The following is a 57554-nucleotide window of genomic DNA, read 5'->3' on the forward strand; positions in this document are numbered from 1 at the left end:
GTCAATTAGTGAATTCAAGGTATCAAAATATGATACTAAATTGGGAGGAGAAAGATGGTGGCTGGCCTCAAGGGGATTTTGCCTGTTCTGCCCACGCCGTTTCTGGCTGATGGCGGCATTGACGAAGCGGGTATGAAGCGGCTGGTGGTCTTTGCGCTCGACAAGGGCGTGGATGGTGTCGTGTTTCCCGGTTTCGCCAGCGAGGTGGAGGCTTTGAATGCCGCCGAGCGTGCAGCGCTGCTGAAGATCGTCGTGGACGCGGTGGCCGGTCGGGTGCCTGTTGTGGCCGGCGCCAGTGCGGCCGACTGGCGTGAGGTGGTCGAGCACGGGCGGGCGGCGTCGGCGCTCGGCATTCGCCACCTGATGGTGCAGCCGCCCAAATCGGTCGGCACGGATGCGCCGGCGCTGATCGAATTCCTCGGCCGGATCGTCGAGGCGCTGCCCGAGGTTGAAATCATCCTGCAGAACGCGCCTGCGCCGCGCGGCTCCGACCTTTCGCCGCAGGCAATCGTGGAGATCGTGCGCGCCTTGCCGCAGGTGACCTATGTCAAGGAAGAAACGCTTCCCGCCGGCCCGGCCATCAGCCACATCATCGCCCATGCGCCTTCGACACTGAAGGGCGTCATCGGTGGCGGCGGCGCGCGTTACATTCTCGACGAATATGCCCGGGGTGCTACGGCTGCCATGCCGGCGCTGGAGATCGCCGAGGAACATGTGGCCATCGACCGGGCGCTTGTTGCCGGGCGGCAGGAAGAGGCTCGCCGGATCTATGTCCGCACCCTGCCGCTTCTGGTGTTGCAGGCGGTCTATCGCATGCGGCTGACCAAATATGTGCTCGCCCGTCGCGGCGTGATCGAAGGTGTCGGCGTGCGTGCGCCGACACCCGAGCTTGATGCGGCGGCCATTGCCGATATTGACGCCAATCTGGTCGAACTCGGCCTTGTTGCTGCGGAGGCCGCATGAACAGCCCCATCGCAACCGTCGAAGTCTTCACGCTGACCCAGCCGCGCAAGGTGCCCTATCTTGGCGCGCTCAGGGAAGGTGAGGTGGTCAATCCCAACGGCTACATCGTGCGCAAGGGCAATCGCACGGTCTACCCCACCTTCGACCGCAGCGTGCTGGTGCGCATGACCACCGAAGCCGGCACTGTCGGCTGGGGCGAGACCTATGGCATCGTCGCCCCCGGCGCGGTCGCCGCCCTCATCAATGATCTTCTCGCCGGTTTCGTGATCGGCCGTGACGCGTCCGATCCTTCGGCTGTTTATGACGACCTCTACGACATGATGCGGGTGCGCGGTTATACCGGCGGCTTTTACGTCGATGCGCTCGCCGCACTCGATATCGCGCTCTGGGATATTGCCGGGCAGGAAGCCGGAAAATCGGTTCGCGACCTTCTGGGCGGCGGGGTAGATACGTTTCCGGCCTATGTTTCCGGTCTGCCTGAAAGGACGTTGAAGGCGCGCGGGGAACTGGCGAAATACTGGCAGGATCGCGGCTTCAACGCCTTCAAATTCGCAACGCCGGTGGCTGATGACGGCCCGGCGGCGGAAATTGCCAATCTCCGGCAGATGCTTGGGCCGCAGGCGAAGATCGCCGCCGACATGCACTGGAACCAGACGCCGGAACGGGCGCTGGAACTGATTGCCGAAATGCAGCCCTTCGACCCGTGGTTCGCCGAGGCGCCCGTCTGGACGGAGGACATTGCCGGTCTGGAGAAGGTTTCGAAGAATACCGACGTGCCGATTGCCGTCGGTGAGGAATGGCGCACCCATTGGGATATGCGTGCCCGCATCGAACGCTGCCGCATCGCGATCGTGCAGCCGGAAATGGGCCATAAGGGCATCACCAATTTCATCCGCATCGGCGCCCTTGCCGCCGAGCACGGCATTGACGTGATCCCGCACGCCACCGTTGGCGCCGGCATCTTCCTTGCCGCCAGCCTGCAGGCGTCGTCGACATTGTCGATGCTGAAGGGACACGAATTCCAGCACTCGATCTTCGAGCCGAACCGCCGCCTGCTGGAAGGCGACATGGATTGCCGCGAAGGCAGGTATCACCTGCCGTCGGGACCGGGACTTGGGGTACGACCGTCGGAGGCGGCGCTCGGTCTGATTGAACGTATCTGATTTGGTTTTTTGGAGGAGGAAACCATGACCAAAAGAATGAAAAAGCTGGCGCTCAGCACCGCGACCGCCGTTTTGATGACCATGGGCGTTGTTGCGCCCGCCATGGCCGATACCGTGCTGAAGTTCATTTCCTGGCAGACCGACGATGCCGGAACGGGCGAATGGTGGCATTCCGCCATCGCCGCCTTCGAGAAACAGCATCCGGGGGTGAAGATCGAATTCACCAAGGCGGAGCGCAGTTCCTACGCGGATACGATGACCACGCTTTTCGCCGCCAACCAGCCGCCGCAGATCGTGCATCTGGCGTCCTTCGAATTCCAGATGTTTGCCGATAGCGGCTGGCTGGAACCGCTCGACCCGTGGCTGAAGAAGGATGGCATCGACATGACCGGCTGGGCCGGCCAGCAGAAATGCGAATGGAACGGCGAAACCGTCTGCATCATGACCAACTATTTCGGTTTCGTCATGGCCTATAACAAGAAGCTGCTGGAAGAAGCCGGCGTCGCGGTTCCGAAGACCTATGACGAGTTTCTGGCTGCGGCAAAAGCCACGACCAAGGATCTGAACGGCGACGGCATCATCGACCAGTTCGGCACCGGCCACGAAACCAAGGGTGGTCCGGGGCAATATCTGACGGAAATGCTGAACTACATCATCGATGCCGGCGCCTACTGGACCGACAAGGATGGCAACATCACCATCGATACGCCCCAGATGGTCGAGGGCCTTTCACGCTGGAAAACCGTGATGAAGAGCGGCATCAGCCCGGTCGACATGAGCGCCAGCGACGTGCGCAAGCTGTTTGCCGATGGCAAGATGGCCATGCGGCTCGATGGACCGTGGCTTTATGGCACGACTGAAAAGGGTTCGGCCAAGAGCGACATCGTTTATGTCGCGCCGCCGCTTCATCCGCCACTTGGCGGCTCGTCCAACGTGCTGGCCATGCCGGCCGATATTCCTGACGACCAGAAGGCGTTGGTCTGGGATTTCATCAAGCTGACGATGACGCCGGAATTCCAGCGCAGTTACGCCACCCTTGGCGGCAACACCCCGCCAAGCCCGAAGGCGGATGTCTCGGGTGTTGAAAAGACCATCCCGCATTTTCCGGTGCTGATCGAAACAATGAAGGCCGCGTCTGAAGCCGGTATCGACCGCATTCCGACCGGGCTTGAGCTTTTCTACAACGAGTTCAGCAAGATGGTGATGGAAGAAAGCCAGCGGATGATCATTCAGGATCTCGACCCGGCGGAGGTGGCGAAAACCATGCAGGCAAAGGCCGAAGCCATCAAGGGTTGATCCCCCATTGTCCTGATCTTGTTGTCCTGCCATGGCCCCGTAAAGGGCCATGGCCATCATTCGCATCCGGCAGGAGGACCATCCATGACCGAACCCGTTCGGGCTGGGCGTCGCAAGTTTTTCGATCTTGCGCGTCCCAGCCGGCAACATCTCCTCGGCTATATTCTGATCGCGCCCGCGGTCCTGATGGTTGCCGCCATCATCGTCTGGCCGCTCGTACTGGCCATCGACCTGTCGTTCCAGCAGGTCAAGATACCAAGGCTTGGCGGCGCCAGCCGGCCGTTTTCGCTGAGCAATTACACCTGGCTGTTCTCGTCGCCGGAATTCTGGCTGGCCTGCTGGGTAACGCTGAAACTGGTCATCGTCGTTACTGCCGGCAGCGTCGCGGTTGGCCTCAGCACGGCGCTTCTCGCCAATAACCGTTTCAAGGGCCGCACCGTCGCGCGGCTGGGAATGGCGCTGCCATGGGCCGTGCCGGAAATCATCGCGGTCGTCATCTTTGCGTGGATGTTCGATACTTCCTTCGGCCTGTTCGGCTGGCTGGCGATCAAGCTCGGTTTCACCGATCAGATGATCCCATGGGTCAGCAGTTCCACGGCCGCATTCTGGGCCGTGGCGATCACCATGGTGTGGAAGGGTTTTCCTTTCGTCTCGATCATGTGTCTGGCCGGTCTGCAGTCCATCCCCGCCGATTATTATGCGGCGGCCAAGGTCGATGGCGCGAGTGTATGGCAGCGTTTCCGCTGGATCACCATGCCGCTTTTGATGCCGGTGCTGGGCGTGACGCTGGTGCTGACGCTGCTTTGGGTATTCCGCGACTTTTCCATCATCAAGGTTCTGACCGGCGGCGGGCCGCTGCGTTCAACCCAGACACTGTCGATCATGACCTATGACCAGGCCTTCCAGTATCACAATTTCGGTCGTGCCGCCGCCGTCGGCGTGCTGACGCTGGTGATCTGCATCGTCGCGAGCCTCCTGATGCTCGGCCGGCGTTCGAAATCGATCTATTGAGGAGGCTTTGATGAAACGGACATTTTTACAGAGCCTTGCCCTTTACGCGACTGTGATCTTCACGCTGGTGATGATCCTGTTTCCGGTCTACTGGCTGCTGGTCACGGCACTTTCCACCACCGATGAGCTTTACCGCCTGCCGCCGACCTTCTGGCCGGACGATCCGCAGTGGGACATCTTCGCCCGCGTCTGGGCGGCAAAACCGATCCTGCTGTGGCTTTGGAATTCGATGCTGGCGGCCATCGGCTCGGTGGCGCTGTCGATGCTGGTTTCGGTCAGCGCTGGTTATGCGCTGTCGCGTTATTCCATGCGGGGTGGCGCGACCATGGGCCTCTTCGTCCTGACGGCGAAGATGCTGCCCGCGACGCTGCTGGTCATTCCGCTGTTTTCGATCTTTTCCAGCTTCGGCCTGATCGGCAGCCTGTGGACGCTGGTTCTGGCGCATTCGACAATGATCATTCCTTTCGCCACATGGATGCTGAAAGGCTATTTCGACACCATCCCCAAGGAGTTGGAACAGGCTGCCATGGTCGACGGCTGCTCGCCGATCGGCGCGATGGTGCGTGTCGTGCTTCCCATCGCCACGCCGGGGCTTGCCGCCACCGCACTTTATGCCTTCGTGCTCAGCTGGGCAGACTATGCCTATGCGCGCACCTTCCTCGTCAACTCGCCGGACAACTGGACGGCCAATCTCGGCATCACCACGATGCAGGGCGAATATGTCACCTACTGGAACGACATTTCCGCCGCATCCGTGTTCATCGCGCTGCCGATCATCGCAATCTACCTGTTCCTGGAACGTTATTTGGTCGGCGGCCTCACCGCTGGCGCGGAGAAATAAGCATGGCCAATATTTCCATTCGCAACGTCAGCAAGTCCTATGGCGCGCTCAACGTGCTCAGGCCGTTTTCGCTTGAGATCGAGAACGGCGAGTTCGTGGTGCTGGTCGGGCCTTCCGGCTGCGGCAAGTCGACGATGCTGAAAATCCTCGCCGGCCTCGAACCGGCAAGCGAAGGCCAGATCTTCATCGGCGACAACGAAGTGACGGATCTGGCGCCGGGTGACCGCGACATCGCCATGGTGTTCCAGAACTATGCGCTTTATCCGCACCTCACCGTTCGCCAGAATATCGGCTTCGGTCTGAAGATGCGCGGCACGGACAAGGCCGAGATCGACCGTCGGGTTGATGATGCGGCGCGCATTCTGGAAGTGACCCCCTATCTCGATCGCAAGCCCAAGGATCTCTCGGGCGGCCAGCGCCAACGCGTGGCGCTTGGCCGTGCCATCGTGCGCCAGCCGCAGGCCTTCCTGATGGATGAGCCGCTGTCCAACCTCGATGCCAAGCTGCGCGTCCACATGCGTGCCGAAATCGGCGCATTGCACAAGCGCATCGGTGTCACCACCGTTTATGTGACGCATGATCAGGTCGAGGCGATGACGATGGCGGACCGCGTCGTCATCATGCAGGGCGGCATCATCCAGCAGATCGCCGCACCCGACGAGCTTTTCAACAATCCGGCCAATCTTTTCGTTGCCGGTTTCATCGGCTCGCCGGGCATGAATTTCCTCAATGCGGAACTGCGTGACGGCACTGTTACCCTGTTTGGGCAACAGGTCTCCCTGCCGGGTGCCCTCGGCCGCCAGGGCAGCGTGATCGTCGGCCTGCGGCCGGAACATCTCGTTCTGGGCGATGCGCCTGTTACCTTCGATGTCCGTCCGACGCTGGTGGAAAGTCTGGGATCGGAAAAATATGTCTATTTCGATGCGGAGGGCGCAAGGGTCGCGGATGGCGAGGAGGGCAAGTCCAAGGGGCTGATCGCCCGCGTCTCGCATACCGGCAGCCTTCCCGGCAATGAGGCGCTCCGGCTCGGTTTCGATCCGGCCCAGCTTTATCTCTTCGATGCAACGACGGGAGCACGGCTATGATCCTCGTCACCGGATCGGCAGGCCGTGTCGGCCGTGCCGTTGTCGCCGCCTTGCGCGCACAGGGCCGCGCCGTTCGCGGTTTTGATTTGAGGCCATCGGCAACCGGCGGCGAGGAGGTCGTCGGGTCGCTGGAGGATGCGCAGGCGCTGTCCGAAGCCATCAGGGGCGTGAGTGCCGTCCTGCATCTGGGCGCCTTCATGTCATGGGCTCCGGCGGATCGTGACCGCATGTTCGCCGTCAATGTCGAGGGAACGCGCCGGCTTCTGGACGCGGCGTCAGCAGCTGGCGTGCGGCGGTTCGTTTTCGCTTCGTCGGGTGAGGTCTATCCGGAAAACCGGCCGGAGTTCCTGCCGGTCACCGAGGACCATCCGCTTTGCCCCAATTCGCCCTATGGGCTGACCAAGCTTCTGGGTGAAGAGCTGGTGCGCTTCCACCAGCGAAGCGGCACCATGGAAACGGTGATCCTGCGGTTTTCGCACACGCAGGATGCGACGGAACTGCTGGATGAGGAGAGTTTCTTTTCCGGTCCCCGGTTTTTCCTGCGGCCGCGCATTCGCCAGCAGCAGAATTTCGGAAACACTGCCATTGCCGAATTGCTCCAGTCCCGCGATATCGGTGAGCCGTCGCACATTCTGGCGCGCAATGAAAACGGCCGGCCGTTCCGTATGCATATAACCGATACGCGTGACATGGTGGCGGGCATTCTGCTTGCTCTCGATCACCCCGGGGCGGCGGGCGGCACCTTCAATCTCGGTGCCGATGAACCGGCCGATTTCGCCGCGCTTCTGCCGAAAATTGCGGCGCTGACCGGCCTGCCCATCGTGACAGTCGATTTTCCCGGCGACGGCGTTTATTACCATACGTCCAACGAGCGGATCAGAAACACTTTGGGGTTTGAAGCGGAATGGACGATGGACCGGATGCTGGACGACGCGGCGGCCGCAAGGCGGCAGCGACTCGCGAAGGAGCAGAGGCAATGAAACCGGAGACGCCGGGCGGCACGGCGGCGCTGGCCAAGGGTCTGACCCTGCTCGACATGGTTGCCGATGCGCCGGAACCGCTACGTTTTGCCGAGCTGCTACGCGCCTCCGGTCTGCCGAAGCCGACATTCGCGCGCATCCTGCGCACCCTCATCGCTTATGGCCTCGTCCGTCAGGATGAGGCCCGTGGCACCTATGTGCTGGGCCAGCGCTTTCTGGAAATGTCCCATAAGGTCTGGGAGAGCTTCGATCTCGTCTCGGCGGCGACCCCGGAACTGGAGCGGCTGGCCGCCGAACTGGGTGAGACGGTTGCACTGTGCCGGCTTGACGGCACCATGACGCAATATCTCGCCGAACGCTCGCCGAACGGTCTTTCGGTGCGCGTCGAGGTGGGGCGCCGTGTTCCCCTGCATTGCACCGCACCGGGCAAGGCGCTGCTCGCCTTTCAGGATCCCGCCGTTGGCCGTACGCTGCTGGATCGCCTGACGCTCGATCTGCAGACACCTAAAACCATTACCAGCCTCGATGCGCTGCAGGCCGATCTGACGCTGACGCAGGCGCGGGGTTATTCGATTTCCTACGAGGAGCATCTGCCGGGCGTGAATTCGGTCGCCGCCCCTGTCATGGGCCGGGACAATACGCCGATGGGCGTGCTCGTTGCGCTCGGGCCGTCGTCGCGGCTGGATTCCTCCAATATCCATCCCGCCGGGCGTGAATTGATTGCCGCCGCCCGCCGCATTACCGGTGCAGCCGGGGCCGTGGCGATCAGCTCGCGGCCACGCCCGCGTTCGGCAACGGGCCGCCCCAGCGCCGAACTCAGCTGTATTTTGCCGTGGGGTGCGCAGCTGGGGGAAAGCCCGGTCTGGCACGAGGGGGAAAACGCGCTCTACTGGGTGGATATCCTGCATCCGGCGGTGTACCGCTTCGATCCTGCCACTGGCCGCAACGAAACCTGCGAGACAGGCAAGCTGGTCAGCGCCGTCATTCCGGTCACCGGCGGGCGGTTGCTGGTGGCGTCGCAGGATGGCGTCGAATGGCTGGATTTCGCCTCCGGCCGGCTGACCCCCTTCGTCAGCCCGGAGGCCGGCATTGCCGACAACCGCCTGAACGATGCCAAATGCGGGCCGGATGGCGCGATCTGGGTCGGCTCGATGCGCATCGATGCCTCCAAGCCCACGGGTGCGCTTTATCGCATCAATGCCAATGGCGCATCCGAGCGCAAGGAAGGCGGCATCATCGTCTCCAACGGTCTCGGCTGGAGCCCGGATGGCAAGACCTTCTATTTCGTCGATACCGTGCCCGGCCTCATCCATGCCTATGATTGTGATCCGGCGACGGGCGCGCTGTCGCAGCGCCGTGAGTTCGCCCGCATTCCGGTGGCCGATGGCCGGCCGGATGGTCTGGCCGTGGATGCCGAAGGCGGTGTCTGGTGCGCCATCTGGGATGGCTGGTGCGTGCGCCGTTATCTTCCGAACGGCAAGCTGGATCAGGTGATCGACATGCCGGTGCCACGCCCTTCCAGCATCGCCTTTGGCGGGCCGGACCTGTCGACGCTGTTCATCACCAGCGCCCGCACGCGCCTGCCTGCCTCTACACTCGCCGATGCGCCGCTCTCCGGCGGCCTGTTTTCCTGCCGCCCGGGAATTGCCGGCGCGCGCATTTCGCTGTTTGAAGGATAAAGGATGCGTCTCGAAAGCGTCTTTGGATTGAAGGGCCGCACGGCGCTCGTCACCGGTTCCAGCCGTGGCATAGGCGCCGCCATTGCCGAGGGGCTGGCGGGCGCGGGCGCCCATGTCATCCTGCATGGCGTAAAGCCGGGCGCTGCCGCGGCCGTGCAGCACCGGATCGTCGCAAGCGGCGGCACGGCGCAGGAACTGGCGGGCGATCTTTCCGAACCCGGTGCCGGTCGTGATCTCATCGAACGGGCCGAGGCGATTGCACCGGTCGATATTCTTGTCATCAATGCCAGCGCCCAGATCAACGCCGTGCTTGCGGAACTGACACCGGACGATCTGGCGTTTCAGCTGACGGTCAATCTGGGCTCGACGGTGGATATGCTGCAGGCGGCCCTGCCGCGCATGGCGGCCCGCAAATGGGGCAGGGTGGTTTCCATCGGCTCGGTCAATCAGCTGCGGCCGAAGGGCATCGTCACCGCCTATGCCGCCACCAAAGCTGCACAGCACAATCTGATCCAGAGTCAGGCGCGGGATTACGCGCGCGACAATGTATTGCTCAACACGCTCGCGCCCGGCCTCATCGACACCGACCGCAATGCCCACCGTCGCGATGAGGACCCCGAAGGCTGGGCGGAATACGTCCGGACGCTGAACTGGATGGGCCGTGCCGGGCAACCGGAAGAAATGGTGGGGGCCGCCATCTTCCTGTCGTCGCAGGCCTGCAGTTTCATGACCGGTGAAACCGTTCTGATGACGGGCGGTTACTGATCACGCCATCCTTCGCAGGACCCGCATATTGGCGGATACATGCCGGTGGATGTACTGACCACGCGCGCTGTGCCGCTCAGGGGTCCTTGGGCGGAACGCCGCGAAGCCGCTCGAGAAGATAGGCGTGGGTTGCGGCATTGGCGACGATCAGCGTACCGGTTCGCTCATAGATTTCAGGCCCGCGCCCCCACCAGTCCGTCACGATGCCGCCGGCTTCCTCAACGAGCAGGATACCGGCTGCGGTATCGACAAACCCCGTCTCCTCGTAATAACCGGTAAGCCGGCCACAGGCCACGTAAGCGCAGGAATTGGCGGCGCTGCCGACGACCCGCACCGCGCCGATTGGGGCCCGAATATCGTCCAGACGCTGATAGGCGCCGGGATAAAGCGAAAGGTTGGGTGTTGGCAGGCCGGTGCCGACGCACATGAGTGCGATATCGCTGCTGGCATTGACGCGCAGGCGTTCGCCGTTGAGATATGCGCCTTCGCCCTTGATCGTCGTGAACATCTCGTCGGCGACGGGATTATAGACAAGCCCGCAGATCGTCTCGTTGCCGCGGCGCAGCGCAATGGTGATGGTGTAGTGCTGGCCATAGATGAAATTTGTAGTGCCATCGATGGGATCGACCAGCCAGCGATGTTCGGCATCCGAACCGTCAACCGGAGCGAATTCCTCGCCGGTCAACCCCCAGGGATACCGGCCGAGCAGGCGTTCGCGGATCAGCGTTTCGGACTGCCGGTCCGCATCGGACACGAAGTCGCCCGGTCCCTTGACGCCGATCTCGATGTCGCGGAAGCGCCTGAAATGCTCGAGCGTCAATGCGCCGGCCTCGCGGGTGGTGGCGATCATGTCTTCCAGAATGGCGGTGTAATTGACGGTCATCGGCTGAATGCCTCGGTTAGCCCTTCCGGGTCATCGGTGGTGATCTGGTCGACCTTGAGCCGCAGCAGCCGCCCGACATCGGTGATCGATTGCGGCGTGATGCCGTTGATGGTCCATGCATCGACACGGCGGCCTGCGGCGTGGACTGGGGCGATGATATCGATGCCGGCATCCTCTGCAGCAAGGACGATCCGATAATCGAGATAGATCATTCCGGCAGCCGGTGCCGTAGCGAGCGCCTGTTCGATGAAGCCGGAAAAGTCTTCGCCCCTCTGCAGCCTGGTGAGTGTGTCTTCCTCACACGGGTCATATCCCGTCTTGAGGTCGGGGACCGATGCGGCAAGCGCGGCGATGGCGTCGAAATCCCCGCCGGACAGGATCATGGAGCCCGCCAATGGCGCGATGCTTGCGCTGAAACCGGCGATGACCTGCGGGGTGAGGGCGTGCCGGTCCTCCTTGAAATCGAGCTGCAGCAGGGCATCGGGATGGATGATCTCGCGGGCGAGCAGGGTGCAGAGGTCTTCGAGCAGCATCACCCTTGAGGATACGGGCTGACCCTGATTGTCGCGCAGATATAGCTGGCGCAGGCTGGCGGCGGAGGCGTCTCGCACCCTTCCGGCGCCGGTGGTTTCCCGCTCCAGCGTCAGATCATGCAGCACGGCGCAGCCGTGGTCGGCGTGAATGACGAGATCGACTTCGATGCTCGCGCCAAGGCACATGGCCTCGATGATGCGCTCGCCGGTGAAGGCGGGATCGGCGGCGCGGCGGCGGCCGCGATGCCATTTGAGCCAGGTGCGGTGGCCGTCACGTTCGAGGAGGATGGGCATGGTCATGGTCAGCTCCGGTAGATTTGCCGGTTGTCGCGAAAGGCCGTGACGGCGCGGGGCAGGATATCGACCGCCTGTCCGGCCCGGAAGAGATCGGGATGGGCGACCATCGATTTGATCCTGATACCATCGGGAAGATCGAGATCGACAAGGCCATGGGTGCCGTAATCGGTTACCCGGTGAACGCTTGCCTGCGGCGTCTCGGATGTTGCCAGATCAACGGCCTCGGGGCGGATGGCGAGAATGGCGGGACCGTCGGCGACGGGCAGCGGCACGGTCAGACCGGCATGGGTGAAGGTTCCGCCCGAAACCACGCCTTCGATCAGGTTCATGGTGCCGATGAAGCCGGCGACGAAGGGGGTCTGCGGTTCGCGATAGATGACGTTCGGTCGGTCGATCTGCTCGGTCTTGCCATTGGCCATCACGACGATGCGGTCGGCCATGGAAAGGGCCTCGTCCTGTCCATGCGTCACGAACAGCGTGGTGATGCCGAGACGCTGCTGGATATCGCGCACCTCTTCCCGCAGGCGCTCGCGCAGATGCTGGTCGAGGCTGGCGAAGGGTTCATCCAGAAGCAGGATTTTCGGCTCCAGGACCAGCGAGCGGGCGAGCGCCACGCGTTGCTGCTGGCCACCGGAGAGCTGGCTGGTGGCGCGTTCGCCATAACCGGAAAGCCCGACCAGTTCGAGTACGGCCTCGACCTTCTCCTTGATCTGGGAGGCCGGCATGCGCCGCAGCTTGAGGCCGAAGGCGAGGTTCTTGAAGACATTCATATGGGTCCAGAGCGCGTGGCTCTGGAACACCATGCCGGTGGGCCGGCGCTCGGGTGGCAGATGGGTGACGTCTTCGCCGTCGATGGTGATCCGTCCGCCGGTCGGCTGTTCGAAACCACCGACCATGCGCAGCAGCGTCGATTTGCCGGAACCGGAGGGGCCGAGAAGGCAGACGAGTTCACCATCGGCGACGTCGAGCGAGAAGTTGTCGACTGCCTTGGTGCCACCGGCGAAGGTTTTCGTAACCCCGCGGATATGAAGTACGGACATGAATATTCCTAACCGCCGAAGCCGCGGGCGAAGGCGCCGCCGCCAATGACGCGGCGGGCGAACATGAGGGCGATGAATGACGGCACCCAGAGCACGACGGACAGGACCGCGCCATACTGGATGACCATCTGGTTGTTGATGTAGCTGATCATCAGCACCGGCATGGTGCGGATGCCGGGCGCGCCGATGAGCCATGCCCCTTCGGTTTCATAGAAGGTGCCGACGAAGCTCAGGAGCACGGCGGCGGCAATGGTCGGCCCGGCCTGCGGCAGCGTGATCGACCAGAAGACCCGCAGGGGACTGGCCCCGACATCGCGGGCCGCCTCTTCCATGCGGCGGTCGACGGCCTGAAACGCGGCGACGGGTATCCAGATCATGAACATCAGCGTGCCGACGAGCTGGATCAGGACGACGCCCCAGAAGGTGCCGATGAGGTTGAGTTGCAGAAAGATCGCCGCAATTGCCACCAGCAGCCCGAATTTCGGGAAGGCGTGACCGGCAAGGAAGGAGAAGAACAAGAGGTTGCGGCCGGGAAAGCTCATGCGGGCAAAGGCATACGCGGCGGGAAGGCAGATCAGCGCCGAAAGCAGGGTCACCACCGTCGTCAGCCGAAAGCTCAGCATCAGGGCGTTCCACACATCGGGGCGTCCGAGTGTCTGGCCCCAGAAACGGAAGCCGAACTGTTGCGGCACGACGTTGGGGTAACGCCAGACTTCGGTGAAAGCCCAGGTGCCGACGACGATGAGCGGCCCGACGATCGCAACGGTCAGAAGGGCGGCGAAGAATATGCCGGGCCAGTCGAGGCGCCTGCGCGCCGGTGCAAAAGCGGCCATGTTACTTCCCCTGATTGCGTGCGACTGAGCGCACATAAAAGAGGCCGAAGGCAATGCAGAAGCCGAAGGCGATAACGGCCTGGGTCATGGCGCCGATGGGGTCCTGCATATCGCGAAGGGTGCGCTGCATGAAGGGACCAATCATTTCCGGCGATGCGGGGCCAAGCAGATAAGGAAGGGTGAAGGAGGAGAAAATGCCGAGCACCGAAAAGGAAAGCGCCACGAGAATGGAATTGGAAATGCGCGGCAGGATGATATGCCAGAAAACCTGTAGCGCGTTGGCGCCCACATCCCGCGCCGCTTCCACGGACTGGTTGGCGACGCTGCCGAGGCCCGCCAGCAAAATCAGCACCGTCAGCGGGATATTGTCCCAGACAAGGCCGATGACTGGTCCCCAGGGGGTCAGATAGGGCGTGCGGATTTTCGGCAGGTCGACCGCGTTGAGCAGAATATCCACCATGCCATTGGGCCCAAGCACGCGGATGAAGGCGAAGGCGAGGATGATGGAAGGCACGAACATCGGAAAGATCGCCAGCGCCTGCACATAGGCCGAAAGGCGGCCCTGGGAAAAGCGCAGATAAAGCGCAATCGGCAGGCAGATCACCAGAAGCAGCATGGCGCAGACCAGAGTGGTCCAGAGCGTGACGGCGAGATTGTCGAGGCTGTAGCGATCCGAAAAGAAGAAGACGTAGCTCGAAAGATCGAACGTCGTTTCTCCATTGGTCCCGGTACGCCAGACGGTGCGCCCTATGGCGTTGATGGCCGGCCAGATGACGAGCCAGATCATCAGGAAAACGGGAATGGCGACGAGCAGGAGGCCGATTGGCCTCCTGCCTGCCGAATTGTCGATGAGCGGGCAGACCGCTCCTTCTGCTGCCTCGGTCACGACTTGCGGTCGACGTTCGGAGCAACGTGACGGTACCAGCCGTCATTGATGGCGGTTTCCCATTTGCCGGCCGGGAAGGTCGGAATGGTCTGCGGAATGATGTCGGCGAAGCGCTTGCGCAGATCGGCTGGGACATAGTCCCAGGAGACGCCGGGGAAACCGCCGAGTTCGGTGAGGATGGCGCCCTGGATTTCTTCGGAGAGAACGAAATTCGCCAGCTTGAGGGCGGCATCGCGATTGGCACCGTTCTCCAGCACCACGGCACGCGAGAAATTGCCGCAAAGTGCGAGGTCCTGAAGCTGGACGAGGCCGGTTTCCTTGGGCAGAACGCCCTGATCGATGGCCTGAAGCACCTGATCGGACCAGACCGGGGTCATGGTCACCACGCCCTGCGACAGAAGCTGCAGCGACTGTGTGTTGCCGGAGGAATAGGCGCCTTTGTCATAAAGCGACGGGGCGATATCGGCCAGCAGTTCCCACGCCTTGCCCAGAGCCTTGTCGCCGAATTCCTGGGTGTAGTTGTCGACCGTGAAAGCCTTGGGATCGAGGCCATTGGCCTGATGGACGGCGCGGCGGACGAAATTGCCGCCGGAGCCGCCCTTGTCGGGACGGTTATAGACGAACTGGCCGGGATTGGCCTTGATCCAGGTGACCAACTGTTCCCAGGTCTTCGGTGCATCCGCGGGCTTCAGCTTGGCTGTGTCATAGGCGAGCAGAACCTGGCTGCCGCGATAGGGCAGGCTGTATTCGCCCTGGAAGGCGAGCGGGTTGACGCGCGAATAGTTGGAAAGACCGGCTTTCGCCATGTTCACATAGATGCCGGCCTCGATGGCACCGGCGGGCAGCAGCGGGTCGGCCGTTTCGAAATAATCGGCCTGCGGATCGGTGCCCGTCTGTTTTGCGGCAATGGCACGCTCGCCGATGGCGATGATGCCGGCGCCGTCGCCCGCATCCACCAGGTTGAGCTTGAGGCCGGGATTGGCGGCCTCGAAAGCCGGCTTGATCGTATTCGACCAGAAATCGAGGATGTTGGTATCCGAGCTGGTGTACCAGTCGATCGTGCCCGGGGCGGCGAAGCTCATGCGCGGCGCAAGGGCAAGGCCGGCGGCGGCGCCTGCTGCTGATATCATGAAGGTGCGGCGTTTCATCTCTGTCTCCAGTGCTCTCGGCGAGTGGAATTGTTGAGCGCTGACCCTTTTTTGGAAAGATCGGAACGGCGCTGGCCCGCTTTGCACAGCCGTGCATTTTTTAACGGGTCGGCGGCGTTTCTAATGTCTTTCCTTAACGCTTTCGTGACACCCGGCTGGCGTCGCCCGGCTGACGAAAATTAGCGTCTGAATAATTTAGCTACGCCGCAAATTGTCATCACTTGCATGGGCCGGGTAACACTTCATTCAGTGGTTCTGTGAAATCTAAAATACGCAGGTTCCAAGGTTTTGTCGGCGGAGCCGGTAGAACAATCGGACCCCGTCTCACCCTGCCTTCGGCGGCTTTGAGAGGATATCCGCTTGTCGCCCTATGAGGAGGGGCACAGCTACCCGCGATGTTTGTTTATATCTCTCCCCGGCCACCCCGTGCGGGCGGTTGGCGGAGCGCTTGCCCCGAGGCCTTTCATGTCTTTCCTGAAGAATGCCAAGATAAAAACGAAGGTCGTTTTTGTCATTTCGCTGATGAGTTTGATGTCGCTTTCCGGAATCAGCTACGTCAGCGTGCAATATAAGAATACCGACAATGTCTATAGCGATTTCATCGCCAACGAGGCCCTTGCGGCGGTGCTGAACGCCCGGACCAGCGGCAATCTCAATGCGCTCGGCATGCAGATGCTTCGCGCCAGCCTCAATGATCCCGCCGGCAGTGATTTCGAATCGGCGGTCAAGACCTTCAGGGCAGACCGCAAACAGCTTGAGGAGCGCCAGAACAAGATCATGGAACTGGTGCCGGCCCGCATCGAGGCTGCCCGCGATATCCTGAAGGGTGTCGTTGAAGTCGAGGAGATCGGCAATCAGGTCATCACGCTCATGCAGGCGGGAAAAACCGCCGAAGCGCAGCAGATGGCGCTGAACGTCCTTCGGAAAATCGGCGAAGTGTCGCCGAAGATCAGCGCCGGCAACGAGCAGCTCATCCAGGTCATGAATGACGGCAGGCAGCGCCTCACCGCCAGCACCGATACGACGATCTGGACGGGCCTGATCGGCATAGCGCTTGTTTCCCTGGCCCTGATCGCACTTGGCCTGTTTGTCTCGTCGCGTGGCATCACCACCCCGATTGCGCGGCTTCGTGAGCGCATGGGATCGCTTGCGGCCGGTGATACGGCAGGCGAAATCGACGGAATGGACCGCAAGGATGAAGTTGGCCAGATGGCCGCTGCGGTTCAGGCGTTCCGCGAGGGCGCAATCGAGCGTCTCCGGCTTGAAGATGAGACAGAAGCCAACCGGTCGATGTCGGAAAAGGACCGGATCGAACGCGAAAAGCAGAAGGCGAGGGAAGCTGCCGACGTTCAGTTTGCCGTCGACAATCTTGCCACAGCGCTTTCGAAGATCGCCCAAGGTGATGTTACCTACCGGATCGTTCAGCCGTTCGTCTCCAGCCTCGATGGTATTCGCGGTGATTTCAACCGGGCCGCTGAACAGCTGCAGTCGACCCTTACCCAGGTGGCGCAGAATGCCCGTGGCATCGATGCCGGCGCCAACGAAATCCGGTCTGCGGCAGATGATCTGGCGAGACGTACCGAACAGCAGGCGGCGGCGGTTGAAGAGACTGCGGCGGCGCTGGAAGAAATCACCATCACGGTGAAGGATTCCACCAAACGTGCACAGGAAGCCGGTCATCTCGTCGGCCGCGCAAAGGTCGGCGCGGAAAAGTCGGGCGAAGTTGTGCAGAAGGCCGTCGCGGCGATGGAACAGATCGCGACATCCGCCAATCAGATTTCCAACATCATCGGCGTGATCGACGAGATCGCCTTCCAGACCAACCTTCTGGCGCTGAATGCCGGTGTGGAAGCGGCACGTGCCGGTGATGCGGGCAAGGGCTTTGCCGTTGTCGCGCAGGAGGTTCGTGAACTGGCGCAGCGTTCCGCCGGTGCCGCCAAGGAAATCAAGAACCTGATCACGACATCGAACAGTCAGGTGGAGCAGGGCGTGCAGCTGGTTGGCGAAACCGGCAGGGCGCTGGAACTGATCGTCACCGAAGTGCAGGACATCAACCGGCACGTCGCGGCGATCGCGGAATCGGCACAGGAACAGTCCTCCGGCCTCCAGCAGATCAACACGGCTGTGAACCAGATGGATCAGGATACCCAGAAGAACGCCGCCATGGTGGAGGAAAGCACGGCTGCAAGCCACGGTCTTGCACGCGAAGCGTCTTCGCTCAACGGCCTTATTGCCCAGTTCAAGCTGTCCGAAGGCGGTTACAGTGAAGCTTCCGCTCCGGTCCGCACCGTCTCTTCGTCCGACAGGCCCGCGGCGTCTCCGGCGCGCGCGCTTGGCGGCAGGATCAGGGCTGCGTTTTCCGGCAATGCCGCACTGAACACCTCTGCGGACAGCTGGGAGGAGTTTTGATGATTGCCGCGTTTTTGACGGCGGATTCACGGTTCCTTTTGATCGCCGGCAAGACCATGGTCTGATATAGGAATGGGCGGTTCGCAGACGGGCCGCCCATTTTTGTCGCGACAGTCGGACAACGGAACGATTGAAACGATTATACTGAAATGCGACATCTTGTCAGCCGGCCCCGGTTGGCGTACTCGAAACCGGTAAAAGACCCAGACCTATTGACGTGACAGTTCGGTGGTGCTGGGTTTTGGCTCCATACATATCAGGACGTTGGGATAGCGATGAACCTTTACTTGGATTACCTGGCTGAGATCAAAAGCAGAGAACAACAAGGGCTCGCACCCAAGCCGATCGATGACGGCGCATTGACCGCCGAAATCATTGCGCTGATCAAGGATGCCGGTAGCGAATACCGGACGGACGCCCTCAAGTTCTTCATCTACAATACCCTGCCGGGCACCACGAGTGCTGCGGGCGTCAAGGCGGCTTTCCTCAAGCAGATCATTCTCGGCGAAGTCGTCGTGCCAGAGATCACGCCTGCCTTCGCACTGGAACTGCTGTCGCACATGAAGGGTGGTCCTTCTGTCGAAGTGCTGCTTGACATCACGCTCGGTGATGACGCGGCACTTGCCGAGCAGGCGGGTGAGGTTCTGAAGACCCAGGTCTTCCTTTATGACGCCGACATGTTCCGGCTGCGCGATGCCTTCAAGGCAGGCAATGCCGTCGCCAAAGGCGTGCTTGAAAGCTATGCCAAGGCTGAATTCTTCACCAAGCTTCCGGATGTGGAAGACGAGATCAAGGTCGTGACCTTCATCGCCGCCGAAGGCGATATTTCGACCGACCTTCTGTCGCCTGGCAACCAGGCGCATTCGCGCTCCGACCGCCAGCTGCACGGCCAGTGTATGATCACGCCGGAAGCGCAGGCGGAAATCGTCGCGCTTCAGAAGCAGCATCCCGACAAGCGGGTGATGATGATCGCCGAAAAGGGCACGATGGGCGTTGGCTCATCACGCATGTCCGGCGTCAACAATGTGGCGCTGTGGACCGGCAAGCAGGCCAGCCCCTATGTGCCCTTCGTCAATTTCGCACCCGTTGTTGCCGGCACCAACGGCATCTCGCCGATCTTCGCCACCACCGTCGATGTGACGGGTGGCATTGGCATCAACCTGAAAAACTGGGTGAAGAAGCTCGGTGAAGATGGCAAGCCGATCCTCAACAATGACGGCAACCCGATCCTCGAGCAGAAATATTCGGTCGAGACCGGCACTGTGCTGAAGATCGACGCCAAGAACCGCAAGCTTCGCGACGAAAGCGGCAATGAGCTGGTTGACGTTGCCGCCGCCTTCACGCCCCAGAAGATGGAATTCATGAAGGCGGGCAGCTCCTACGCCATCGTCTTCGGCAAGAAGCTCCAGACCTTTGCGGCTCAGACGCTCGGCATCGAGGCGACGCCGGTCTTTGCCCCGAACAAGGAAATCGCGATCGAAGGTCAGGGCCTCACCGCCGTTGAGAAGATCTTCAACCGCAACGCCGTCGGCGTGACCCCCGGCAAGGTTCTGCATGCCGGTTCGGACGTTCGCGTCAAGGTCAACATCGTCGGCTCGCAGGATACGACCGGCCTGATGACCGCGCAGGAACTTGAGGCGATGGCGGCAACCGTCATTTCGCCGCTGGTGGATGGCGCCTATCAGTCGGGCTGCCACACGGCCTCCGTCTGGGACAAGAAGGCGCAGGCGAACATTCCGAAGCTCATGTCCTTCATGAACAATTTCGGCGTCATCACCGCGCGCGACCCGAAGGGCGTCTATCATTCGATGACGGACGTGATCCACAAGGTGCTGAACGACATCACCGTGGATGACTGGGCGATCATCATCGGCGGCGACAGCCATACGCGCATGTCCAAGGGCGTCGCCTTCGGCGCCGACTCGGGCACCGTGGCGCTGGCGCTGGCGACGGGCGAGGCGACTATGCCGATCCCGCAATCGGTCAAGGTCACCTTCAAGGGCACGATGCAGCCGCATATGGACTTCCGCGATGTTGTGCATGCGACGCAGGCGCAGATGCTGAAGCAGCATGGCGACAACGTCTTCCAGGGCCGCATCATCGAAGTCCACATCGGCACGCTGCTCGCCGACCAGGCCTTCACCTTCACCGACTGGACGGCCGAGATGAAGGCCAAGGCGTCGATCTGTATCTCTGAGGACGAGACGCTGATCGAGTCGCTGGAGATCGCCAAGTCGCGCATCCAGATCATGATCGACAAGGGCATGGACAATGCCGCCCAGACGCTGAAGGGCCTGATCGCCAAGGCGGATCAGCGTATTGCCGAAATCCGTTCGGGCGAAAAGCCTGCCTTGACCCCCGACGACAATGCGAAATATTTCGCGGAAGTCGTCGTGGATCTGGATGTCATCGACGAACCGATGATCGCCGACCCCGACGTCAACAATGCCGATGTATCCCGGCGTTACACCCATGATACGATCCGTCCGGTGTCCTATTACGGCGGCACCAAGAAGGTCGATCTGGGCTTCGTCGGTTCGTGCATGGTGCATAAGGGCGACATGAAGATCGTCGCCCAGATGTTGAAGAACATCGAAAAGGCCGAAGGCAAGGTCGAGTTCAAGGCGCCGCTCGTCGTCGCTGCACCGACCTACAACATCATCGACGAGCTGAAGGCGGAAGGGGATTGGGAAATCCTGCAGAAGTATTCAGGCTTCGAATTCGATGACCTGAAGCCGAAGACCACCAATCGCACCGAATACGAGAACATCCTCTATCTGGAACGCCCGGGCTGCAACCTGTGCATGGGCAACCAGGAAAAGGCGGAAAAAGGTGACACCGTTCTGGCAACCTCGACCCGCCTGTTCCAGGGCCGCGTCGTGGAAGACACGGCTGAAAAGAAGGGTGAATCGCTTCTGGCCTCGACCCCGGTCGTCGTCCTGTCGGCAATCCTTGGCCGCACGCCGAGTGCGGAAGAGTATAAGGCGGCCGTCGAAGGGATCGATCTGACCAAGTTCACCCCGTCGAAGGGAACGCCGATCGATTCCCTCTCGGTCCATTATTGAGGTTTCGGCACCGGGAGGTGAAAGCCTCCCGGACATGACATCTCAAAGTGAACTCAAGGACGCCCGCCGGATGGCGGGCCTCCAGAAATTCTATGCCGTCCGAAAGCGGCGTGGAATATTGTACTTGTCGAGCACTATTGCGCTTCAACATATTGGACGCAGGCAACGGTAAGCTGTTCGCCCCTGCAGAGGACTCGACAGACCATATTCGGCCTGTTGCCGGCTGGATCTGACCGGCGTGTCTGGCGCTATTGGCCCGATGGAGTGCGGGTCCATTTCTGTGGCGACAGATTGCCGCCCAGAGGCGCAATAAAAAAAGCACTACCCTGTTGAGCCACCGCGATATTGTGAAGGGCCGATCCTGACGTTCCCTGCGGCAGGGAAATGGCAATGTTGGCAGCGCCCTGACATCCGTTTTCGACGGGCAAGGGTGCCTTGCAATCGGCGCTGACCGGGAAAATCTGTACATTGCCCGCGCCGGTGAAGGTGGTTGTGCTGCTGGAAACAAAAAGCTGGGCGGATGTCGCCGCGTCATTCCCGAGAGCCAGCCCGTAGACGCCGAGGGTGCCGAAACATTGCAATTGCTGGAGGAATGTTCCGTCCTGCTCAAAGATCTGGACGCGATTATTGAGTGCGTCGGCAACGAAAATCCGGTTGCAGTGGTCGGTTGTGATGGCGTGCGGCAGATTAAACTGTCCGGGACCGGTTCCGGCCTTGTTGTCCGGCGCTGACCAGACCTGCAGGACCTTGCCGGTTTCGGGGTCAAGCGAAAGCACCCGGTTATTCAATCCACCAACGTCGCCGTCGGTTACCCACATCAGGCCGTTGGCGTCAAAGGCGACATCCGTGACCTTGTCGAACTGGATCGGGTCCAGGCTGCTGCCCTGGCTGTCAGCGCCGCAGACGCCGATACTGCCGAGATAATTACCGTCCGGCGTGAATTTTTTGATGCAATGCCCGAAGGCGCCGCCGGCCGTGTTGGGCGGCGCCATATCGGTGATCCAGGCAAATATCTCCCCCTTCGCGGTTTTTTGAAAGCTCAGGGAATGCGGCTCACCGAGCCAATCCGTCGACCATGACGAAACGAGCCGGCCGTCGAGTGTCCAGATTGAGACGGCGGGTGTGCCTCTCTGTACCATGTAAAGCTGGTCGCCGGCGGGCGACAAAGTCATCCAGCTCACATTCTGCATATTGAAGCGGCTGATCTCCGGAAAACTCCTGTCCTGGGAATAGCTTTCCTGCGCGCTGGCGGGCGCGCCGGCGGAGATGCAGGCAAGGGTAAATAGCAGGGACCCGCCCGCCGACACTGCCACCCGAAACGGCCCCTTGGCCGAAAGAGAAACGGGGACGCTCATTTTGACCCGGTTCCGCGAATCGCGGCGCCTTTCGGCAGGCTCGCCTTTACCGCGCCCGGTTTAGGCTGAGCTAGGCAGAGCGCTGGAAGGTCGAAGAATTCGGGCGGGAACCAGACCGGTGATTCCTGATAGTCGTAATAGTCGGCAAGAGCGAGGCTGGTGCCGCCTTCGGCGATGGTCGATGCGGACTCCATGAAGGTGACAGGCCGGCTCCGTGTGCCGTCCGATCCCGGAAATGGGCTGTACCATGTCCAGAGATACCGTCCCTGCGGATATTCCTTCGTCGGTGGGAAGAGGACCGAGATGATGTTGGTCGTCTGTCCGGGGGAGAGGGCCGGGTTGTTGTTGATCGAAGCGTGGATGGTGCCGTCCACGGCGGGAATGCGCGCCCAGTCCGGAGGCTCCTGTCCCAGCCCGATATTGTCGCATGACCAGACGATCGGGAAAGGGTATCCGCGTGAGAGAAAGAAGGTCTCGTTGTAAATATAGCCACTGCCCGCGAGCGCCGGCGGCGTCGTACCTGATGGAGCGATGCCATAGAGCATGGCCACCTGATCCTGAAATCCGGCACTCGGATTATATTCATAGGACATGATGGTGGCCTGTCCGCGATCCGAGGCAACACGATAGCTCGCATCCGGCTTCCATTGATACAGAACGACAGTGGGCAGCGGCATGCTCTTGGAATCAACCGGCGTCATATAGGTCGTCATGAAGAAACAGGGGTTCCAGACGACGAGCTTCTGGTTGTTCGGGTTGCCGGGCTGGAAGCCGGCAATCACGGGATCAACCCAGGAATCGACATTTGGCGACGAGGCGGGTGCAAAATTCGGAAAGTAGGTGAATGAGAAATTCTGGAAAAAGGCAAGTTGTGCGGGGTCTCCCATGGCCGGAGACGATGGCGGGGCACCGAACATCATGCGGAACGGCAATTGCGAAGCCGTATCGAACCACATCCATGTCGTTGCGTTCGAACCCGGAACAGGCTGTTTCCACCAGTCGACTTCCTGTGCCTGCATCCAGTTCAGGTAACCGGTCTGGAAGTAGGATGGCTGATTGTTCAGCCAGTTCTGCGTTGGCAGTGTCCAGCCCATGTCGACCACGGTCCAGGTTGCGCCCTTGTTGGTGGATACCTGCGTGCCCTGTGGCGTTATTCTGTACCACCAGGTTCCGTAGTCCAGCCCCACCACGCAGATGGACATGACCTGATTGGCGATGAAGCTGATATTCGCAATGCACATCTGGTAGAATGGTGTGGTTTGCGGGTCGTTGCGCGGTGGCGGGCTGAAGGAGTGCAGGAGGGCGGTGCACTCCCATGCGGGGGGCAGAGCCGGAGGTTGAGCATCCGCTTTCTCCCTTAATTGCGGAGGTCGGGCAACCGGAAAGAGTCCATGGGCTAAAGCGGGCATGATAACCTCCTCTTTTCGCCTGAGCGATTGCAGGCGAGACCAGCACAATTTCTGCGTGAGATTACGACATCCTAAAAATACCCGCAATAGTAGATTTTACCATGCTTGGTAAAGTTGTTGCTGGATGATTTCTCCGGGCCGCCCCGGATTTTCCAAGGTATCAGTCGGCCTGCGGATTGTTTCCGGACGTCATCACGTCGGTCCAGTCATCGATGAAGCGTTTACGCTGGGCGGCATCCTGGGTGGCGAGAAGGGCGGGGCCGATCCGGACGATGCGGCCCACGCCGCTTTCGATGAGCGATGGAGGACCATCGACATCCGTTGGCATGGTGCCGTCGCGTGAGAAAAAGAAGGATTTTTCCCGCGCGACGCGGCGCCCGCGCTCGGAGAGAAGATAGTCGATGAAGCGCCCGGCAAGCGCCGGCTGCCTTGCCTTTTGCGGAATGAGCGCGGCCCGGCTCAGCACAAGGGTATAGTCGCGCGGCAACACGATCTTCAGCTTCGGATCACGCAGCGTTGCGGCATAGGCGTAGGAGCCTATGACATTGTAACCGATATATATCTTCTGGTTGGAAATATCGGCCAGCACGGAATTGTTGCAGCAGCGCAGCTGGGTGTCGACGCGGCTCATGCTCTCCAGAAGACGGCCATAGGCGGTGGAATTCTGTTCCGCATCGAGGAAGGCAAGAAGATAACCGACGCCTGACTGGCGAAGATCGTAGGTCGCGACGTGGCCGCGGTAGAATTCCTGTTTGCGGCGCAGCAGATCGGCAAGTTCAGCTCGTGTATGCGGCACATCCTGCGGTGGAACATAATCGCTGTGGTAGACGATGACGCTCGGCTCGAAGGTGAAGCCATAGACCTCGTCGCGCCAGCTATTGGCATGGTTCTCTACCGCCCGCGTTTCGGCCGACACATGCGGCGTGGCGCATCCGTCATTGGCGAGCTTCACCATCTGATCAACCGAGGATGACATCAGAAGGTCGCCGAACTCCTTTTCCTCCCGGCATGCGGCGTCCGCTTCGCGATAGAGGTCATTGGTGACGAAATCGGTGTAATCGATGGCGATGTTCGGTTCGATCTGCTGGAAGTCGAGCAGAAGCGGTTTCAGGGCGGAGGTGTCGGCGGCGCCGTTGATGACAAGGCGTTCCGTTTCCCCGGCCGGCGCGGGGAAATACGTGGAGGTGCCCTCCGTCGGCTGCGGGTGCGCCGGCCCCGTGGCCAGCATCGAAAGCAGGATTGCCAGGAGCAGATTTTTCAAGCGCTTTCCTCCCGGGCGCTGGGCAGATCCAGAATGACGGTAAAACCGGTGTCGCCCTTTTCGCGAAAGCGAATCCGACCGCCATGCGCGACCGCGACCTCGGCCGCTATGGCAAAGCCGAGCCCCGAGGCGGAGGCGGCATTGGCGGAAGCGGCGTTGAAGCGGCGCGACATCTGGTCCCATTTTTCCGGGGGAATGCCCGGCCCGTCATCTTCCACCTCCACGCAGATGCGCCCATCATGCCGCATTACCCGGACATCGAGACGCGAAACCGCGCCATGGCGCAGCGCATTGCTGATGATGTTTGCGATCGCTTCCCTGAGGCTGACGGGATCGCCCCTGACCGGTAGCAGCGCTTCGTCGGCCTCGAAGGAAATCACCATGTCGGGATCGACAGTCAGCGGAACGGCATGGTGGAAGGCCGTGCGCGCCACCGTGACCAGATTGACGTTTTCGAGCTGGATGATGCCGGAGCGATGGATGACCATGGCGTGGCTGAGCAGCTGGTTGGTCAGCTGCGCCAGTTCGCCCGTGCGTATCTTGATGCGCTGGGTGCGCTCGCGATTTTCGGGGATCATGTTCGTCTCATCGAGCATGTCCACCTGGGCGGAAAGTCCGGTCAGCGGGGTGCGTATCTGGTGGGCGGCATCGGCAATGAACTGCTGCAGGCGCACCACGCGTTCGTCCAGCCGGGTCATGAAGTGGTTGATGGCGCCCAGAAACGGCTGCAATTCCTGCGGCGCGGGCATTTCCATAGGCGTCAGGTCTTCGGGATTGCGCTGCCGCAGGGCGAGAGCGAGCCGGGTGACGGGCTTTAGCGCATAACGCACGGCAAGGAAGGTGCCGCCAAGTCCAAGCAGGATCATGATACCGACGATCAATATGGCGCCCTGGGTTATCTCGGCGGCCAGCGCCCGGCGCGCCTCGGTGGTCTGCGCCAGAATGACATAGATCCATCCTCCTTGCGCCTGATCGGCCAGCGCGCGCGACACCGTGATGGTCCGCACTTCGACGCCGCGATATTGTTCCGTTTCGAGCTGCGGATCGTAACGCGCGGCGATGGAATCGTAGTCGACATTGAGATCGGGATATCCGCTGACGATGGCGCCGTCCGGCCCGACGATGCGATAAAAAATGCGGTCCCGTTCCGCAAAACCGAGCAGCTCGAAAGCGGAAAGGGGCAGATTGACGATCAGCTTGCCGTCATTCTGGGTGATGCCGTCGGCAATCTGCATGGCCGCGCCACGCAGAAGCTGGTCGTAGGTCTTGTTGGCCGCCGTCTGGGCATAATAACCGGCGGCGGAAATGAGTATGCTTGCGCCGATGAGCAGAACCATGCCCACACGGATGACGAGGCGCGAAAACAGCGACGGTTCACGCGTTGTCATCGATCACCAGTTGATAGCCCATGCCGCGCTGTGTGACGATCGATACGCCGGAGCCTTCGATTTTCTTGCGTATCCGGCTGACATAAAGCTCGACCGCATTGTGGTTGACGCCCTCGTCGAAGCCGAACAGCGCGTCCATCAGCTCGTCCTTGCTGAACAGGCGGCCGGGACGGGTGGCGAAGACCTCGAGAATGGCAATTTCACGCCGCTTCAGCTGGACTTCGCGTTTGCCGATGCGAACATTGCGGCTCTGCTGATCAAGCTGCAGGTTGCCGCAGGTGATGATATTGGTCGTCTCGCCACGGTTGCGCCGCAGCAGGACCCTTACACGCGCATCAAGCTCGCGAAAATCGAAGGGTTTCACCAGATAGTCGTCCGCGCCGAGATCGAGCGCGCTGACCCGGTCCTCGATTTCGGAGCGCGCCGTCAGCACCAGCACGGGAACGGTTTTTTTGGCGGCCCGCACACGGCGCAATATCTCGAAACCGTCAAGCCCGGGCAGCATGACGTCAAGAATGATCAGATCGTAATCGGTGAAGTCGAGAATTTCAGCCGCAGCAAGTCCGTCTGCCTCCCAATCAACCGAGTGTCCCACTCGCTCCAGACGTTGATTGATTGCCTCCCCGACATCCCGTGTGTCTTCGACCAATAGGATGCGCATGAGCCATGAATTGCATGAAAAATCGCACCTGACAACAAAAACATATTCGAACGTGACAGGTTGCTGACAGATTCACCGATAAATTTATGTAGCGTGGCGATCTATTCGTTTGGTCGGGTGGTTTCCACTATATCCGTGGGAGGATATCGATTTGATGGGCTGTATAATCTACTTCGCAGGAAGTGGAAATACTATTGCTTTGCTCAAAATAATCGGAACATAAGAACGTTTTCCGGCAGGTAAACATGCCCTGTCTTCGTTTCTTCTCTTCCCCCGGATGTCTTGAATCATTGTGGGAGGACCAGGAATGAAGCAATTTTTCTCTTATGCGCTGACCGCGAATGCGGCGGCCCTGCTGCTGGCCATGCCGGTATTTGCAGCCAGTGATGAACTTGTCGAGGCCGCGCGCAAGGAAGGTTCGGTCACCATCTATTCGGCCACCGACCAAGCGCAGGCGCAGGCGGCTCTTGATGCATTCGCGAAGAAATATCCCGGCATCCGTATCGATTACAACGATATCGGCACCAATGGCGTCTATAACCGCATCATCTCGGAAGCCGCGGCAAAGCAGGTGGGCGGCGACGTCTTCTGGACCTCGGCCATGGATCAGGGCGTGAAGCTTGCGACGGATGGTTATCTGGAAACATACAAGTCGCCGGAACTGGCGTCGCTGCCCAGCTGGGCGGTCTTCAAGGACATCGTTTATGCCACCTCGATCGAGCCCGTCGGCATGATCTACAACAAGACCGCGCTGCCGGAAGACAAGGTTCCGCAGACACGCGAAGATTTGATCAAGTTCATTTCCAGCGGTGAATATAACGGCCGTATCGGCACCTTCGATCCGGAAAAGTCCGGCGTCGGATTTCTGATCCAGACCAGCGATATGGAAAATACCAGCAATTTCTGGGACATGACCAACGGGCTCGGCAAGGCGAAGGGCAAATCCTATTCCTCGACGGGCTCCATGCGCGAAACCGTGGTCTCGGGTGAAAATGTCCTCGCCTATAATCTGATCGGTTCTTACGCGCTGGATTGGGTGAAGAGCGCGCCGAACCTCGGTGTTGCTTTCGGCAAGGATTACACGCTTGCCTTCTCGCGTGTTGCCGGCGTGTTGAAGGATGCTCCGCATCCGAATGCCGGCAAGCTGTTCATCGATTTCCTGCTGTCGCAGGAGGGGCAGAACGCGCTTGCCTCAAAAGGCATGCCGGCCCTGCGCAAGGATACCACCGAAGGCTACAATATCGACACGCTCAACGAACTCGTCGGCGGCAATCTGAAGCCGATCGCGCTCGATGAAACGCGCCTCGATTTCATGGAACCGATGAAACGGCTGAAGTTCCTGAACGAGTGGCGCGCGGCGCTGAAGGGCTGATCTCGCCCTGGTGAGCCACGCCTCTCGAGGCGGGGCCAGACACCGTGCTTTTCCCCCGAAGGCACGAGGCGGTGTCTGGCCCATTTCCCGAGGCCTTGCCGCTTTTACGAAAATCCATTCCCCAAACGTCTGTTTCCCGGAGGCTGCAACCATGCCGGTGGATGCCATTACCCAAAACCCACCCCGAGAACTATCCCGCGAACCGCGGTTGAGGACGCCCCGCCCACCCGGCGAAGCGCTGCTCTTCCGCCGGCTCGTCATCGGGCTCCTGACGCTGTGCGTCCTCACGCCCATTTGCCTGATCATCTACCAGAGCTTTCTCGATGGTCCGTTCTTCAGCCCGAGCGCCAGCCTCGGCCTGAGCGCATACGAATATATTCTCATCGACCCGATGTTCTACGATGCCCTGTGGAACACGGTCATCATGGCCGTGGGCATGGTGGCGATCGCCGTCCCGCTGGGCGCGGCACTCTCCTTCCTGCTCACCCGTACCGATGTGCATTTCCGCAAGGCGCTGGAAATCATCGTGCTGGTTCCGATGTTCATTTCGGCGCTGGTGCTCGCTTTCGGTTATACGGTTGCGATCGGGCCTTCCGGCTTCGTTTCCATCCTTGCGCGCGACATCATCGGTTTCGTGCCGTGGAACATCTATTCCCTGAGCGGCATCGTGCTTGTCACGGGGCTGGCGCATGTCCCGCATGTCTATCTTTACGTGTCGGCGGCGATGCGCAACCTGCCGTCCGATCTTGAAGAGGCGGCCCGCATCACCGGCGCGCCCATCTGGCGTGTGTGCTGGGATGTCACCGTGCCCATGGTGCTGCCCGCGCTCATCTTCGCCACCGCGCTTAACCTGTTGATCGGCTTTGAAATGTTCGGCGTGCCGCTGGTGCTTGGCGATCCGAGCGGCATCAACGTCCTCACCACCTATATCTACAAGCTCACGACACTTTTCGGCGTCCCTACCTATCAGCTGATGGCTGTCGTCGTTGTCCTGCTCGTGCTCCTGACGCTGCCGCTGGTATGGTATCAGCGCCGGCTGCTGCGCCACAGCCGCCGCTATGCGGCCCTTGGCGGAAAAGGCTCGCGCACCACGGTCATGCGGCTGGGACGGACCGGCCAGATCATCGCGCTCTCCGTGATCGGTTTCTGGCTGTTCCTGTCGGTCATCCTGCCGATCGGCGGAATTATCCTGCGCGCCTTTGTCGATGCTTGGGGGCAGGGCGTCAATCCTTTCGCTCATCTCACCACCAAGCATTTCAATGCGCTTTTCGAGGTTCCGAGCCTTTATCGCGGTGTTCTCAACACCATCATACTGGCGGTCGTCGGCGGTGCGCTGGCCGTTGCCTTCTATCTGGTCGTCGGCCTTGCCGGGCACCGCAATCGGGACGTGTCCAATACCGTTCTCGATTACATGGTCCTCCTGCCGCGCTCCATGCCGAGCCTGATCATCGGTCTCGCCTTCTTCTGGCTGTTCCTGTTCATCCCGTTCCTGGTGCCGCTGCGCACGACGCTGATAAGCCTGTTCATCGCTTATCTGATCGTCGGCCTTTCCTATGGCCTGCGGCTGCTGCAGGGCACGCTCATTCAGGTCAGCCCCGAACTGGAGGAGGCTGCGCGCACGACGGGTGCGACAATCGGCCAGACCTGGCGTGACGTCGTCATTCCCATCGTGCGCCCCGGTCTCGTCGGCGCATGGGCGCTGATCATGATCGTCTTCCTGCGTGATTATGCGACCGGCATCTATCTCATGAGCGCCGGCACCGAAGTCATCGGCTCGCTCATGGTTTCCATGATCCAGTCCGGCGCAATGGACACGATTGCCGCGCTGGCATTCGTCAGCATCGTTCTTACCGGCGCAGGCCTCGGTCTCGCCCTTCGTCTGGGAGCAAAAATCCATGACTGAACTTACTGTTCGCGACGTTCACAAATATCTCGGCGGCCTGCACATTCTTCAAGGCGCATCCTTCACCGCCGAACGCGGCTCAATCGTTTCCCTGCTCGGCGCTTCGGGCAGCGGCAAGACGACCCTGCTGCGCTGCATTGCCGGGCTGGAACAACCCGAACAGGGTCTCATCAGCATCGGCGGCAAACCGATGCTCGATGGCAGCAAGGGCCTGACGGTCGCGCCGGAAAACCGCAATATCGGCCTTGTCTTTCAGTCCTATGCGCTGTGGCCGCATCGCACGGTGATGGAAAATGTCGCCTATGGCCTGAAGCTGCGCGGCGTGAACCGGGTGGATGCCGGCAAACGTGTTCAGGCGACGCTGGAAAAGATCGGTCTCGGCCATCTTGCCGAGCGTTATCCCGATCAGCTTTCGGGCGGCCAGCAGCAACGCGTCGCGATCTGCCGCGCGCTGGTCTATGAGCCGCGTGTCCTGTTGATGGACGAGCCGCTTTCCAACCTTGACGCGAAGCTGCGCGAAGAGGCGCGTTACTGGATCCGCAAGCTCATCCTCGACCTGGAAATATGCGGTGTTCTCGTTACCCACGATCAGTCGGAGGCGCTCGCCGCATCCGACAATATCCTGCTTCTGCGCAACGGCGCCATCGTTCAGGAAGGCACGCCGCAGGACATCTATACAAAGCCGAAGAGCTTTTATGCGGCGGACTTTCTCGGCGCGAACAATGTCGCCAGCGGCGAGATACGCGGTCTGGGCGAGGATGCCAGCATCCACGGGCCAAACTGGCAGCTCGATGGCATCGTTTTCGGCAAGAGCGGCGAAAAGGAGGACAAGGCGGTCATCCGCGTCGAGCAGATCGCCGTGCATGACAATCCCGGCCAGAACCGCAGGGAAATGCATCTGGATGCCTGCCTTTATCTTGGCGACCGCTGGGAATACCGCCTGAAAGCCGGTGATTTCGCAGCCAAGGCCTTTGGGCCGAAAGCCTTGCCCGAAGGTCCGGTGTGGGTGGATATTCCCCGGGAAAGCGTGTGGCTTTTCGCCCGCGGTTCATAAGCTCCTGCCCATCCGCTTCAAAGAACCGGTGGCCGAAACGGCCTGATCCGGCGTGGCGTTTCATGGTCCATCGTTGTATTGCTGTATGAGGCAACGATGGACCGAAACGTCGCTTTCCGAAGGGCCGGTTTTATTTGACGCTGCCGGTCGCAAATATCGATATTCATACGATACCTGTCACGAATCGCTGCCGCCTTGAGGCGGCTTTGGGCATCCGCCACGGCGTCATCTCCACGGAAACGTCATCGATTCTCAGCTTTCCGCATCGAATTTTGCGAAGGAAAATGCCGGGCGCCTTCAATCGCCACGGGGTGTCAACTTTGCCGGCTAAGGACATGCCTCAGGCACTTCATTTTGGGTTGCCCTATCGGCCTGTGTCGCCCGCTCACCAGCCTCTTTGTACGAAAGGCCTGAATGGCGGTTGGCGGCTTCCGGTTGTCCCGCCTTTCCTGCGCTGGCCGTGCCGAAGCCGCACTGCAAACTTTTACCGGTGCAATTTTATAGTTTTCAAGTTGTGTAAATCATGGTCAGTCCATGGTTTCGCCACAATGCTTGATTGCATTCTGTTCAGAGTTTGACAGCTGATTGATTTTTTATCGATCCGATTACCGGGGTTTCAATGACCGACCAGCCTGCATCTTCGGACTTTCTCCAGGCGAGCCGTGTGCTCAAGGTCAAGTCTCCGTTAGGGGAAGACCAGCTTCTGCCGGAACGACTTGCGGTTGACGAGGGTGTTTCGCGGCTTTTCGAGATTCACCTGACGCTGCGTGCGAAGAAGGAAGCGGTCAAGCCCGAGGAGCTGATCGGGCGGCTGGTTGATGTGTCGGTCGAGATAAGCCAGGGAGACGGGGAAGAGGGCAGCGGCGTCCGCCGGCCGTTCAACGGTCTGGTGACGGAACTGCATGAGGGCCCACCGATCACCCGCGGGCTGCGCTCCTATGCGCTGACGATCCGGCCGCAGATGTGGCTTCTGTCCCGACGCTCCGATTGCCGCATCTGGATGGACAAGACGGCGGTGGAGATCGTCGAGACGCTGTTTTCCGAACATGGCATTCCGGCCCCCGACACGTCGGGCATCATCTCGCCGCCGCCTGCGCAACACTACAGTGTGCAATGGAACGAGACGGACCTTGATTATCTGACGCGCCGTTTCGAGGAGGACGGGCTGTTCTACTGGTTCAGCCATGAGGACGGTTCCCACAAGCTGCATGTGGCCGACAGCGCCAGCGGCTGGCTTGCCCCGTCGGCTTCGGCACAGGGCGAGGGCAGGGTGCGTCTGGCGCAGGGGTCTTCGGACCGCAACCACATCAATGACTGGGCGCGGCGTTTTTCCTATGTGTCGGGCCAGCGGGCGGGCGCGGACTGGAACTTCGAGACGCCGGGCATGGTGCCGGGCACGATGACGCCGTCGCTGGTGCAGATGCCGGATGCGATGAAGCGCGAGCTTTATGAATATCCGGCCCGGATCAGCACGGTTGAAGAGGCCGAGCGGGCGCAGAAACTCAGAACCCAGTCGATCGAGGCGGATCATGACCGTGTGTTCGGCTCGTCCACCTCGCGCATTCTGGAGGCGGGCCGGCGGTTCACGCCTTACGAGGTTGCCCATCCCGATCATGCCTATGAAGAGCATGTGATCATCCGTGCGAGCCACAGCATCGTCGACCGTTCCTATGAGACGAATGGCAACGAGCCGGAATATCGCAACAGTTTCGAGGCGATCCCTGCGCGGGTGCCGCTGACGCCGCATCGCGCGACGAAGCGGCCGCGCATCGAGGGGACGCAGGTTGCGATCGTGGCCGGTCCTGCCGGTGAGGAAATCCATCCGGATCAGTATGGCCGCATCAAGCTGTGGTTCCCGTGGGACCGCAAGGCGAAGAAGGATGGAACCGATACGTGCTGGGTGCGTGTGGCGCAGAACTGGGCGGGCTCCACCTGGGGCGGCCAGATCATTCCACGCATCGGCATGGAGGTTATGGTTGCCTTTGTCGACGGCGATCCGGACCGGCCGCTGGTGACGGGGGTGGTGCCGAATGCGCGCCAGACCGTGCCTTATGACCTGCCCGCCAACAAGACGAAGAGCACATTCCGCACCAATACCCACAAGGGAACCGGCTTCAACGAACTGACCTTCGAAGACGAGAACGGGCGGGAGGAAATCTATGTCCACGCCCAGAAGGATCGCAACGAGAAGATACGCAACAACCACAGCGAACGGATCGACAATAACTGGGTTCAGTCTGTTGGCCACAACAAGTCCATCGAGGTCCGCAACAACCATCATGAGGTTGTCGGCGGCAACATGATGATCACGGTCGGCCCGAGCGGCATCGGCCGGGTTGTCAATTCCCTGCTGAACTCCCTCGTCAGCGGCATTGGCGATGTGGCGAAAAATCTCGGTTTCCCCGGACTTCTCAATCCCGGCGAGGGCAATATGTCGGTGATTGTCGAGAAGAACAAAACCGAAAGCGTGGGGGTGTTCAATGCGGTCAATGTCGGGGCCGGAATGGCGACCAATGTCGGCATGTCCTACAGCGTCAACGCCGGAACGCGCGTCAATCTGATGAGCAACGATACGATGTCGCTGTCAGCGCAGAACAGCGCGACCGTGCACAGCGGTGGCGAACTGCACCTGACCTGCGGAAAAGCCAATGTGCTGATGCACGAGGATGGAACCGTCACGCTGAGCGGCACCAAGCTGTTCCTCGATTTCGCGGAAATCGAGATCAATGGTGACCAGCGTGTCGTCGTCAACGGCGGAAGGATAGATTTGAATTGAGAAGCGACATGATCAGAATACTGGCTTCGGCCTGTGTGATCCTGATGGGCTCCGGATCTCTTTCTCATGCACTTGAGTGCGAAACAGACCCGGCGAAATTCGCCTTCACGTCGGACACGCCATCCACCTTCAATATGGGCGAGAAGCGGGATGTTGACCGGGCATATGCCGCGCTTGCGGGCGCTCTCGGTCCGCTCGACAGCTATCCGAAAACGCGGATTTTCTATTCGAAAGGTTATGAGGGCGTCAGGGACTATGATTGCAAGGACGAAAAATGCCGGGCGATGGAGGTTCTCGAAGGGCTTCAGCAATGCGGGGCGGGCGGCATGAGCAAGAAGGACGCCTGTTATCCGCTGGCGGTGGTCTATCAGCAGAAGCTCTATTGCCTTCTCTATCCGGGACAGCCGGATTTTGATCCCTCAAAACCCTTCGTACCCTACGTGCCATTCAAGAACAGTCAGGACGGGCAATGAGCGATAGCGAATTCCCCTATGGCAACGACCTGAATAATCCCGATTCCTGGGTTGGTTTTGCCTATACCAAATCGCAGTCATGGCTGATCGGTTATGACAGCGGTGCTTCGCTCATTCTCGGCGCACACACCTTTCTGATGTTCGGCCGGGAGAATCTCTGCGCCTGCGTTGCCTCGTTTTACGGCGCCGGACTGACGGCGGGTTACGGCATGTCCAATGCCGCCAAGCGCGTCGAGCGCAGCGGCGGCCAGTCGACCAGGATCGGTCAGGGCGGCGGTGCGTCCGAGCAGCTCAAGAGGATCGAGGATATGAAAACCGCAAAGGACATATCCGACATCCCGACTGCCGGCGACCAATATGATTCCGCCGAGAAGATCTACCGTTTCCTCGCGGCGCAGCAGAACGGAATGAGCGCCCTCAAGCCGTTCAGCATCAACGATCTCGATTATACGATGGGCTGGGTCTCGGGCGCTTCTGTCGATGCCGCGATCGGGGCCGGGACCTATTATCTCGCCGATGCCCGCAACCTTTTCAAGGGCGCGACGGCTCTCAACGTCAAAACCGAGGCGACACTGATCGGTGCTTCGCTCGGCTCCATGATCGGTTTCTGGCGGGTGAAGAAATGGTATTCCCTCTGGACCGAACTCTCCCGCTCCAAACGCGAGGAATATCCCTTCCAAGCCTATAATGTCCATCCGTTCTTCCGCGAATGGAAGTCGCAGGAATATACCTACCAGAAGCAGCTTGATCGCATCGCCGAGCAGGATCGCATCATTAACTCGATCACCAAGGATATGCAGGTCAACCCGACGAAATACGGCTTCCCGGATTCCGATTATGCGCTGCAGCGGTCCGTGGAAATGACCGAGAAATTCTATTCTGGCGCGCGTTCTCCAGACAGCAACCCGTTCATGCCCTGGGTGCCGATGGACAAGCAGCATATCTTTTATGAAGGGCGTTGAGACCGATGTTATCGAAGCCAGTGAAATTTGACGATGGATCGACGCCGGTCGGCATATGGCTGGAACTGCATTCCACCGAACGCCAGTGGAAGAACACCTATGTGAGCCTGCTCAACGCGGGTGGCTCCAGCCGCGATATCGCCTTGCAGGCGATTGGAACCCAGCACGGGCTGTTGCGAAACCTGTCGCAGTTTCCCGCGGAGAGATGGAGAATGCTGTGCGACGGACAGGGCTGGACGCCGCTCGGCTGTTCCGCTCTTTCGTGGTGCCAGGGAGATGTCACCTTCTCCGAGGTTGCGGATCGCGGAAAGAACGCGGATTGGCGGATCGACCCCGAGATCGGCAGCGATTTTGCCGCCCTGATGCTCAATCCCGCCATCGTTCCCGCCGATCTGGGCGCGCTTCTGCGCACCGAGCAGGATGATTTCGCTGCCGCGCTTGCCCTTGCCTCGAAACCTGAACGGCTATCTGCATCCTTCGTTCTGCCGCAGGATGCCCGGCCGGGGCCGCTGGCCCGCGCCATGCTTCAGGCGCGGTAAACGGGGGACATGGCCTATGCCCAAAGCTCATCGCCGCGCTGATATCGGTTCCGCCCATTCCTGCCATTTTCCGCCCACACCGGCGACGGGCGGCAGTGACAATGTCTATGTGAACGGTCGGCCGCTTATGCGTGTCGGGGATGCCTACGTGCCGCATGGCTGCCCCTCCTGCCCGAAGCCGTCGCATTCGCGGGCTCTGGCGGCGGGAGCATCCACCGTCTTCATCAATGGCAAGCCGGCCGGCCGTGTCGGAGATGCGATCGACTGCGGCGGCAATGCGCAAACCGGTTCGTCCGACGTCTATATCGGCGACAAAGAGCCGAATGGCGGCAGCGACGGCACCCCGTGCCAGGCCAGCATGGCCGGCGGGTCCGTTCCGACGGTTCGGGGATAGGCATGCAGGATCAGCTTGATGGCAGGGCGGAGCTGTCTGCGGTCAGTCAGGCCTATCTGACCCGCCTTTCGCAGATTGCAGACAGCGGCGACAGGCGCATTTATGCCGTGCTGGACGGAGCCCTCTTCGGTAACCTGACTGCGGATCTCTCGGCGGCGGGCCTGTGCCACAGGCCGCTCTATCGGCAGGCGGGGCCGGATGCCGCAATCATGCTCGGCGGGCCGTGGCTGGTTTCCCTCAGTCTTTCGCCGGCAGTCCCATCCGCGCCGGACGGTTTGATCGAGACGGCGGAGCCGAGCGACGAGGAACTGCAGGCGCTGGCGGCGAAACTGTCGAACGCCATGGCGGATGCCGTCGCCAGCGGTGATGAAAGCGGCGGCGGCGTGCTGCCGGCGGACGAGATCGACCTGCCAAGGCAGGTAAAGAGCAGAATAGAGGCCCTGCTCAGGCTTGTCGCAGACAAGCCCGCTGTGGTGTTCTGGGTCGGCGATCGCTCCCTGTCCGAGGAAACACTCTACAGGCACCTGCGCGGCATCAACCGCATAATCGTGCCGCTCGAGCGGGAGGCGCTTGCGGGATCGGGCGTTTCTGTTCCCGCGGAAGCCGGGGAGATGTCGCTGGCAGCCGGCGATGCGCAGGAAGAGGCGTTGGCTGCCGCCGATGTCGCCGGGCGGCGGGATCGCGGCGAGGTTGTTGTCTTCCGCCACGCCGATCCGAATGTCATCATGCAGGTCTTTCCGGCGCTTTCGCCGGAGCAGGTCGTGCGCCTGATGGGACCGGCGGAGGAAGTCTATTTCGCGCCGGGCGAGGCGTGGGGCGGGAACATCAAGCGCGGTCGCCGCCCGGTTGATATCGTGGCGCAAGGCGGCATGTTGCGTCTGACGCCCGGAAATATCGAGGCTATCAGCGCATCCCGCATGCTTGCCGCACGCCGTCGGCGGGTCGAGGCCTTTCAGCGGTCGGCGCCGCATCTGCTACAAGGCATGGATGAGCGCGAAGCGCTCCTGTTCATGGAGCGATATGAAAAACAGGCGCGTGCATACGGGCTGAAAACCGAGCGTGGCTTCTTTCAGTGGACCTATCTTATGAGTGCAAGCAACGGGCGCTTCATCGAAGCGCCGGATATTCGCCAAAACCTCAAAGGCGGCAATCCTGACGCCCGGCTGGATGACATGATGCGGCTGATGGCGAACGCGGCGAAAGAACGGGGTTTCGCATGAGTGCCGTGGCCGCCGCTGGCGGAGAGGCTCTGCTTGGCCGGGCGGCCGCAGGTGTCGCAACCAGACTCGGGGCCCGCGCCGCTCTTGGTTTTCTTGGGCCGGTGGGCGCAGCAATCGGCCTCGCCATGCTGGCCTATGAAGGCTACGAACTTTACAAGATGTACAATGAGAGCCATTCGGAACCCGCCGATGGCGAAGCGGGAGGCTGCACGGGGAACTGCGGCTCCGCCAAGGCGGAAGAACAGAAAAAGCGCCAGGAGGAACTGGAGGACGAGGCGGGCGTCAGCCAGCAGACCAAGGGCAAGACCAAGCACGGCGAAAAGGATGGCGGCATGGCGGAAGCCGAACGCGACTTCGATTCCTTGAAACCGGACAATGAGAAGGGTATCGAAACGCAATACGGGCCGGGCCGCACGGGGGAACTCCAAGACGGCAGCAAGGTTACGGTCCGTCCGGGAAGCTCCGATGGTCGTCCGACATTGCAGATCCGCAGACCAAACGGTCGTCAGACCGAGATACGCTATAATGATGGGCCGGGGGTTTAAATGACGGATTTCATAAAAAAAGACTGCACGCTGGATCATCAGCTTATCAGGGACAGGAATTTCGCCGCGAGGATTTTTCCCGAATTTCCGAGCGAGGAGGAAATCGCCCTCGTTGCCGCGCGGATCGGCGCCGGCGAGATCGATTTTGCGGCTTACGAATTCGGCCAGCCGCCGCGCCATTTTGCATCACAACCGGTCGGGCCGATGCTTGATGCATTGTTCGAAAACTCGCCCTATGGTCTTCTGGTCCATTTTTCGGGCCACGACCTCTGGATTTGGGCACCCGAGGATCATGAATATCTCGTTGTCTTCGGTGATTCCAATCTGGTTCAGGCGATAGAACGAAGCGACATATTCTCCTACAGCTTTGCCGATTATCTGGGCAGCGGTGCATTGTCGCAAGCAACAGTCACGCACCTTCGTGGCATGGCATCGAACTATACGATCGGGTAATGCGCTTCGCGGAGGCCGGGCATATTCCTCCCGGGTGGGCAGCGGCGCTGTCGAGCCGAAGAAGCGGGTCAAGGCGCTGTATGACTGTTGGGCCAATCTGAATTTCGAGATTGTCTGACTGGCCTGCCTGTGCCGCCCAGGACTGCGTCTTTCGCGGGCACAGATCACTCTGCCGATCAGATATCGTGACGCGTTCCAGGGACGAGGTGCTTGCCCTTAGAACAGGGCCACGATCATCATACCCAGAAATGCGATGAGCATGACGATGCAGGCCGGGCGGAAGAGATAAAAACGCTGCCAGTTCGTAAGGCGGAGGCTGTTGTAATAAAGGGATTTATCCAGCCGGAGGTAATCCACGCCGCTGTCGACGGAAAAATCACCGCCATTTTCCCTGTAAAACCGATATTCCCTGATCTGGGCGACAATCTGCTGGGCTGCCAGAAGGCTGACGGCGAGCAGCGCCGCTGAAACAATGATGATCTCGAATATCAGCATATGGCCTCTCTCTCCGATTGAACCGTAATGGCTTGTCTAGCGCAAATCCGCTGAAAAATCCGGTTCTTCGGCCTGCTTTTTCCACAATCCCGTCTTCAGTGCCCTGCGGCGGAGAGTAAAGTTCGTTTTTCCCGATGACTGATTGCACCGATATAGCTTGCCATAATTCCAGCCATTGATGGGGCCTCGTCCGCATCTGCGCTATTGGCAGCCATGCGCGATTTTTTCTAATTTCTTACTTTCATTAATTTGTATAACTATATGATAAAAATCAATAAAATTTTGTTCATTCAATTTGCCTGCTGCCATGGAAAAGCGTCAGGAAGGCATGTCGTCAGGTGGTCTCAAGCCCGGAAAACCGAGCTTGAGACGATTGGCGGCGGACAGGACGGCTTAATCGGCCGTCGCCTGAATATCGACCTTGTCGAGAAGAAGCATGGGATTGTCGGAGGCTGCAGCCAGATCAAAAAGGCCAAGGCCATTGGCGCCCGTCGATTTGACCATCACTGTCAGGGTTCCCGGCGCGCTGATGAAGCGGGCGAGGGCGTCCACGGCGCCCTGAAGCTTTGGCTGTTCAGCCGCGACCTGCTGCAACAGCACATTGGCCACCAACGTCAGGGTGCCGCGCACCTGATCTTCGGTCATATCGTTTTGCAGGGCATAAAGCTTGATGGCCTTGGCCATCAAACCCTCGTCCTTGACCGTGAGTTTCAACTCGCGACCCGCCAGCCCGAAAAGTGCGGCCTGAGCGCGATTGACGTCGAAGGCGAAGAATTCTTCCGTAAACCCGCTTGCAAGGCCGGAAAAGTTGACGCTGCCGATATCCTTGCCGCTGAAGGAGATTTCCCGGATCATCAGGTTGTTGTTCGGTTCGTCCCAGCCTGCGGCGAGGGCATAGGAAAGTTCGAGTGACTCCAGACCCAGCTTGCGCGCTTCAACAAATACTTCCTCCGATGAATCGGCCGGGATGGGAAGAGACAGGCCGTCCTGCCTGATCTCGATATCGGTCGGGATGCCGTTGAAGGGCTTTGTCAGTCCCATCTCGAAATTCCGGAGCGTGAACTTGATGCGTTCAGGCGTGCCTTCCGTCTCTTCCTCCGGCTTTTCCGGCGCGGCGACGTCGACGTTGATGCCGCCGACACGGATCGTTCCCAGTTCCGGGATAAGACGGTTAAACGGAAAGGTCTCAATCTGCGTGTCGTCGAGCCCTGCGATCTGGGAGAGGCCTTCGACTGTCGAGCTCCAGTCAAAACCTTTGAGGCTCGCCTCGGCGACTTCGATCGTGTCGGTGCCGTTGCCGATCGACATGCCGTTCAGGCCGAAGTCGAGCCTGCGGCTATCCATCTGCATGTCGATACGATCGATGGCGGCCTTGACCCTTTTGCCCTCCGATCCCTCGCTTTCGTCCGGGGCATCCGCCTTGAACCCGAGCAGCTGCATGTTGCTCTTGCCAATCATGTCGAGAATGGACAGGCCTTTGGTGAAATAGGCCTGACGCTCCTGCGGTGAAAGTTCGTCAACATTCTTGGTTGCGCTCAGTGCCTTCAGCGTCTCCAGAAGCGGCTCGGCCGGCAGGCGGGCACTGAAACCGTCGCTGCGGATCTCGTCGTAGCTGAAATGACCGTCGCCATCCGTGAACGAAATCTTGGCAACGGAGAGCGGGCCATAGAGAGGCTTTGCCTCCTTGTCGTCGGGGCCTGCCTTTTCCGTGTAGAGCCTGGCAAGATAAGCGACATCGATATCCTGCCCGGCGATGGTGCCGGTCGATACGACCAAATGCTTTTCCTTCATGGCGCCGTCGCTGTCCGGTAGCGCCATCTTGATGTCGTAGCTGCCGTTGTCGATCAAATAGCGGCTGATCCGGCCATCGGCGATGTCGGTAAGAGACACGTTTCTGTAAACGGTCTTCTGCTCGGTATCGGCGACGGACTGCGTGAATGTCACCTCAGGCGTGGAAATGCGCGTTGCCGCGAAGCGCTCTATGCGCCTTGGCAGGGAGTTGGCATTCCCGTCGCCGGATGCCGCCGGGGCCGGCTTCTTGAAAGCGGCATTCTCGACGCGGGCATGCGCCATCGAGATTTTTCCGGTCGGCACATCGATATCGATGCCGTTCATGTCCAGTGCGCCGTCCAGAAAAGGAAGTTTCGGACGTCCATCGATAGCGGCGATCTTGATGTTCTTGCCGTCTTCAAGCGGCAATGTCAGATCGCGAATATGAATTTTTCCGAGAAAGTCGGCTTCCACGGAACCGGCAGTTGCGCCGCTGCGGGCAACCAGCTCGTTGACCTTTGCTTCGTAGAAGGCCTTGCCGCCGATAACGCCTGCGGCAGCGACGGCAATAATCGCAACCGTTGCCCAAAGCGCCTTGCGCCGACCCTTGCCGGTCTGGGTATTTTCCTGTTCCACGAAGTTTGTCCTCTCTCACGAACTTATATTGGGCGCCTTTTAAGCACGCAAAAGTTGCTTAGCAAGTGGTCATCGCCGGGTGTTTCCCCGCGTGGAAAACCTCGCTGCGCAGGAGATATCTCTGCGACCTTGCCTGGCTTGCTGCGGGGCTGGCGCAAAAACTGGGTTAGCCGGCAGTTTTGAAGGAGGGAGCTATCTCCAGAACATGAGCGCCATGCCGGCCACGACAAGTGCGGCGCCGGCCCATGCGCCGGGCGCCGGCAGCTCCCTTGTTCTCAGCCAGAGCAGTGGCAGGATAATCACCGGTGTCGTCGCCGACAGTGTCGAGACGATGCCGACCTTGCCGCCGGAAAGGGCGAAGAGAAGGAGCGTCATGCCAAAAGCCAGGGCGATGATGCCGGTGAGTGCCGTCTGGAGGAACAGGCTCTTGGTCAGCGGGCCTTTCGGCCTGACAGCCGCGATGGGTAGCGTGGTAAGCGCCGTCAGGCAGAGAGCGGCCACTCCGACGCGCAGCATCGAAGCGGCAACAGGATCGATCCCGGTCGCCATGACAGGCCGTGCGATCAGGGAACCGACAGCCTGGCTGAGTGCGGCGAGAAGGCCGAAGAGCACGCCGAGCCAAAGCGGCCCCTTGACGCTCTCCCATTCATGCAGCTGCGCCTTTCGCTTGCCGAAGAGAATTGCAAGCAGCACGCCGCCGAGGGTCAGGCCTATACCGGCAATGGCGGTGACGGGAAGCTGCTCGTCAAGCACCGCCCATCCGAGCAGCGCGGCGATTGGGGCATTAAGGGCGAACAGGATTCCCGAGCGGCGCGGCCCCAGCCGATTGAGGCAGGTGAAAAGAAGCGTGTCGCCAACGAAAATACCGATGAAGCCGGACAGGAGAAGCGACGACAGCGCCTCTGGCTGAAGTTCCCGCCAGGCGCCAGAGGCGAGGACATAGATCCCCAGCAGGGAGGCGACGAAAAGCTGCCGTGTCCTGTTGAAGGCGAGCGCTCCAAGACGTCCCGCCGGGCCTGCGGACAGAAGTCCGGTCAGCGCCCAGCACGTCGCGGCGCCCACGGCGGCCAGTTCATAAATCGGCATTTTTTCCCCGTCGCTTCGTGGCGCTTCCGGCCACGGACACTATCCCTGCCTGCACCCATCGCAGATTCCGGGTTTGTCCGCCATACCGGAAGCATCGTCATCAACGGCGTGGGAGCATGCATGGCTCGCCATTCGTGCCCGGCCAGCCGGCACGGACGTTTTGCCACAGACGCGCCGCACGGGTTCAGTCGTTCCATTTTTGATGTTGGTGCGCGCCGTCATCGAGACCGCGAGCGGGTAGTTTTATCTACCGGGTTTCACGCACCGTTTATGATGTTGCAGATGCCCTCACGGATGACGTTCTTGTCGGCGATCTGCCCTGCCTGAATGTTGAAAACGGCATCGATCCGGACGCTGGCGCCCTTCTGCCGGGCGACAACCCGCAGCGTCTGAATTCTGCTGCTGCCGCTGGTCTCCTGATGGGCGTCGATCGAAGACAGTGCCTTGTTGATCTGGATGCCCGAAAAACCTTCCGCCGCCACGGCCTGAGCGAGCTTTTGAAGCACGGCGGGCGCTTTAGCCTTCGGTAGTTCCTGCCACGATTTGTAAGAGACGGCCGTTACCATCGGTACGCCTGATACGGTGAAGTTCTTCTCGCAGGATGCCGCGAGGACGGGGCTTGAGAAGGTGATGACGCCAAGAGCTGCAATGACATATTTCATTTCGAGTAATCCGGTTGTTGGTGAAGGCTGACAGCGATCGGCCGCATCAGAATGTCGACCGTTTTCCTCTGTATGTCGACGGCGGCGGAAGCGCTTCATGGGCTTGCGCAAGCGTTTCCAGCCAGGTGGCGAGGCCGGCTGGAACCTCCTCGTTGCCCGCTTCCAGCGCCTCGATCCATGAAAGTTCGCATTGCAGGGCGGACGCGATGTTGATCGGCGTCCAGCGGATCACCCGCAGGCATTGATTAAAACGTTCTGGCGACATGATGATTTGTTCTTTTCCCCGTCATTTGCCGGCGAAGCTCACTCACATGGCCACGAGAGTCAATCGTTTTTTACAACTTTTAATGGCTGATTTCCGGCTCAATAGTGATATCCGCCGCCGGTTGACGAGCGCCGGTAGCTGGAGCCGGCAAAGGCGCTGGCATCTGAACGGAACCCGTGACCCTTCCATCGTGGCCCCTTCATCCAAGAAAACTTAGTTGATCTGCTAAGTTTTCCCTTGCGTCGTCGCGATGGAAGATGATAGTTAGCAATATGACTAAGCATTATCAGGAACTTTCACTGATCTTCCAGGCTCTTGCCGATCCGACACGGCGGGCGATCCTCGCCCGGCTTGGAGGCGGGCCGGCGCCGGTTACGGAATTGTCCGCTCCCACGGGGCTGCGTTTACCCACGGTGATGCGCCATCTTTCCGTGCTGGAGGAGGCGGGGTTGATCACCACGTCCAAGGACGGACGGGTGCGCACCTGCGCGATCGTGCCCGAAGCGCTGGAGCCGGCGAGGACCTGGCTCGATGAACAGCGGGCCATGTGGGAGGGCCGGCTTGACCGGCTGGAGGCATTTGCAATGCAGGCCATGAAGGAGGATTCAGAATGACAATGAAACCCGGTCAGGACGGCGGACGCGCTGAACCGCATCAGGCACAGGACCGTTTTGCGACGCTGAGCTTCGAACGGGAGGTTGCCGTTCCATTGCCGGTCCTCTGGCAGGTCTGGCTGTCACCCGCCGCTCGGGCGGTGTGGGCTTCTCCCACGCCCTCGGTGACGGTCGAGTTTCTGGAGGCGGACAGCAGGCCGGGCGGTCGCGAAGTCTCGCTCTGCAAGGTCGCCGGGCAGCCGGATATCCGGTGTGAATGTGGCTGGCTGGAGCTGCAGCCGGCCCGCCGCAGCGTGAATTACGAGGTGGTTTCCTCTGGTGGCGTGACGCAGTCGGCAGCGTTGGTGACGGCCGATTTTCTGGCCGGGGAAGAGCGCAGCCGGTTGACCGTAACGGTGCAGCTTTCGTCACTGGCGGAGGATATGCGGGATGGCTACCAAGCGGGATTCAGCGCGGGTCTGAACAATCTGGCCAATGTGGCGGCGCGGACCATGGTGCTGGAGCGGACGATGAAAGTGCCGCGAAACATTGTCTGGAAAGCCTGGATGAACGAGGAGACGCTGCCGCAATGGTGGGGTCCTGACGGTTTTTCCTGCCGCACGAAAAGGATTGATCTGCGCACCGGCGGGGAATGGGTATTCGACATGATCGGCCCTGACGGCACCGTCTTTCCGAACCATCATCGTTATATCGAGGTGCGGCCCGAAGAGAGGATCGGTTATACGTTGTTGTGGGGCGAAAACGGGCCGAAACATGCCGATGCCTGGGCGTCCTTTGAAGATCAGGACGGCGGGACGAAAGTTGTGCTGGGCATGGTGTTCAGCACGGAAGCCGAGTTCCAGCAGGCGAAGGGCTTCGGTGCCGTGGAACTGGGGCAGCAAACGCTGGGTAAACTGGAACGTTTCGCCAGGGCGCTGTAAATGCGCAGGGCCTGTCTTTCCATATGCGGATGTTTCGATATCGGCCGCCTGTCTGCGGGTGGCGCGTGATTTGAAGCGGATGGGCCATCGCCGCCTGTGATCGCGATAGCGGAAAGCGATCAGGCGGCGGAGCCGAGATTTCTGAGAAAGGCGAGGCAGCGGACCAGCTGCGAGGCGGCGGTTCCGGCAAAATCGACCGCCGGCTCGTTTTTCTCGCAATTCATCAGGTCGAGATAATAGTCCAGCAGAATGCCGCAGAGCGTGACCGGTCTTCCGAGCGCCAGATCGAGCTGGCCGGACAGTCGCGGCTTGCGGCGGAACGCCATTCCGGGAAGTGCCGCGATGCGCTCCCGCGTCTCTTCGGCAAATCCCTGTAACGTCCTATCGTCCCGCCATTCGGGCAAGCTCGCAAGCAATTTCAGGAAATGGTCCTCGAGCCCGATAATATCCGGTGCATCCCCCGCCGGTGCCGTGGCCCTTGCTACATGAAACGCCAGACGCCTTTCCCGGCGCATCGTCGCGACGTGGCCGAGTTCCTCGCGCGCCATTTTTTCTGCCGCCTGCCGCACGTCGGCATTGGGTGCCTGGGCGGCAACGTAGCTCCAGAAAACAAAGGCTCTTTCCTCGTTACGGACGGCGGCCGAAAAGGCGCGGTAGGCGTCCAGCGTTTCCGGCGGCACCACATCGGCGCCTTCGGCATCGAACATGGGTGACAGATCCGGTGCGGCGAAGGTGCCCGTCCTGTCGGCAGGCGCTGTTTCTGCCGCCCAGATGTCGACCTGACGCAGATGCGATTCCTCCTCGGCGATCAGCCGGTCGAAAACGGTTGCGAGCGCCGGCTGGTTTTTATCCAGCATCCGCTGCCTGAGCGCGCGATAGCCGTCGATTGCTTCCTGCTCCATGCGGGCTGCGGTTTCCAGCACGGCTTGCATCGTTGTCAGAACGGGCGGTTCGGCATTCAGTTTCGGCATGGGGCTCTCTTCGGTTTCCGGCCATAACCTGCCACATCAAACGACGGCGTATTTGTTCTGGATCAATGAGGCTTTGGGAGGCGCGATTATTTTGCCCTTGATCCCCTGAACCGGACCGATGCGACAGGGCCGGGGGCGGAAACGAATGTCATGTCGCACCCCGATGGAATGCCCAATGCCGAAAAATACTGATATCGGGAGACATGGTCCGGCGGTCTTTCTTGCTTTTCTGATCGCGCTTTTCGCCCTGGCGGGCCAGGCAGTCGCAGCCGGCAGTCTTGCCGATTATCTCGCGAAGGTTCAGCCGGCGGAGCTGTTTGCGGCGGCCGACCGTTTCGGCGAGCCGGTGGGTGAGCCGGCCATCGTGCCCGTCTACAAGGGCAAGGATATCGCCGGTTACGCCTATCTCAATTCCGATTTCACCAATTCGACCGGCTATTCCGGCAAGCCGATCCACATCGTCGTCGGTATCGACAAGGCCGGCGTTGTACGCGGTCTGAAACTTGTCGATCACAAGGAGCCGATCGTGCTGATCGGCATACCCGAAGCCCGGGTGGTGGCGGCGCTGAATTCGGTGATCGGCCGCGATCTGGCGAAGGTTGCCGCCGGTGCTGAGCGCCCGCCACAGGTCGATATCGTCAGCGGCGCGACGGTGACGGTGCTGGTGATGGGCGACAGCGTGGTCCGCTCGGCGGTCAAGCTCATTCGCAGCGGCAGGCTCGGAGACGGTACGGCGGCGGCGGGCGTGGCCGCAGCACCGCAGGTGGTGAGAAAACTCGATCTTTCGAAACAGGACATATCCGACTGGCAGACGCTGCTTGGCGACGGTTCCATCCGCAGCCTGCGCCTGACGGTGGGCGAGGTATCGGACGCTTTCGCCAAAGCCGGCCAGCCGGATGCGGCCCGGACACCGGAAACGCCCGATCCGCAGGATACGTTCATCGATCTCTACGTCGCACCCGTCAGCGTGCCGGCCATTGGCCGCAGCCTTCTGGGCGAAGAGGGCTACGCGCGGCTGGCGAAACGCCTGAAGCCCGGCCAGTCGGCCATTCTGGTGGCGGGCGACGGCGCCTATTCCTTCAAGGGATCGGGTTATGTGCGTGGCGGCATTTTCGACCGTATCGAGCTTCTCCAGGACGGGCAGGGCATCCGTTTTCGCGACCGGGACCACACGCGGCTGACGCAGATCGCCGCGGCCGGTGCGCCGCATCTGCGGGAAATCGCGCTTTACGTCGTCCCCGACAGCTTCGCCTTCGACATGACCGAACCGTGGGACCTGCAGCTTCTGGTGCAGCGCACCACCGGCGTTCGCGACAAGGCGACGATGCCCTATGATCTCGGTTATACGCTGCCGGACGCCTATGTGAGCGTCGAGACGCCTGCCGCGCCAGTGCCGGCGGCTGCAACGACGCCGGACGCCGTTGTTTTCGGGGAAGAAAGCGCGCCGCTCTGGGGCAGCATCTGGGAGATGAACCGCGTCTCCGTCGCCATCACCTTTGCCGGGCTTCTGGTTCTCACCGCCATCTTCTTCTTTCAGGACTGGCTGGTCAAACGCCCGAAACTGTTCGGCTGGGTCCGGCGCGGCTATCTGCTCTTTGCGCTGGTCTGGCTCGGCTGGTATGCCAATGCGCAGCTTTCGGTGGTCAATGTCCTGACCTTCATCAATGCGCTTATCTCCGGTTTCCACTGGGATTTCTTCCTGTCGGCGCCGCTGATCTTCATCCTCTGGGCGTCGGTTGCCGCCGGGTTGCTGTTCTGGGGGCGCGGGCCCTTCTGCGGTTGGCTCTGCCCCTTCGGCGCGCTGCAGGAACTCACCAACGGCGTCGCGAAATGGCTGAAGGTGCCGCAGGTCAAGCTGCCCTGGGGCCTGCATGAGCGCCTCTGGCCCGTCAAATACATCATCTTCCTCGGCCTCTTCGGCCTGTCGCTTTATTCGCTGGCGCTGGCGGAGACCTTTGCCGAGATCGAACCGTTCAAGACGGCGATCATCCTGAAATTCGCCCGCGAATGGCCCTTCGTGATCTTCGCGCTGACGCTGCTCGCCGCCGGCCTTTTCGTCGAGCGCTTCTATTGCCGGTATCTCTGCCCGCTCGGTGCCGCACTCGCCATTCCCGGCCGTATCCGAATGTTCGAATGGCTGAAGCGCTGGCCGGAATGCGGTTCGCCCTGCCAGCGCTGCGCCAAGGAATGTCCCGTGCAGTCGATCCACCCGGAAGGGCAGATCAACGTCAACGAGTGCATCTACTGCATGCATTGCCAGGAACTTTACCAGGACGACCACCGCTGTCCGCACATGATTCAGGTGCGGCTGAAGCGGGAGAAATTCGTGACGCTTTCCACCCCTCCGGAAAAGGGAAAAGAGCGTCCGAAAACCGTGGTTACCCACAAGGGCAAACCGATCGGCACAGATGAAGGGGTGGCGGGCGAACAGGCCTGAGCCACCATCAAAGGAGAGAAGACATGTCGGATCGAAATATCGAAACTGGCCTCAGCAGGCGCCAGCTTCTCGGCTCCACGGCGGTTGCCGCGGTGGCGGGCGCGGCGACGGTCGGCGGCGCGCTGGCGGTTTCCAGCATCACGGCGGCGCCGGCGCTTGCCGCAGGCGGGCAGGCCTTCGAGGTCAAGCCCGGCGAACTGGACGAATATTACGTCTTTTTCTCGGGCGGCCACAGCGGCGAAGTCCGCATCCTTGGCCTGCCGTCGATGCGCGAGCTGATGCGCATCCCGGTGTTCAACCGTGACAGCGCCACCGGCTGGGGCCAGACCAATGAAAGCCGCAAGATTCTGACGGAAGGGCTGTTACCCGAAACGAAGGAATATCTGAAGGACAAGGGCGACATCTACCTCAACGGTGACCTGCACCACCCGCACCCGTCCTTTACGGAAGGCACCTATGACGGCCGTTATCTCTTTGCCAATGACAAGGCCAATACCCGTGTCTGCCGCATTCGCCTCGATGTGATGAAATGCGACAAGATCATCCAGCTGCCCAACCAGCACACGGTTCATGGCCTGCGCGTGCAGAAATATCCGCGCACCGGTTATGTCTTCGCCAATGGCGAGGACCGGGTGCCGATCCCCAATGACGGTTCGGTTCTCGATGATCACAAGCAGTATCACGCCATCTTCTCGGCCATCGATGGCGACACGATGAAGGTTGCCTGGCAGGTCATGGTCGACGGCAATCTCGACAATGTCGATGCCGACTATCAGGGCAAATATGCCTTCGCCACCTGCTACAATTCCGAGGAAGGCGTGAACCTCCAGGAGATGATGGCGAAGGATCAGGACTGGATCGTCGTCTTCAATCTGAAGCGCATCGAGGAAGCGGTCGCCAAGGGCGAATTCAAGGAAATGGGCGGCGTGCCGGTGCTTGACGGTCGCCACGGCTCGAAGTTCACCCGCTATATTCCGGTGTCGAACGGCCCGCACGGCATGAACACCGCGCCCGACGGCATCCATGTCGTCGCCAACGGCAAGCTGTCGCCGACCGTCACGGTCTTCGACGTGCGCCTGTTCGACGATCTCTTCGACGACAAGATCAAGCCGCGCGATACCGTCGTTGCCGAACCCGAACTCGGTCTTGGCCCGCTTCACACCGCCTATGACGGTCGCGGCAATTGCTATACGACCCTGTTCATCGACAGCCAGATCTGCAAGTGGAACCTTGAGGATGCCAAACGCGCCTACAAGGGCGAGAAGGTCAATCCCATCCGCCAGAAGCTCGATGTCCAGTACCAGCCCGGCCACAACCACACATCCATGGGCCAGACCAAGGACGCCGATGGCAAGTGGCTCATCTCGCTCAACAAGTTCTCGAAGGACCGCTATCTCAATGTCGGTCCGCTGAAGCCCGAAAACGATCAGCTGATCGATATTTCCGGCGACGAGATGGTGCTGGTGCACGACAACCCCACCTTTGCCGAGCCGCATGACGCAACCATCGTCCATAATTCGAAGATCAACCCGGTCAGCATCTGGAGCCGCGACGACAGCTTCTTCGCCGATGCGGTGGCGCAGGCGAAAGCCGACAACATCGACCTGCTGATCGACTCGGAGGTCATTCGCGATGGCGACAAGGTCCGCGTCTACATGACCTCGGCGGCGCCCGCTTTCGGTCTGGAAAGCTTCACCGTCAAGCAGGGTGATGAGGTGACTGTCTACGTCACCAATATCGATGAGGTGGAAGACCTGACCCATGGCTTCTCGATCATCAATTACGGCATCAACATGGAAGTGGCGCCGCAGGCCACGGCATCCGTCACCTTCAAGGCCGATAAGCCCGGTGTGTGGTGGTATTATTGCTCGTGGTTCTGCCATGCCATGCACATGGAAATGAAGGGCCGTATGCTGGTGGAGCCGAAAAAGGCATGAGGCATCCAAAAGATGCGGCGAGATGGGGGATGGTGGCGATTGTCGCCGCCATCCCCAGCCTGGCGGATGCTGAAACCATCCGCCTTTCCGCTGCCGCGACCCCAATACTTCAGCAGGCCATCGACCGTGCACAGACGGGCGACGAACTGGTGCTGGAAAGCGGCGATTTTTCCGGGCCGGTAACCATTGGCACGTCCATTACGCTGCGCGGCGAGCCGGGTGCGGCCATTCGCGGCACCGGTCAGGGCAGTGTCGTCACCATCACCGCCGAAGACGTGATCTTCAGCGGCATTATCGTATCCGGCTCGGGCGGTTCGCTGGAAGATATGAATTCGGGCGTCTTCGTCGCCCGCACCGCCAAACGGGCGATTGTCGAAAACAGCCGCTTCGAAGAAAATCTGTATGGCGTCTATCTGCATGGCGCAGACGATTCCATCGCGCGCAACAATGTCATTATCGGTACGGGCGAAGGCCGTTTAAGCGAAACCGGCAACGGTGTGACCCTGTGGAACGCGCCCGGCGCGCGCGTCACCGGCAACGACATCAGCTTCGGGCGCGACGGCATCGCCACCAATGCCAGCAAACGCAACGTGTTCAGCGGTAACCGGTTCAGCAATCTGCGATTTGCCATCCATTACATGTATACCGACGACAGCGAGATCAGCGACAATGTCTCCACCGGCAATTCGGTGGGATACGCCATCATGTTTTCCAGCCGTCTGAAGATCACCGGAAACGTCTCCGACGGTGACCGGGACCACGGCCTGCTTTTGAATTACGCCAACAGTTCCACCATCACCGGCAACACGGTGCGCGGCCATATGCAGCCCGCATCGCGCTGGAGCGAACGTGGCATCCGCTCGCAGGAACATGGTGTGCCTGCCGCCGATGGCGAGACTGCCGCGGATACCTCGGGAATGCGGCCCGGCCCGGAAAAATGCGTCTTCATCTATAATGCCAACCGCAACCGCCTGCGCGACAATCGTTTCGAAGGGTGCGATATCGGCATTCATTTCACCGCCGGTTCGGAAGGTAACATGATGAGCGGCAATGCCTTCATCGCCAATCGCAATCAGGTCAAATATGTCGGCACACGTTATGTCGACTGGTCGGAAAAGGGGCGCGGCAATTACTGGAGCGACAACCCCGCCTTCGATCTGGATGGCGACGGCATAGCCGACAATCCCTATCGCCCGAATGATCTGATTGACCGCGTGCTGTGGACCGCGCCGCAGGCGCGGGTGCTGACCAGCAGCCCCGCCGTGCAGGTGGTGCGCTGGGCGCAGGCGCGGTTTCCTGCCCTTTTGCCCGGCGGGGTCACCGACAGTCATCCCTTGATGTCGCCGCCGCAGCCTCTCAGGGAGCCACGCTCATGAGCCCGACCGTAAGCGTTCACGATGTGACCAAGACCTATGGCGGCAAGGTCAATGCCCTGCGCGAGCTGAACTTCGATCTCCATGAAGGGGAGACCGTAGCTCTGGTCGGCCACAATGGCGCGGGAAAAACCACGCTGATCAAATTGCTGCTCGGGCTTATTCGCCCGACGTCGGGGCATGTGGAGGTGCTGGGCGAGAACCCGGCGAATGGCGATTTCGCCGTGCGTCAGGCGCTTGGTTACCTGCCGGAAAGCGTGTCTTTCCATCTGGCGCTGACGGGGCGGGAAACGCTTGCCTTCTACGCCCGCCTCAAACGGGTGCCCATGCAATCCGCCGACAGTCTGTTCGAGCGTGTCGGCCTTGACGCCACGGCCGCCGACCGGCCCATTCGCACCTATTCCAAGGGTATGCGGCAGAGGCTTGGCCTTGCCCAGGCATTGCTCGGTGCACCAAGGGTTCTGCTGCTCGATGAACCGACCAGCGGCCTCGACCCGGCCCTGCGGCGCAATTTCTACAATCTCGTCGATGAATTGCGGGCAGGCGGCGCGACGGTCCTCCTGTCGTCGCATGCGCTGGGGGAACTGGAAGACCGGGCTGGACGCGTCATCATCGTCAATCGTGGTGTGCGCATTGCCGATGGCACGCTGGATGATCTGAGACGGATCGCCAGCCTGCCGTCGCGTATCCGTATCCGCACGGCCGGCGGGGCTGAAGCCGCAGCACCCGCCGATCACACCGCCCGGTGGACACCGACCGGCGACGGCGGTTGGGAAACGGAGGTGGCGCATGCTGCAAGACTGCCGCTGCTGCACCGCCTCACTGCGGCTGCCGCCGCTATCGAAGCCCTGAGCCTGATCGAGCCGACGCTCGATGATCTCTATGCCCATTTCCTGAACAGCCAGGAGGCCGCGTCGTGAGCAATATCCTGATCATTGCGGGGAAGGAAATTCGCGAAGGCATGCGCAATCGCTGGGTGCTGGCCACGACATTGCTGCTGGCCATGCTCGCCCTGACGCTGACGTTTCTCGGCAGCGCGCCGACCGGCAATGTCGGCGCCAGCCGCATGGATGTGGTCATCGTCAGTCTCTCCAGCCTGACGATCTTTCTTGTGCCGTTGATCGCGCTGCTGATTTCCCACGACGCCATCGTGGGTGAGGTGGAGCGTGGCACCATGCTGCTGCTGCTCGCCTATCCGGTGGGGCGCAGCCAGATCGTTCTGGGCAAGTTTCTCGGCCACATCGCCATCCTCTGCTTCGCCACCACCTGCGGATATGGCACGGCGGCGCTTGCGCTGGCGCTGATGGGCGGCGCGACCGGCCTTGAGGGCTGGCTGTCGTTTATTTCCATGACGGCATCGTCCGTGCTGCTGGGCGCGGTCTTCGTCGCCATCGGTTATCTCGTCAGTGCGCTATCTTCGGAGCGCAGCACGGCCGGCGGCGTGACGATCGGCATCTGGCTGTTCTTCGTGCTGATCTATGACATGGCCCTGCTTGGCGGGCTGGTGGCGGCGCAGGGCCGTTCGTTGCCTGGCGGATTGCTGGATTTCCTGCTGCTCGCCAACCCGACGGATGCCTATCGGCTCCTCAATCTCGGCAGCGGCGGCGCGGCGGCCCTTTCCGGCATGGGCGGGCTTGCCAGAAACTCCATCCTCACCGGTGGCGTGCTGCTTGCCGCCCTTTGCGCCTGGACGGTTGTTCCGCTCGGCCTCGCTTCGCTGTTTTTCTCAAGGAGGGACGTATGAAAACGGTCCGTTTTGCCCTTGTTCTTGTGGCTTCGCTGCTGCTTGCCGCCTGCGAAAATGAGCAGCAGGCGGAAACGCCGCCGCCCTTTTCGCTCACCGCCGAGGCCATGGGTCGATATTGCGGAATGAACGTGCTGGAACATGCCGGGCCGAAAGGGCAGATCATCCTGCGGCAGATACCGGAAGCCATATGGTTCTCCTCAGCGCGCGACACGGTGGCCTTCACCATGCTGCCGGACGAACCGAAGGAGATCGCGGCAATCTATGTCTCGGACATGGGGCGGGCTCCAAGCTGGGACAAGCCCGGTGCGGAGAACTGGGTCGATGCCCGCAAGGCCTTCTTCGTGATCGGCAGCGCGCGTCGCGGTGGCATGGGCGCGGAGGAAGCCGTGCCCTTTTCCGAAGAGGCCGCCGCCAGGGACTTTGCCGGCAGCAATGGTGGCGAAGTGGTGAAATTTGACGATCTGCCGGAGAGCTACATTCTCGGTGCGGGCGGTGAGGCGGCGGACGATGCGCCGGCCGGGGGAGCGCATGACCATGGATGACAGACATCATGACGGATACGGGAATGGCAGGCCGGGCCGCCGCCGCTTCATCACGCTCATGGCAGCCTTCGCCGGTCTGCCGCTTCTGCCCGGCAAGGGGTTTGCCGAGGCATCGCCGGTCATCTGGCGGGGGCAGGCGCTTGGCGCGCCGGCAACGCTGGTGCTGAACCATGAGAACCGCGCCGAAGCCGAACGGCTGCTGCGCCGGGTTGTGGCCGAGGTTTCGCGTCTCGAAGATATTTTCAGCCTGTTCCGCGAAGGGTCGGCGCTGGCCGAACTCAACCGCACCGGCGTGCTGGCCGCGCCACCTTCCGAGATGGTGGAGTTGCTGGACCTGTGCCGCAGGTTCCACGGGCTCGCGGAGGGCGCGTTCGATCCGACGATACAGCCGCTCTGGCTGCTGCATGCCCGGCATTTTTCACGCGATGGTGCCGATCCCGCCGGCCCTTCGGCCAGGGATATGCGCAAGGCGCTGGCGCTGGTGGGTTTCGACAGGGTGCATTTCGACCGGGACCGGATCTCGCTGCCGCAGCGCGGCATGGCTTTGACGTTGAATGGTATCGCCCAGGGATATGTGACCGACCGGATTGTCGCCCTGCTGCGCGATGCGGGTGTGACCAGCAGCCTGGTGGACATGGGGGAAAACAGCGCTATCGGCGCCAATGCGCAGGGTGCGCCATGGCGCATCGGCCTTGCGCAATCGGAAGATGCCACCCGCCCCGATATGGTTCTTGATATCATCGACCGGGCGGTGGCCACTTCGGCGGGCACGGGCTTCCATTTCGACAGTGCCGGCCGTTTTGGCCATATCCTCGATCCGCGCACCGGCCTGACGGCAAGCCGTTATGCCCGTATTTCCGTCGTGGCCGCCGATGCCGCCACCGCCGACGCCCTGTCGACCGCCTTCAGCCTGATGGATGCGCGGCGGATCGAGAGGCTGCGCGCCTCGCTTGGCAATGTGGAGGTCCACCTGCGCGCCTGAACGCAGCAGGCCGCCGCTCCCCATCGCGCCGCAACCGGCACGGTGACAGGGAAACCGTCGGAATGGACGACAGGTGCCACACAGATATCGTCGCGGCTCGACACCGCCTTATGGCTACCGCAGGCCACCAGCCTGCCGCCTTGAAGCGGAAGCAGGTTCGGCGCATGGCGGCGGGGCAAGATTGGGGGCGTGGTCTCCGATGCCGGCGGAGACCGGGTGGATGAACTGCGTGTCGCCTGCCAGCCCGTCCGATCCCGGCACCCCGCCGATCAACGCGGCGGAAGAGCTGGAAATCCGGCGCCGTTCCGGAAAAACGGCGGCCATGGCCGGCCTGGGGCGGCATCGGGGAGGGAAGGAGAGAAACCCGTCTGCCGGCCCGCAGGCCTCAGGGCTGTCGCAGGGACACGCCTTTCATGCGGTCAGACGGAAATGGGTGGTGCGCGCGGCGCGGCGCTCATCAGAAGAACTGATGGCCTGAATGCGGCCGTATCCGCCACGAAACCTTCACCGGTCTCGATGAGGAGCGGCCTGCCGGTCATATCGGTGGGCTGCGGCAGCAGGATGCCGGCCACGATCCGGCAAACCTCGCAGACGGGAACAATTGCGTGCCGGTCGGGGTGGGACTGGCCATCGTCGTGATCGAAAGTGTGGCAAATATCCGGCAGGCTGCCGTCCGGCAGCATGTGGGCGGAGATTTCAGTCCCGGCGAAACCGGCTTCGGTTACCGGCGCGCGATGGGCGAAACCGATGGCGAACAGGGCAAGCGCGCACAGAATGCGCATCCCCTTCTGCCATGTCGTCGCCTTTGCGATCATTGCCGGAATCCCCGCCCGAACAGCCTCTGAAACTTGCCTTGCATCGCCACCCTGCCAATTCACCCGCGATGGACAGTTTACCGCAGCGCGGATCGTGAGACGGCGTGGGAACAATGTGCGGGAGCGCGCGTCCCCCGTCTGTGCGCCAGATCAAACAGCGCGTGTTTCGGCGATGCGGGATCACCGGAGACTTTGCGGTCTCCTCGCCCGTCTGGTGAGGAGGCGTTCCTTTGCCTCGCGGGTTCCTTCAGTGTCGGATACCGCGTCATCGCGGATTCTCGATCGCCTCAGTGATCAGTCGAATTCGCTCGCGAGCGCCATGGCGGTATATGTCGATCTTCATGCTCGCCGGTAGGGAGAGATGCATCAGGGCCCAGCTGGTCACCGCCTCGGGTTCATCGAGGGCGGCGAAGCGTTCTTCTTCGAATGCCGACGGTTTTTCCTGCGCTGTCCGGATCGCCTTCACGACCAATGCCCTGAATGTTTCAACCTCGGCGGCGCTGGCTTGCATGTCGGGCCTGGCGATCAAATCGAAAGCCACCTGTCCATCGGCGGATGTGGCTTTCGCCATCACCGGCGTTTCAGGCGAAAATTCGATCCACCCGCCTCGCTTCGGCATGAACGATGCGCCATTGATCCGGGCCAACACGCCAACCGGTTGATGCGCGAACGTCAGGACCCGAAACGCCCCCATCGCTTCGCGATAGCTCTCGTAATCGGCCTCGGTGGTTTCCAGCCGGTAGGTTTGGCCGGGAACCACGTCGTCGCCGGTCGCTGCCAGTCCGGGTAGCGAGCGGGTGCCCGGTTCGGCACTCTGCCACAGTCCGAAACCGGCATCCTGCGATCCGCCGGGCTTTGCCTGCCAGTCAGGCGCCTGCCGCAGATCCGGCAGGTTTTCAGCAATCGCGATCCCGGCAATATCGGCGACAGGACTGAAGCTGACCACATAGTCGGGAAGGTGCTTTGGAGCGCCGGGGCGCGATCTGGCGATTGCCCGCACATCGACACGATAGGAGCCGTTCGGCAGGGAAAACCACCGGTCGGGAAAATCGGCGGGATCGTCCATCTTTTCCTCGCCGGGCAGCCCGTCGGTATTGTCGAGATAAACCTGGCCGTGCCTGACAATCAGCGGATAGCTCCAGTGCGCGCCGGCAAATTTGACCTCGGTGGCGGTCGGCTGGCCCATGGTCAGCCTGATCAGGAAACCACCATCCGACCCCGTTCCAAAACCGACGAGACGTCCGGCGGCGGACTCTTTCCTGTATGCGAAACTATAGGCGTACCAGGCGATAGGATCCGCCGCCCGGTGGGCAAGATCGTCCGGATGGAAAATGAGGAAACCGGCGACATCGGTGCCGATCTCGACCGTGCGATCGGCCGCCGCGGCGGGCGGCGCGACGAACAACAGCGATGCAATGGCGTGGATCAGTTTGCGCATGACGGTCTCCCTGCATTTATATCGGCATCTGTCCGGCGAGGTCCTGAGCGCCGGTCGAGATATATGCGTGTCCGGACCGCAACGGGTGCGGCGCATGAGGCGAAAGGCCATTTCAATTCTCATGATGTAACAGCCGCAGGTTTCATCGAACAGCCTTGCAGGCTAATCTATTGACGCAATGGTGCCGGGCGTTTCAGCGGCAATGCGCGTCCGGGGCCGTTT

The 57554-nt window shown here is 61.0% G+C and carries 51 protein-coding genes; 31 read left to right on the forward strand and 20 right to left on the reverse strand.

Annotation, left to right across the window (positions count from 1 at the left end):
• Window positions 1-54 precede the first annotated feature (54 nt).
• From JZX88_RS24330 to JZX88_RS24370, 9 genes are all read left to right on the forward strand, one after another.
• Window positions 55-963 (forward strand): dihydrodipicolinate synthase family protein, encoded by a 909-nt coding sequence (locus JZX88_RS24330; protein ID WP_065116470.1) that lies wholly within the window; start codon window positions 55-57, stop codon window positions 961-963.
• Window positions 960-2126 carry a mandelate racemase/muconate lactonizing enzyme family protein gene (locus JZX88_RS24335; protein ID WP_206915004.1) on the forward strand — a complete coding sequence of 389 codons (1167 nt, stop codon included), beginning with the start codon at window positions 960-962 and terminating at the stop codon, window positions 2124-2126. The genes JZX88_RS24330 and JZX88_RS24335 overlap by 4 nt, the downstream gene beginning before the upstream one ends.
• Before the next feature lie 24 nt (window positions 2127-2150).
• Entirely contained in the window at window positions 2151-3422 is a 1272-nt protein-coding gene (locus JZX88_RS24340; protein ID WP_206915005.1) for a sugar ABC transporter substrate-binding protein, read from the forward strand.
• Between the two features lie 84 nt (window positions 3423-3506).
• Window positions 3507-4433, forward strand: coding sequence for a carbohydrate ABC transporter permease (locus tag JZX88_RS24345; RefSeq protein ID WP_046800464.1), 927 nt, complete (start codon window positions 3507-3509; stop codon window positions 4431-4433).
• A gap of 10 nt (window positions 4434-4443) precedes the next feature.
• The gene (locus JZX88_RS24350) at window positions 4444-5274 is read left to right on the forward strand and encodes a carbohydrate ABC transporter permease (protein ID WP_046800465.1); all 831 of its coding nucleotides are present in this window, start codon (window positions 4444-4446) and stop codon (window positions 5272-5274) included.
• A gap of 2 nt (window positions 5275-5276) precedes the next feature.
• Window positions 5277-6359, forward strand: coding sequence for an ABC transporter ATP-binding protein (locus tag JZX88_RS24355; RefSeq protein ID WP_206915006.1), 1083 nt, complete (start codon window positions 5277-5279; stop codon window positions 6357-6359).
• Complete coding sequence (locus tag JZX88_RS24360; protein ID WP_206915007.1) at window positions 6356-7339, forward strand: NAD(P)-dependent oxidoreductase; 984 nt, start codon at window positions 6356-6358, stop codon at window positions 7337-7339. Before JZX88_RS24355 ends, JZX88_RS24360 begins: the two co-directional genes overlap by 4 nt.
• On the forward strand, window positions 7336-9018 hold the full coding sequence (locus tag JZX88_RS24365) for an SMP-30/gluconolactonase/LRE family protein (RefSeq protein WP_206915008.1): 1683 nt from the start codon (window positions 7336-7338) through the stop codon (window positions 9016-9018). Before JZX88_RS24360 ends, JZX88_RS24365 begins: the two co-directional genes overlap by 4 nt.
• A 3-nt stretch (window positions 9019-9021) precedes the next feature.
• Window positions 9022-9783: an SDR family NAD(P)-dependent oxidoreductase gene (locus tag JZX88_RS24370; RefSeq protein ID WP_206915009.1), complete on the forward strand. Its 762-nt coding sequence runs from the start codon at window positions 9022-9024 to the stop codon at window positions 9781-9783.
• Between the two features lie 76 nt (window positions 9784-9859).
• Here the strand turns inward: JZX88_RS24370 and JZX88_RS24375 are convergent, their stop codons facing one another.
• From JZX88_RS24375 to JZX88_RS24400, 6 genes are read right to left on the reverse strand one after another with little or no spacing between them, the layout of a single operon-like run.
• Window positions 9860-10666, reverse strand: coding sequence for an inositol monophosphatase (locus JZX88_RS24375; RefSeq protein ID WP_065116462.1), 807 nt, complete (start codon window positions 10664-10666; stop codon window positions 9860-9862).
• Entirely contained in the window at window positions 10663-11499 is an 837-nt protein-coding gene (locus tag JZX88_RS24380; protein WP_206915010.1) for a glycerophosphodiester phosphodiesterase family protein, read from the reverse strand. Before JZX88_RS24380 ends, JZX88_RS24375 begins: the two co-directional genes overlap by 4 nt.
• A gap of 2 nt (window positions 11500-11501) precedes the next feature.
• The gene (locus tag JZX88_RS24385; protein ID WP_206915011.1) at window positions 11502-12536 is read right to left on the reverse strand and encodes an ABC transporter ATP-binding protein; all 1035 of its coding nucleotides are present in this window, start codon (window positions 12534-12536) and stop codon (window positions 11502-11504) included.
• A gap of 8 nt (window positions 12537-12544) precedes the next feature.
• On the reverse strand, window positions 12545-13369 hold the full coding sequence (locus tag JZX88_RS24390) for an ABC transporter permease (RefSeq protein ID WP_110760116.1): 825 nt from the start codon (window positions 13367-13369) through the stop codon (window positions 12545-12547).
• A 1-nt stretch (window position 13370) separates the two neighbouring features.
• Entirely contained in the window at window positions 13371-14255 is an 885-nt protein-coding gene (locus JZX88_RS24395; RefSeq protein ID WP_174029636.1) for an ABC transporter permease subunit, read from the reverse strand.
• Window positions 14252-15403, reverse strand: a complete 1152-nt coding sequence (locus JZX88_RS24400; RefSeq protein ID WP_206915012.1) for an extracellular solute-binding protein — start codon at window positions 15401-15403, stop codon at window positions 14252-14254. Before JZX88_RS24400 ends, JZX88_RS24395 begins: the two co-directional genes overlap by 4 nt.
• 465 nt (window positions 15404-15868) lie before the next feature.
• On the opposite strand from JZX88_RS24400, the gene JZX88_RS24405 reads away from it, so the two are divergent.
• Both JZX88_RS24405 and JZX88_RS24410 read left to right on the forward strand, forming a co-directional pair.
• The gene (locus JZX88_RS24405; protein ID WP_206915013.1) at window positions 15869-17812 is read left to right on the forward strand and encodes a methyl-accepting chemotaxis protein; all 1944 of its coding nucleotides are present in this window, start codon (window positions 15869-15871) and stop codon (window positions 17810-17812) included.
• Window positions 17813-18087: 275 nt separating this feature from the next.
• Window positions 18088-20877, forward strand: coding sequence for a bifunctional aconitate hydratase 2/2-methylisocitrate dehydratase (locus tag JZX88_RS24410; protein ID WP_206915014.1), 2790 nt, complete (start codon window positions 18088-18090; stop codon window positions 20875-20877).
• A gap of 248 nt (window positions 20878-21125) precedes the next feature.
• On the opposite strand, the gene JZX88_RS24415 is transcribed toward JZX88_RS24410, so the two are convergent.
• The 5 genes from JZX88_RS24415 to JZX88_RS24435 form a co-directional block, all read right to left on the reverse strand.
• Window positions 21126-22232, reverse strand: a complete 1107-nt coding sequence (locus JZX88_RS24415; RefSeq protein ID WP_206915015.1) for a hypothetical protein — start codon at window positions 22230-22232, stop codon at window positions 21126-21128.
• Window positions 22229-23473: a hypothetical protein gene (locus tag JZX88_RS24420; protein WP_206915016.1), complete on the reverse strand. Its 1245-nt coding sequence runs from the start codon at window positions 23471-23473 to the stop codon at window positions 22229-22231. The genes JZX88_RS24415 and JZX88_RS24420 overlap by 4 nt, the downstream gene beginning before the upstream one ends.
• A 328-nt stretch (window positions 23474-23801) precedes the next feature.
• Window positions 23802-24902 carry an ABC transporter substrate-binding protein gene (locus JZX88_RS24425; RefSeq protein ID WP_246753545.1) on the reverse strand — a complete coding sequence of 367 codons (1101 nt, stop codon included), beginning with the start codon at window positions 24900-24902 and terminating at the stop codon, window positions 23802-23804.
• A complete protein-coding gene (locus JZX88_RS24430) occupies window positions 24899-26290 on the reverse strand; it encodes a sensor histidine kinase (RefSeq protein ID WP_065116454.1) in 1392 nt (463 codons plus the stop codon). Before JZX88_RS24430 ends, JZX88_RS24425 begins: the two co-directional genes overlap by 4 nt.
• Entirely contained in the window at window positions 26277-26951 is a 675-nt protein-coding gene (locus tag JZX88_RS24435; RefSeq protein WP_142859543.1) for a response regulator transcription factor, read from the reverse strand. Before JZX88_RS24435 ends, JZX88_RS24430 begins: the two co-directional genes overlap by 14 nt.
• Window positions 26952-27258: 307 nt before the next feature.
• Between JZX88_RS24435 and JZX88_RS24440 the strand changes: the two genes are divergently transcribed.
• The 11 genes from JZX88_RS24440 to JZX88_RS24490 all read left to right on the forward strand — a co-directional run bounded on the left by JZX88_RS24440 (window position 27259) and on the right by JZX88_RS24490 (window position 38642).
• Window positions 27259-28323 carry an ABC transporter substrate-binding protein gene (locus JZX88_RS24440; RefSeq protein ID WP_065116452.1) on the forward strand — a complete coding sequence of 355 codons (1065 nt, stop codon included), beginning with the start codon at window positions 27259-27261 and terminating at the stop codon, window positions 28321-28323.
• Window positions 28324-28474: 151 nt separating this feature from the next.
• Window positions 28475-30226 carry an ABC transporter permease gene (locus JZX88_RS24445; protein WP_371741255.1) on the forward strand — a complete coding sequence of 584 codons (1752 nt, stop codon included), beginning with the start codon at window positions 28475-28477 and terminating at the stop codon, window positions 30224-30226.
• A complete protein-coding gene (locus JZX88_RS24450; protein WP_206915018.1) occupies window positions 30219-31280 on the forward strand; it encodes an ABC transporter ATP-binding protein in 1062 nt (353 codons plus the stop codon). Before JZX88_RS24445 ends, JZX88_RS24450 begins: the two co-directional genes overlap by 8 nt.
• Before the next feature lie 619 nt (window positions 31281-31899).
• The gene (gene tssI / locus JZX88_RS24455) at window positions 31900-34056 is read left to right on the forward strand and encodes a type VI secretion system tip protein TssI/VgrG (RefSeq protein WP_206915019.1); all 2157 of its coding nucleotides are present in this window, start codon (window positions 31900-31902) and stop codon (window positions 34054-34056) included.
• Window positions 34057-34064: 8 nt separating this feature from the next.
• Complete coding sequence (locus JZX88_RS24460) at window positions 34065-34529, forward strand: hypothetical protein (RefSeq protein ID WP_110760595.1); 465 nt, start codon at window positions 34065-34067, stop codon at window positions 34527-34529.
• Window positions 34526-35491, forward strand: a complete 966-nt coding sequence (locus JZX88_RS24465) for a hypothetical protein (protein ID WP_065116447.1) — start codon at window positions 34526-34528, stop codon at window positions 35489-35491. Before JZX88_RS24460 ends, JZX88_RS24465 begins: the two co-directional genes overlap by 4 nt.
• Window positions 35492-35496: 5 nt before the next feature.
• Window positions 35497-36030, forward strand: a complete 534-nt coding sequence (locus JZX88_RS24470; protein ID WP_065116446.1) for a hypothetical protein — start codon at window positions 35497-35499, stop codon at window positions 36028-36030.
• Window positions 36031-36046: 16 nt separating this feature from the next.
• Complete coding sequence (locus JZX88_RS24475) at window positions 36047-36424, forward strand: PAAR domain-containing protein (RefSeq protein WP_065116445.1); 378 nt, start codon at window positions 36047-36049, stop codon at window positions 36422-36424.
• A 2-nt stretch (window positions 36425-36426) separates the two neighbouring features.
• The gene (locus tag JZX88_RS24480; RefSeq protein ID WP_206915020.1) at window positions 36427-37644 is read left to right on the forward strand and encodes a hypothetical protein; all 1218 of its coding nucleotides are present in this window, start codon (window positions 36427-36429) and stop codon (window positions 37642-37644) included.
• Window positions 37641-38189 (forward strand): hypothetical protein, encoded by a 549-nt coding sequence (locus JZX88_RS24485; RefSeq protein ID WP_142859550.1) that lies wholly within the window; start codon window positions 37641-37643, stop codon window positions 38187-38189. Before JZX88_RS24480 ends, JZX88_RS24485 begins: the two co-directional genes overlap by 4 nt.
• Window positions 38190-38642, forward strand: coding sequence for a hypothetical protein (locus tag JZX88_RS24490; protein WP_065116442.1), 453 nt, complete (start codon window positions 38190-38192; stop codon window positions 38640-38642). It abuts the gene before it with no gap.
• 216 nt (window positions 38643-38858) lie between these two features.
• Here the strand turns inward: JZX88_RS24490 and JZX88_RS24495 are convergent, their stop codons facing one another.
• From JZX88_RS24495 to JZX88_RS24515, 5 genes are all read right to left on the reverse strand, one after another.
• Window positions 38859-39137 (reverse strand): hypothetical protein, encoded by a 279-nt coding sequence (locus JZX88_RS24495; protein WP_110760589.1) that lies wholly within the window; start codon window positions 39135-39137, stop codon window positions 38859-38861.
• A gap of 393 nt (window positions 39138-39530) precedes the next feature.
• Window positions 39531-41543: a hypothetical protein gene (locus JZX88_RS24500; protein WP_206915021.1), complete on the reverse strand. Its 2013-nt coding sequence runs from the start codon at window positions 41541-41543 to the stop codon at window positions 39531-39533.
• Between the two features lie 192 nt (window positions 41544-41735).
• Window positions 41736-42629, reverse strand: a complete 894-nt coding sequence (locus JZX88_RS24505; protein ID WP_110760587.1) for a DMT family transporter — start codon at window positions 42627-42629, stop codon at window positions 41736-41738.
• Between the two features lie 257 nt (window positions 42630-42886).
• On the reverse strand, window positions 42887-43291 hold the full coding sequence (locus JZX88_RS24510; protein WP_206915022.1) for a hypothetical protein: 405 nt from the start codon (window positions 43289-43291) through the stop codon (window positions 42887-42889).
• 46 nt (window positions 43292-43337) lie between these two features.
• Window positions 43338-43556 (reverse strand): hypothetical protein, encoded by a 219-nt coding sequence (locus tag JZX88_RS24515; RefSeq protein WP_003505772.1) that lies wholly within the window; start codon window positions 43554-43556, stop codon window positions 43338-43340.
• A gap of 272 nt (window positions 43557-43828) precedes the next feature.
• Here JZX88_RS24515 and JZX88_RS24520 point away from each other — a divergent pair, with 272 nt between their 5' ends.
• On the forward strand, window positions 43829-44170 hold the full coding sequence (locus JZX88_RS24520; protein ID WP_206915023.1) for a helix-turn-helix transcriptional regulator: 342 nt from the start codon (window positions 43829-43831) through the stop codon (window positions 44168-44170).
• On the forward strand, window positions 44167-45090 hold the full coding sequence (locus tag JZX88_RS24525; RefSeq protein ID WP_174030853.1) for an SRPBCC family protein: 924 nt from the start codon (window positions 44167-44169) through the stop codon (window positions 45088-45090). The genes JZX88_RS24520 and JZX88_RS24525 overlap by 4 nt, the downstream gene beginning before the upstream one ends.
• A gap of 119 nt (window positions 45091-45209) precedes the next feature.
• Here JZX88_RS24525 and JZX88_RS24530 read toward each other — a convergent pair whose 3' ends face one another.
• The gene (locus JZX88_RS24530; RefSeq protein WP_206915024.1) at window positions 45210-46061 is read right to left on the reverse strand and encodes a ferritin family protein; all 852 of its coding nucleotides are present in this window, start codon (window positions 46059-46061) and stop codon (window positions 45210-45212) included.
• 175 nt (window positions 46062-46236) lie between these two features.
• Between JZX88_RS24530 and JZX88_RS24535 the strand changes: the two genes are divergently transcribed.
• Genes JZX88_RS24535 through JZX88_RS24565 form a run of 7 tightly spaced genes read left to right on the forward strand, consistent with a single transcriptional unit; the run spans window position 46237 to window position 55079 of the window.
• Complete coding sequence (locus JZX88_RS24535; RefSeq protein WP_206915025.1) at window positions 46237-48498, forward strand: NosR/NirI family protein; 2262 nt, start codon at window positions 46237-46239, stop codon at window positions 48496-48498.
• Between the two features lie 23 nt (window positions 48499-48521).
• Window positions 48522-50435, forward strand: coding sequence for a TAT-dependent nitrous-oxide reductase (gene nosZ / locus JZX88_RS24540; protein ID WP_206915026.1), 1914 nt, complete (start codon window positions 48522-48524; stop codon window positions 50433-50435).
• Complete coding sequence (locus JZX88_RS24545; protein WP_206915027.1) at window positions 50432-51811, forward strand: nitrous oxide reductase family maturation protein NosD; 1380 nt, start codon at window positions 50432-50434, stop codon at window positions 51809-51811. The genes nosZ and JZX88_RS24545 overlap by 4 nt, the downstream gene beginning before the upstream one ends.
• Window positions 51808-52728: an ABC transporter ATP-binding protein gene (locus JZX88_RS24550; protein WP_206915028.1), complete on the forward strand. Its 921-nt coding sequence runs from the start codon at window positions 51808-51810 to the stop codon at window positions 52726-52728. Before JZX88_RS24545 ends, JZX88_RS24550 begins: the two co-directional genes overlap by 4 nt.
• Window positions 52725-53552 carry an ABC transporter permease subunit gene (locus tag JZX88_RS24555; protein WP_206915029.1) on the forward strand — a complete coding sequence of 276 codons (828 nt, stop codon included), beginning with the start codon at window positions 52725-52727 and terminating at the stop codon, window positions 53550-53552. Before JZX88_RS24550 ends, JZX88_RS24555 begins: the two co-directional genes overlap by 4 nt.
• Complete coding sequence (locus JZX88_RS24560) at window positions 53549-54097, forward strand: nitrous oxide reductase accessory protein NosL (RefSeq protein ID WP_065116429.1); 549 nt, start codon at window positions 53549-53551, stop codon at window positions 54095-54097. Before JZX88_RS24555 ends, JZX88_RS24560 begins: the two co-directional genes overlap by 4 nt.
• Entirely contained in the window at window positions 54090-55079 is a 990-nt protein-coding gene (locus JZX88_RS24565) for an FAD:protein FMN transferase (RefSeq protein WP_206915030.1), read from the forward strand. The genes JZX88_RS24560 and JZX88_RS24565 overlap by 8 nt, the downstream gene beginning before the upstream one ends.
• 114 nt (window positions 55080-55193) lie before the next feature.
• On the opposite strand, the gene JZX88_RS24570 is transcribed toward JZX88_RS24565, so the two are convergent.
• The 3 genes from JZX88_RS24570 to JZX88_RS24580 all read right to left on the reverse strand — a co-directional run bounded on the left by JZX88_RS24570 (window position 55194) and on the right by JZX88_RS24580 (window position 57332).
• Window positions 55194-55403, reverse strand: coding sequence for a hypothetical protein (locus JZX88_RS24570; RefSeq protein WP_206915031.1), 210 nt, complete (start codon window positions 55401-55403; stop codon window positions 55194-55196).
• 95 nt (window positions 55404-55498) lie between these two features.
• Window positions 55499-55894, reverse strand: a complete 396-nt coding sequence (locus JZX88_RS24575; RefSeq protein ID WP_174034948.1) for a DUF2946 family protein — start codon at window positions 55892-55894, stop codon at window positions 55499-55501.
• 265 nt (window positions 55895-56159) lie between these two features.
• Window positions 56160-57332 (reverse strand): DUF6386 family protein, encoded by a 1173-nt coding sequence (locus tag JZX88_RS24580; RefSeq protein WP_206915032.1) that lies wholly within the window; start codon window positions 57330-57332, stop codon window positions 56160-56162.
• Between the last annotated feature and the right edge of the window lie 222 nt (window positions 57333-57554).

The sequence above is a fragment of the Agrobacterium sp. OT33 genome (genome assembly GCF_017313365.1).
Classification (GTDB): domain Bacteria; phylum Pseudomonadota; class Alphaproteobacteria; order Rhizobiales; family Rhizobiaceae; genus Agrobacterium; species Agrobacterium rhizogenes_A.

What these genes read in the sequence shown, in the direction of transcription:
- JZX88_RS24330 (WP_065116470.1), top strand. Translation starts at nt 55, where the DNA reads ATGGTGGCTGGCCTCAAGGGGATTTTGCCTGTTCTGCCCACGCCGTTT.
- JZX88_RS24575 (WP_174034948.1), bottom strand. Translation starts at nt 55,894, where the DNA reads ATGATCGCAAAGGCGACGACATGGCAGAAGGGGATGCGCATTCTGTGC.
- JZX88_RS24475 (WP_065116445.1), top strand. Translation starts at nt 36,047, where the DNA reads ATGCCCAAAGCTCATCGCCGCGCTGATATCGGTTCCGCCCATTCCTGC.
- JZX88_RS24415 (WP_206915015.1), bottom strand. Translation starts at nt 22,232, where the DNA reads ATGAGCGTCCCCGTTTCTCTTTCGGCCAAGGGGCCGTTTCGGGTGGCA.
- JZX88_RS24520 (WP_206915023.1), top strand. Translation starts at nt 43,829, where the DNA reads ATGACTAAGCATTATCAGGAACTTTCACTGATCTTCCAGGCTCTTGCC.
- JZX88_RS24535 (WP_206915025.1), top strand. Translation starts at nt 46,237, where the DNA reads ATGCCGAAAAATACTGATATCGGGAGACATGGTCCGGCGGTCTTTCTT.
- JZX88_RS24400 (WP_206915012.1), bottom strand. Translation starts at nt 15,403, where the DNA reads ATGAAACGCCGCACCTTCATGATATCAGCAGCAGGCGCCGCCGCCGGC.
- JZX88_RS24485 (WP_142859550.1), top strand. Translation starts at nt 37,641, where the DNA reads ATGAGTGCCGTGGCCGCCGCTGGCGGAGAGGCTCTGCTTGGCCGGGCG.
- JZX88_RS24550 (WP_206915028.1), top strand. Translation starts at nt 51,808, where the DNA reads ATGAGCCCGACCGTAAGCGTTCACGATGTGACCAAGACCTATGGCGGC.
- JZX88_RS24490 (WP_065116442.1), top strand. Translation starts at nt 38,190, where the DNA reads ATGACGGATTTCATAAAAAAAGACTGCACGCTGGATCATCAGCTTATC.
- JZX88_RS24390 (WP_110760116.1), bottom strand. Translation starts at nt 13,369, where the DNA reads ATGGCCGCTTTTGCACCGGCGCGCAGGCGCCTCGACTGGCCCGGCATA.
- JZX88_RS24570 (WP_206915031.1), bottom strand. Translation starts at nt 55,403, where the DNA reads ATGGCCGCCGTTTTTCCGGAACGGCGCCGGATTTCCAGCTCTTCCGCC.
- JZX88_RS24345 (WP_046800464.1), top strand. Translation starts at nt 3,507, where the DNA reads ATGACCGAACCCGTTCGGGCTGGGCGTCGCAAGTTTTTCGATCTTGCG.
- JZX88_RS24530 (WP_206915024.1), bottom strand. Translation starts at nt 46,061, where the DNA reads ATGCCGAAACTGAATGCCGAACCGCCCGTTCTGACAACGATGCAAGCC.
- JZX88_RS24380 (WP_206915010.1), bottom strand. Translation starts at nt 11,499, where the DNA reads ATGACCATGCCCATCCTCCTCGAACGTGACGGCCACCGCACCTGGCTC.
- JZX88_RS24470 (WP_065116446.1), top strand. Translation starts at nt 35,497, where the DNA reads ATGTTATCGAAGCCAGTGAAATTTGACGATGGATCGACGCCGGTCGGC.
- JZX88_RS24505 (WP_110760587.1), bottom strand. Translation starts at nt 42,629, where the DNA reads ATGCCGATTTATGAACTGGCCGCCGTGGGCGCCGCGACGTGCTGGGCG.
- JZX88_RS24560 (WP_065116429.1), top strand. Translation starts at nt 53,549, where the DNA reads ATGAAAACGGTCCGTTTTGCCCTTGTTCTTGTGGCTTCGCTGCTGCTT.
- JZX88_RS24420 (WP_206915016.1), bottom strand. Translation starts at nt 23,473, where the DNA reads ATGTGCATTGCGAATATCAGCTTCATCGCCAATCAGGTCATGTCCATC.
- JZX88_RS24405 (WP_206915013.1), top strand. Translation starts at nt 15,869, where the DNA reads ATGTCTTTCCTGAAGAATGCCAAGATAAAAACGAAGGTCGTTTTTGTC.
- JZX88_RS24510 (WP_206915022.1), bottom strand. Translation starts at nt 43,291, where the DNA reads ATGAAATATGTCATTGCAGCTCTTGGCGTCATCACCTTCTCAAGCCCC.
- JZX88_RS24350 (WP_046800465.1), top strand. Translation starts at nt 4,444, where the DNA reads ATGAAACGGACATTTTTACAGAGCCTTGCCCTTTACGCGACTGTGATC.
- JZX88_RS24495 (WP_110760589.1), bottom strand. Translation starts at nt 39,137, where the DNA reads ATGCTGATATTCGAGATCATCATTGTTTCAGCGGCGCTGCTCGCCGTC.
- JZX88_RS24385 (WP_206915011.1), bottom strand. Translation starts at nt 12,536, where the DNA reads ATGTCCGTACTTCATATCCGCGGGGTTACGAAAACCTTCGCCGGTGGC.
- JZX88_RS24375 (WP_065116462.1), bottom strand. Translation starts at nt 10,666, where the DNA reads ATGACCGTCAATTACACCGCCATTCTGGAAGACATGATCGCCACCACC.
- JZX88_RS24440 (WP_065116452.1), top strand. Translation starts at nt 27,259, where the DNA reads ATGAAGCAATTTTTCTCTTATGCGCTGACCGCGAATGCGGCGGCCCTG.
- tssI (WP_206915019.1), top strand. Translation starts at nt 31,900, where the DNA reads ATGACCGACCAGCCTGCATCTTCGGACTTTCTCCAGGCGAGCCGTGTG.
- JZX88_RS24450 (WP_206915018.1), top strand. Translation starts at nt 30,219, where the DNA reads ATGACTGAACTTACTGTTCGCGACGTTCACAAATATCTCGGCGGCCTG.
- nosZ (WP_206915026.1), top strand. Translation starts at nt 48,522, where the DNA reads ATGTCGGATCGAAATATCGAAACTGGCCTCAGCAGGCGCCAGCTTCTC.
- JZX88_RS24465 (WP_065116447.1), top strand. Translation starts at nt 34,526, where the DNA reads ATGAGCGATAGCGAATTCCCCTATGGCAACGACCTGAATAATCCCGAT.
- JZX88_RS24365 (WP_206915008.1), top strand. Translation starts at nt 7,336, where the DNA reads ATGAAACCGGAGACGCCGGGCGGCACGGCGGCGCTGGCCAAGGGTCTG.
- JZX88_RS24430 (WP_065116454.1), bottom strand. Translation starts at nt 26,290, where the DNA reads ATGACAACGCGTGAACCGTCGCTGTTTTCGCGCCTCGTCATCCGTGTG.
- JZX88_RS24460 (WP_110760595.1), top strand. Translation starts at nt 34,065, where the DNA reads ATGATCAGAATACTGGCTTCGGCCTGTGTGATCCTGATGGGCTCCGGA.
- JZX88_RS24335 (WP_206915004.1), top strand. Translation starts at nt 960, where the DNA reads ATGAACAGCCCCATCGCAACCGTCGAAGTCTTCACGCTGACCCAGCCG.
- JZX88_RS24360 (WP_206915007.1), top strand. Translation starts at nt 6,356, where the DNA reads ATGATCCTCGTCACCGGATCGGCAGGCCGTGTCGGCCGTGCCGTTGTC.
- JZX88_RS24545 (WP_206915027.1), top strand. Translation starts at nt 50,432, where the DNA reads ATGAGGCATCCAAAAGATGCGGCGAGATGGGGGATGGTGGCGATTGTC.
- JZX88_RS24435 (WP_142859543.1), bottom strand. Translation starts at nt 26,951, where the DNA reads ATGCGCATCCTATTGGTCGAAGACACACGGGATGTCGGGGAGGCAATC.
- JZX88_RS24370 (WP_206915009.1), top strand. Translation starts at nt 9,022, where the DNA reads ATGCGTCTCGAAAGCGTCTTTGGATTGAAGGGCCGCACGGCGCTCGTC.
- JZX88_RS24410 (WP_206915014.1), top strand. Translation starts at nt 18,088, where the DNA reads ATGAACCTTTACTTGGATTACCTGGCTGAGATCAAAAGCAGAGAACAA.
- JZX88_RS24580 (WP_206915032.1), bottom strand. Translation starts at nt 57,332, where the DNA reads ATGCGCAAACTGATCCACGCCATTGCATCGCTGTTGTTCGTCGCGCCG.
- JZX88_RS24445 (WP_371741255.1), top strand. Translation starts at nt 28,475, where the DNA reads ATGCCGGTGGATGCCATTACCCAAAACCCACCCCGAGAACTATCCCGC.
- JZX88_RS24355 (WP_206915006.1), top strand. Translation starts at nt 5,277, where the DNA reads ATGGCCAATATTTCCATTCGCAACGTCAGCAAGTCCTATGGCGCGCTC.
- JZX88_RS24480 (WP_206915020.1), top strand. Translation starts at nt 36,427, where the DNA reads ATGCAGGATCAGCTTGATGGCAGGGCGGAGCTGTCTGCGGTCAGTCAG.
- JZX88_RS24565 (WP_206915030.1), top strand. Translation starts at nt 54,090, where the DNA reads ATGGATGACAGACATCATGACGGATACGGGAATGGCAGGCCGGGCCGC.
- JZX88_RS24515 (WP_003505772.1), bottom strand. Translation starts at nt 43,556, where the DNA reads ATGTCGCCAGAACGTTTTAATCAATGCCTGCGGGTGATCCGCTGGACG.
- JZX88_RS24525 (WP_174030853.1), top strand. Translation starts at nt 44,167, where the DNA reads ATGACAATGAAACCCGGTCAGGACGGCGGACGCGCTGAACCGCATCAG.
- JZX88_RS24340 (WP_206915005.1), top strand. Translation starts at nt 2,151, where the DNA reads ATGACCAAAAGAATGAAAAAGCTGGCGCTCAGCACCGCGACCGCCGTT.